The 57,671-nt window shown below is 42.1% G+C and carries 43 protein-coding genes and 1 pseudogene (2 of these 44 only partly in view); 15 read left to right on the plus strand and 29 right to left on the minus strand.

Annotated features, from left to right (window positions below):
* The 3 genes from PN457_RS08820 to PN457_RS08830 form a co-directional block, all read right to left on the minus strand.
* A protein-coding gene (locus PN457_RS08820) for a sensor histidine kinase (protein WP_271732702.1) crosses the window boundary here: on the minus strand, positions 1-1,671 show its 5' portion. It extends 42 nt beyond the left edge of the window; only the first 1,671 of its 1,713 coding nucleotides appear in the window; its start codon is at positions 1,669-1,671; the stop codon falls past the left edge of the window.
* 510 nt (positions 1,672-2,181) lie between these two features.
* Positions 2,182-3,444, minus strand: a complete 1,263-nt coding sequence (gene metK, locus PN457_RS08825) for a methionine adenosyltransferase (RefSeq protein WP_271732703.1) — start codon at positions 3,442-3,444, stop codon at positions 2,182-2,184.
* A gap of 369 nt (positions 3,445-3,813) precedes the next feature.
* Entirely contained in the window at positions 3,814-4,818 is a 1,005-nt protein-coding gene (locus tag PN457_RS08830; RefSeq protein ID WP_271732704.1) for a phosphoribulokinase, read from the minus strand.
* A gap of 981 nt (positions 4,819-5,799) precedes the next feature.
* On the opposite strand from PN457_RS08830, the gene petH reads away from it, so the two are divergent.
* Together petH and PN457_RS08840 are read left to right on the plus strand one after the other, a co-directional pair.
* Positions 5,800-7,143: a ferredoxin--NADP reductase gene (petH, locus tag PN457_RS08835; RefSeq protein ID WP_271732705.1), complete on the plus strand. Its 1,344-nt coding sequence runs from the start codon at positions 5,800-5,802 to the stop codon at positions 7,141-7,143.
* Between the two features lie 166 nt (positions 7,144-7,309).
* The gene (locus PN457_RS08840) at positions 7,310-8,596 is read left to right on the plus strand and encodes a homoserine dehydrogenase (RefSeq protein WP_271732707.1); all 1,287 of its coding nucleotides are present in this window, start codon (positions 7,310-7,312) and stop codon (positions 8,594-8,596) included.
* A 188-nt stretch (positions 8,597-8,784) separates the two neighbouring features.
* Here PN457_RS08840 and PN457_RS08845 read toward each other — a convergent pair whose 3' ends face one another.
* From PN457_RS08845 to PN457_RS08880, 8 genes are all read right to left on the minus strand, one after another.
* Complete coding sequence (locus PN457_RS08845; RefSeq protein WP_271732709.1) at positions 8,785-9,222, minus strand: CAAD domain-containing protein; 438 nt, start codon at positions 9,220-9,222, stop codon at positions 8,785-8,787.
* A gap of 902 nt (positions 9,223-10,124) precedes the next feature.
* On the minus strand, positions 10,125-10,583 hold the full coding sequence (locus PN457_RS08850; RefSeq protein ID WP_271732710.1) for a pentapeptide repeat-containing protein: 459 nt from the start codon (positions 10,581-10,583) through the stop codon (positions 10,125-10,127).
* Positions 10,584-11,142: 559 nt separating this feature from the next.
* Positions 11,143-13,569, minus strand: a complete 2,427-nt coding sequence (locus tag PN457_RS08855) for a LysM peptidoglycan-binding domain-containing M23 family metallopeptidase (protein ID WP_271732712.1) — start codon at positions 13,567-13,569, stop codon at positions 11,143-11,145.
* Between the two features lie 776 nt (positions 13,570-14,345).
* Positions 14,346-14,807, minus strand: coding sequence for a tRNA (cytidine(34)-2'-O)-methyltransferase (locus tag PN457_RS08860; RefSeq protein WP_271732713.1), 462 nt, complete (start codon positions 14,805-14,807; stop codon positions 14,346-14,348).
* 229 nt (positions 14,808-15,036) lie between these two features.
* Complete coding sequence (gene gshA, locus PN457_RS08865) at positions 15,037-16,176, minus strand: glutamate--cysteine ligase (RefSeq protein ID WP_271732714.1); 1,140 nt, start codon at positions 16,174-16,176, stop codon at positions 15,037-15,039.
* A 155-nt stretch (positions 16,177-16,331) separates the two neighbouring features.
* The gene (locus PN457_RS08870; RefSeq protein ID WP_271732715.1) at positions 16,332-18,128 is read right to left on the minus strand and encodes a phospholipase D-like domain-containing protein; all 1,797 of its coding nucleotides are present in this window, start codon (positions 18,126-18,128) and stop codon (positions 16,332-16,334) included.
* A complete protein-coding gene (locus tag PN457_RS08875; RefSeq protein WP_271732716.1) occupies positions 18,106-22,299 on the minus strand; it encodes a DEAD/DEAH box helicase in 4,194 nt (1,397 codons plus the stop codon). Before PN457_RS08875 ends, PN457_RS08870 begins: the two co-directional genes overlap by 23 nt.
* Before the next feature lie 90 nt (positions 22,300-22,389).
* Positions 22,390-23,307: a histone deacetylase family protein gene (locus PN457_RS08880; RefSeq protein WP_271732717.1), complete on the minus strand. Its 918-nt coding sequence runs from the start codon at positions 23,305-23,307 to the stop codon at positions 22,390-22,392.
* Positions 23,308-23,381: 74 nt separating this feature from the next.
* Here PN457_RS08880 and PN457_RS08885 point away from each other — a divergent pair, with 74 nt between their 5' ends.
* The gene (locus PN457_RS08885) at positions 23,382-24,425 is read left to right on the plus strand and encodes a mechanosensitive ion channel family protein (RefSeq protein ID WP_271732719.1); all 1,044 of its coding nucleotides are present in this window, start codon (positions 23,382-23,384) and stop codon (positions 24,423-24,425) included.
* Positions 24,426-24,435: 10 nt separating this feature from the next.
* On the opposite strand, the gene rodA is transcribed toward PN457_RS08885, so the two are convergent.
* The 3 genes from rodA to PN457_RS08900 all read right to left on the minus strand — a co-directional run bounded on the left by rodA (position 24,436) and on the right by PN457_RS08900 (position 27,502).
* Positions 24,436-25,752, minus strand: coding sequence for a rod shape-determining protein RodA (gene rodA / locus PN457_RS08890; RefSeq protein WP_271732721.1), 1,317 nt, complete (start codon positions 25,750-25,752; stop codon positions 24,436-24,438).
* Between the two features lie 75 nt (positions 25,753-25,827).
* Entirely contained in the window at positions 25,828-26,898 is a 1,071-nt protein-coding gene (locus PN457_RS08895; protein ID WP_271732723.1) for an Mrp/NBP35 family ATP-binding protein, read from the minus strand.
* Between the two features lie 79 nt (positions 26,899-26,977).
* Positions 26,978-27,502: an SRPBCC family protein gene (locus tag PN457_RS08900; protein WP_271732725.1), complete on the minus strand. Its 525-nt coding sequence runs from the start codon at positions 27,500-27,502 to the stop codon at positions 26,978-26,980.
* A 338-nt stretch (positions 27,503-27,840) separates the two neighbouring features.
* Between PN457_RS08900 and hemF the strand changes: the two genes are divergently transcribed.
* Complete coding sequence (gene hemF / locus PN457_RS08905; RefSeq protein ID WP_271732726.1) at positions 27,841-28,887, plus strand: oxygen-dependent coproporphyrinogen oxidase; 1,047 nt, start codon at positions 27,841-27,843, stop codon at positions 28,885-28,887.
* 326 nt (positions 28,888-29,213) lie between these two features.
* Positions 29,214-29,921 carry a photosystem II biogenesis protein Psp29 gene (gene psb29 / locus PN457_RS08910; protein ID WP_271732728.1) on the plus strand — a complete coding sequence of 236 codons (708 nt, stop codon included), beginning with the start codon at positions 29,214-29,216 and terminating at the stop codon, positions 29,919-29,921.
* Positions 29,922-30,043: 122 nt separating this feature from the next.
* Here the strand turns inward: psb29 and PN457_RS08915 are convergent, their stop codons facing one another.
* The 3 genes from PN457_RS08915 to PN457_RS08925 all read right to left on the minus strand — a co-directional run bounded on the left by PN457_RS08915 (position 30,044) and on the right by PN457_RS08925 (position 32,179).
* Positions 30,044-30,406, minus strand: coding sequence for a phage holin family protein (locus tag PN457_RS08915; protein ID WP_271732730.1), 363 nt, complete (start codon positions 30,404-30,406; stop codon positions 30,044-30,046).
* Between the two features lie 418 nt (positions 30,407-30,824).
* The gene (locus tag PN457_RS08920) at positions 30,825-31,394 is read right to left on the minus strand and encodes an ExbD/TolR family protein (protein ID WP_271732731.1); all 570 of its coding nucleotides are present in this window, start codon (positions 31,392-31,394) and stop codon (positions 30,825-30,827) included.
* Positions 31,395-31,438: 44 nt separating this feature from the next.
* Positions 31,439-32,179 carry a MotA/TolQ/ExbB proton channel family protein gene (locus PN457_RS08925; RefSeq protein ID WP_271732732.1) on the minus strand — a complete coding sequence of 247 codons (741 nt, stop codon included), beginning with the start codon at positions 32,177-32,179 and terminating at the stop codon, positions 31,439-31,441.
* A 218-nt stretch (positions 32,180-32,397) separates the two neighbouring features.
* Here PN457_RS08925 and PN457_RS08930 point away from each other — a divergent pair, with 218 nt between their 5' ends.
* On the plus strand, positions 32,398-32,679 hold the full coding sequence (locus PN457_RS08930) for a YkvA family protein (protein ID WP_271732734.1): 282 nt from the start codon (positions 32,398-32,400) through the stop codon (positions 32,677-32,679).
* Between the two features lie 66 nt (positions 32,680-32,745).
* Here PN457_RS08930 and PN457_RS08935 read toward each other — a convergent pair whose 3' ends face one another.
* The 3 genes from PN457_RS08935 to trmB all read right to left on the minus strand — a co-directional run bounded on the left by PN457_RS08935 (position 32,746) and on the right by trmB (position 37,751).
* Positions 32,746-35,949, minus strand: a complete 3,204-nt coding sequence (locus PN457_RS08935) for a glycoside hydrolase family 15 protein (RefSeq protein WP_271732735.1) — start codon at positions 35,947-35,949, stop codon at positions 32,746-32,748.
* Positions 35,950-36,072: 123 nt separating this feature from the next.
* Positions 36,073-37,056: a CAF17-like 4Fe-4S cluster assembly/insertion protein YgfZ gene (ygfZ, locus tag PN457_RS08940; protein WP_271732737.1), complete on the minus strand. Its 984-nt coding sequence runs from the start codon at positions 37,054-37,056 to the stop codon at positions 36,073-36,075.
* Between the two features lie 47 nt (positions 37,057-37,103).
* A complete protein-coding gene (trmB, locus tag PN457_RS08945; protein WP_271732739.1) occupies positions 37,104-37,751 on the minus strand; it encodes a tRNA (guanosine(46)-N7)-methyltransferase TrmB in 648 nt (215 codons plus the stop codon).
* 369 nt (positions 37,752-38,120) lie between these two features.
* Here trmB and PN457_RS08950 point away from each other — a divergent pair, with 369 nt between their 5' ends.
* On the plus strand, positions 38,121-39,221 hold the full coding sequence (locus PN457_RS08950) for a metallophosphoesterase family protein (protein ID WP_271732740.1): 1,101 nt from the start codon (positions 38,121-38,123) through the stop codon (positions 39,219-39,221).
* Between the two features lies 1 nt (position 39,222).
* Here the strand turns inward: PN457_RS08950 and PN457_RS08955 are convergent, their stop codons facing one another.
* Positions 39,223-40,452 carry an FIST signal transduction protein gene (locus PN457_RS08955; RefSeq protein WP_271732742.1) on the minus strand — a complete coding sequence of 410 codons (1,230 nt, stop codon included), beginning with the start codon at positions 40,450-40,452 and terminating at the stop codon, positions 39,223-39,225.
* A gap of 378 nt (positions 40,453-40,830) precedes the next feature.
* Here PN457_RS08955 and PN457_RS08960 point away from each other — a divergent pair, with 378 nt between their 5' ends.
* The 5 genes from PN457_RS08960 to guaA all read left to right on the plus strand — a co-directional run bounded on the left by PN457_RS08960 (position 40,831) and on the right by guaA (position 45,298).
* Positions 40,831-41,064: a Calvin cycle protein CP12 gene (locus PN457_RS08960; protein WP_271732744.1), complete on the plus strand. Its 234-nt coding sequence runs from the start codon at positions 40,831-40,833 to the stop codon at positions 41,062-41,064.
* A gap of 362 nt (positions 41,065-41,426) precedes the next feature.
* Positions 41,427-42,020, plus strand: a complete 594-nt coding sequence (locus PN457_RS08965; RefSeq protein ID WP_271732745.1) for a DUF3177 family protein — start codon at positions 41,427-41,429, stop codon at positions 42,018-42,020.
* Between the two features lie 5 nt (positions 42,021-42,025).
* On the plus strand, positions 42,026-42,325 hold the full coding sequence (locus PN457_RS08970; protein WP_271732746.1) for a DUF7734 family protein: 300 nt from the start codon (positions 42,026-42,028) through the stop codon (positions 42,323-42,325).
* A gap of 16 nt (positions 42,326-42,341) precedes the next feature.
* Positions 42,342-43,457 (plus strand): cobalt-precorrin-5B (C(1))-methyltransferase CbiD, encoded by a 1,116-nt coding sequence (cbiD, locus tag PN457_RS08975; protein WP_271732747.1) that lies wholly within the window; start codon positions 42,342-42,344, stop codon positions 43,455-43,457.
* Between the two features lie 221 nt (positions 43,458-43,678).
* Positions 43,679-45,298: a glutamine-hydrolyzing GMP synthase gene (gene guaA / locus PN457_RS08980; protein ID WP_271732749.1), complete on the plus strand. Its 1,620-nt coding sequence runs from the start codon at positions 43,679-43,681 to the stop codon at positions 45,296-45,298.
* A gap of 153 nt (positions 45,299-45,451) precedes the next feature.
* On the opposite strand, the gene PN457_RS08985 is transcribed toward guaA, so the two are convergent.
* From PN457_RS08985 to PN457_RS09005, 5 genes are all read right to left on the minus strand, one after another.
* Positions 45,452-46,300 (minus strand): DUF6920 family protein, encoded by an 849-nt coding sequence (locus PN457_RS08985; RefSeq protein ID WP_271732751.1) that lies wholly within the window; start codon positions 46,298-46,300, stop codon positions 45,452-45,454.
* Between the two features lie 114 nt (positions 46,301-46,414).
* Entirely contained in the window at positions 46,415-47,203 is a 789-nt protein-coding gene (locus PN457_RS08990; protein ID WP_271732753.1) for an ABC transporter permease, read from the minus strand.
* A gap of 5 nt (positions 47,204-47,208) precedes the next feature.
* Positions 47,209-48,189, minus strand: a complete 981-nt coding sequence (locus PN457_RS08995; protein WP_271732755.1) for an ABC transporter ATP-binding protein — start codon at positions 48,187-48,189, stop codon at positions 47,209-47,211.
* Between the two features lie 238 nt (positions 48,190-48,427).
* Positions 48,428-50,077, minus strand: a complete 1,650-nt coding sequence (locus tag PN457_RS09000; RefSeq protein ID WP_271732757.1) for an ABC1 kinase family protein — start codon at positions 50,075-50,077, stop codon at positions 48,428-48,430.
* Between the two features lie 207 nt (positions 50,078-50,284).
* Positions 50,285-51,349 carry a mannose-1-phosphate guanylyltransferase gene (locus tag PN457_RS09005; RefSeq protein WP_271732759.1) on the minus strand — a complete coding sequence of 355 codons (1,065 nt, stop codon included), beginning with the start codon at positions 51,347-51,349 and terminating at the stop codon, positions 50,285-50,287.
* A gap of 115 nt (positions 51,350-51,464) precedes the next feature.
* On the opposite strand from PN457_RS09005, the gene PN457_RS09010 reads away from it, so the two are divergent.
* From PN457_RS09010 to murJ, 3 genes are all read left to right on the plus strand, one after another.
* Complete coding sequence (locus PN457_RS09010; RefSeq protein ID WP_271732761.1) at positions 51,465-52,970, plus strand: LCP family protein; 1,506 nt, start codon at positions 51,465-51,467, stop codon at positions 52,968-52,970.
* A gap of 104 nt (positions 52,971-53,074) precedes the next feature.
* Positions 53,075-53,581 carry a pentapeptide repeat-containing protein gene (locus PN457_RS09015; RefSeq protein ID WP_271732762.1) on the plus strand — a complete coding sequence of 169 codons (507 nt, stop codon included), beginning with the start codon at positions 53,075-53,077 and terminating at the stop codon, positions 53,579-53,581.
* 19 nt (positions 53,582-53,600) lie between these two features.
* On the plus strand, positions 53,601-55,205 hold the full coding sequence (gene murJ, locus PN457_RS09020) for a murein biosynthesis integral membrane protein MurJ (protein ID WP_271732764.1): 1,605 nt from the start codon (positions 53,601-53,603) through the stop codon (positions 55,203-55,205).
* 312 nt (positions 55,206-55,517) lie between these two features.
* Here the strand turns inward: murJ and PN457_RS18460 are convergent, their stop codons facing one another.
* From PN457_RS18460 to PN457_RS09030, 3 genes and pseudogenes are all read right to left on the minus strand, one after another.
* Positions 55,518-55,973, minus strand: a complete 456-nt coding sequence (locus PN457_RS18460) for a 6-carboxytetrahydropterin synthase (RefSeq protein ID WP_425332608.1) — start codon at positions 55,971-55,973, stop codon at positions 55,518-55,520.
* Positions 55,974-56,786 (minus strand): annotated as a pseudogene (locus tag PN457_RS18465) (6-pyruvoyl trahydropterin synthase family protein); the annotation flags it as partial.
* Positions 56,787-57,027: 241 nt separating this feature from the next.
* Positions 57,028-57,671 carry the 3' portion of a class I SAM-dependent methyltransferase gene (locus PN457_RS09030; RefSeq protein ID WP_271732767.1) on the minus strand. Its footprint extends 277 nt past the window's final position, so only the last 644 of its 921 coding nucleotides appear in the window; its start codon lies off the right edge, out of view; its stop codon occupies positions 57,028-57,030.

The raw sequence follows: 57,671 nt of genomic DNA on the forward strand, positions 1-57,671 counted from the left end.
TCCCACTCCGGACTGGCTTTTAACAAAAACCTCACCACCCATCATCTGGCAAAAGTGGTGGGTAATTGCTAAACCCAATCCCGTACCACCATACCTTTTTGTGGTTGATGTGTCCCCCTGTGTAAAAGGTTTAAATAATTGTTGCTGTTGAGTCTCAGACATCCCAATTCCTGTATCAGTGACGCTGAAAGTAATTATACTAAAAGGACTATCTGGGAGTACGTCTGTCTTTTCCCGTTTGACGTTTAAGGTTACCTTACCATTGGTGGTAAACTTAGCAGCATTACTGAGTAAGTTTAATAATACTTGCTTCATCCTCGTGCGATCTGCGTACATTGTACCCAGTTGCTGATCACAATGCACTTCTAGGATATTCTGATTTTTGTCCATAGCGGATTTAACTGTCAGAACCACATTATTGATCAGCGCCGCAATGTCGAATGTCTCTGGGTAGAGAGTCATTTTCCCTGCTTCAATTTTTGACAAGTCGAGGATATCATTAATCAGTTCTAGGAGATGTCTACCAGCCAAATTAATGGTTTCTAAGTCAGTGATAAAATCTGGAGATAAATTTAAATCTGTGGCGTCGTCTTGCAGCAGTTGACTCAAGCCAATCACGGCATTTAATGGGGTGCGTAATTCGTGGCTGACGTTGGCTAAAAATATGCTTTTGGCTCTACTTGCAGCTTCGGCTAATTCTTTAGCTTGTTCCAGTTCCTTTGTGCGTTCAGATACACGTTCAATTAATCGATTTAGGGACTTGGCTAATAAGCCAATTTCATCTTCAGTGGTGACGGGAGCGCGTAAATCAAAATTAGATTTTCTTGCCACTTGTTCAGCCACTTGAGTTACAGTAATTACTGGTTCAGCGATCGCGCGACTAGTACGCCAAGCAATAATGGCCGCAGTGACCACTGATACCAGCATACTCATAATCACAATAAACCTCTCAACTTTTTTAGCCTGCTCTACGTCTTGTTGCCTTGCTTGTTCTTGGTTTTCGGCAATTTTCAGGATATTAGTTAATCTTTGTGAGAGTTGGTCGAGCTGCATGGCTGTTTCACCAGCCATGATTTTTAATAATTGTTCTCGTGTAACTGCAATCTTTTGTGGTTCAGGGTCAATGTCCTGTAAGACAGTCTCTATTTCATTTAGGTATGATGTTAAGCTAAGACCATAGTCATGTAATAAAACTTGTAAGTTATAACTGTTTGCCGCTAATCTATCGGGCTTTCTGTCTATATATTGGGCAATATCCTGCTCTAAACTCTTAGCTGTCTTAACACTTTGCAAAAATTTGGTTTTTTTATTGAGTAATCGTTGTGAATTTTCCAAGACCGCCACTAAATTGGAGCTATAGAATTGTGCATCTAATACCGCATCCTTATAATTTGTAAGTAGTTGTCTTTGTTCTTGGGCTTGATTGAATTGTCTGATTTCTCTTCCTCTGTAGTAATTGGCAATTACTAATCCAGTAAGTGCGCCAAAAAAGCCAATTCCGATGGCTACAAAATAACCATAACCAATCTTTTGATGTATGCGCCAGGAACTGGCTTTGAGTTTCCCCTGTGAGGGAAATTCTATAGTTGGGAGTTCAGTCAAAGGCTCTTCTGCTGGCACTTTTTTGCTTTTGGAACTGCTATTAAGAGGAATTGGTTTTTGAGTTTGCATTGATCAAATCTCCTGAACCTCCCGCCAATATAACCCCATCAGCCTTGCTTTTAAGATCACATTTATTCATGATTAGCATTTGACATGATCTTTTGTCATAGAATAAGGAATTAATGACTAGATAATTATCAAGGATAAATTATTTTACGAAGATACAAAAATCCCTGATTAGTCCAGCTTCCTGACCACTATACCAGTTCTCACCTGAATCAGGTATACCTATAGATTGCCTGGTGTAACCATAGAACAGATATATACACAAAGTAGGGGGGTTTGTGGATGTCATGCTTAATGGTTGATCATATCTGTTAACCCGTCCCTAATGACCGCTGGGTACACAGATAATTACGTTATTTGTGGCAATATTAGGACTATTGGCTGTATGCCTCCTATATTAGCTCTAACTCTTAGAAATGCACAGAGTTAATCTAGGTTTTTTGATGGGGAACCTAGAAAACCCAGTCCCATTGCAAGGGTTATATGGCTATCTTGACACTGTTGCTACAGTCTTTAGTGGACAGCAGCGGAAAGCGACTGTGTTACTAGCTGCTTCAACAATTCAGCTTTATCGGTGCGCTCCCAAGGCAAATCTAAATCATTCCGCCCAAAGTGACCGTAAGCTGCGATGTCCTGATAAAAACGTCCGCCTCGTTCACTTGGTAAGTTACGTAGATTGAAAGTATCGATAATCCCTGCTGGACGTAGTTCAAATTGGTCTTTGACTAATTCCAGTAAAGTTTGATCATCCACTTTCCCAGTACCGAAGGTTTCCAGAAAAATGCTCACTGGTCGCGCTACACCAATGGCATAACTTAGCTGAACTTCACACTTTTGAGCCAAACCAGCCGCGACAATATTCTTGGCCATATAGCGAGCAGCATAAGCAGCAGAACGGTCTACCTTTGTGGGGTCTTTACCGGAAAAAGCGCCGCCGCCATGACGGGAATAGCCACCGTAGGTATCAACAATAATTTTCCGTCCTGTCAGACCAGAGTCTCCTTGGGGTCCACCAATGACAAATTTGCCAGTGGGGTTGACTAAGAAACGTGTTTTGTGATCTGGCTTAATGTCAATGTCACCAAAAACAGGTTTTACTACTGCTGACCAGAGGTCCTGTTTAATTTTGGCTTGTATTGCCACTTCCTCGGTAATTTCATTGATAGCTTCTGTGTGCTGAGTCGAAATCAGAATAGTGTCAATACCTACCGGATATCCGTCTTCGTAGGCCACAGTCACTTGTGTTTTGCCGTCGGGGCGGAGGTATGGCAATTCACCTGTTTTGCGAACTACTGCCAGTCTGCGAGCAATCCGGTGAGCAAGACTTATGGGTAAGGGCATCAGTTCTGGTGTTTCGTTGCAGGCAAAACCGAACATTATACCTTGGTCACCCGCGCCAATTTGATCGAATAGTTGATCACTAGCCTGCTGGCGTGTTTCTTGGGCGGTATTAACACCCTGGGCGATGTCGGGTGATTGTTCATCTAAAGCTATGAGAACACTGGCGCTGCCCGCAGAAAAGCCATTAACAGCATCTATGTAGCCAATTTCGGCTATTTTCTTACGGGCAATGTTAACGTAATTCACATGGGCTTTACTAGTAATTTCACCAGTTATTAGCACCAAACCAGTATTAACTACTACCTCAGCTGCGACACGACTGCTGGGGTCTTCTGTCAGTAAGGTATCTAGGATAGTATCAGAAATCTGATCGCATATCTTATCTGGATGACCTTCGGTAACTGATTCGGAGGTAAATAAATAACGTCTAGACAAAGAGCATTCCTCCTGTTCCAATAGTTGTTACTGGCTAAATTTTGGTTATTTATTTAGTTCAGCAACTAATGTATGAAATCATAACAATATTTATGCACTCAGCAGTTAGTATTTGATTTATTTTTTTCAAATTACACATTGACGTTAAGTACTCTATGAGTACGATAAGATTTGCTTGGGTAGTCAGTAGTGATTAGTTATTGAGGGTACATACCCCCCACCCCATGGCTACCCTAGCCAAGCTATCTTAGGTGTCGTTAAGGAATAATCACTGCTACCACATAGCTGGTGAACTGAAATATTTTGCTGATACAAGAAAGGGGGAAACCCAGAAGTACCCCCGAAACATCCGACACAGCTAAAGACGACTTAAACTTGAACTGCCAGTTTAGCTTCTTTTGCTGTTAACCGCTCGTAGACGCTACGCATTTTCAAACCTGCCAGCACTTGGAACAGCCCAGTTCCATTGTTGGAACCTGGATACTCACGGTGTTGGAGTAGCAAGTGAGTCATCTCACCTTGATATTTGGTGGATGTTTTACTCAGATGGGTTTCGATATAAATAACTTCATCAAGGTTGTCAAATTGACCGTCTATTTCTAATACAGAAACGTAACGTCCGTAGTAAACATCGGATCCATAGTATACTTGCATACCAGGATACGAGCAAGTGAGTTTCCGTCCGCAAGGTGTCCAGTTAATGGTTGAACCTTCATCAAACAAGTAGGTTGGTTCAAATCCTTCCTTGTCTTCACGTTGGAGCATACGTACCCGTAGGACTTTGCGCTCAGTATCATTTTTAATCAGGTTCGTGGGGAGTACTTGCAGCACCACATCAGCGAATTCTCTTTGTGGCTCGATGAATTTTTCAAAATCGGGTTTACGAGAATTGATTTGAGCTAAAACGTCTTCGTAGCGATGTCCCCTTTCTGCCATATCCCGCTGGATTTTCCAGGCAATTTTGACTTCATCACTAATATCGAAATAGACGCTGAAATCAAGTAGCGATCGCACGCGCTCGTCATATAAAGGATGTAGTCCTTCCACAACTATGATGTGATTGGGCTCGACGCGCTCGGGTGGATCGATCATACCGGTTTCGTGGTTATAAATCGGCTTATTAATCACTTGACCTTCTTTGAGCGCTTTGATTTGCTCATACATCAGGTCAAAATTGTTGGCTCTGGGGTCAAGTGCAGTTATCCCAGTTTCTTTACGCTGTTTGCGATCTAGGGAATGATAGTCATCTAGACAGATAACTGTCATGAACTCTTCACCAAATAAATCTATTAAACGACGCAAAAAGGTAGATTTACCGCATCCTGAGTCTCCGGCTACTCCAATCAATACCACGCGTTCGGGTTTAGTTGTCATAAATTTCCTCTAAATACTAAATGTGTCAATCAATATTTTTTCACACAGAAGATTTTGAAACCAGGAGTTGACGCCATTAGTTGATCCTGTGTTCTTGCTACTCCACAGGCATATGAAATATTGAGACGGACATACAACCAAGTTATAGTTGTATTTCATCCGGCTAATATTTAATTACCTGACGGGTAAGTATTTAATCCTAGTGGTGTCCTTGATCTTAACAGAAGTGGGTATTCCACCACAATATTTGCTGTGGGAAAGAATCTCCTGCTTTACAAGCATCCTCATGATTTAGTTATTCATTTTAAATGACCAGGGATCATTCTTAAAACCGTTGCGTGAAAGTTTTACACTTATATTTATTGGGGGGGTTCTGGTATAATTTATTTAAGGTGACAATTTTTCTAAATAATCAAATTAGAATTAGCCGCCGGTGATATAATGGGTTGTGCAAGAAGGATCACCAGAGACGTGTTAAAAAATCCTAGTACCGAGCAATGCCGGGAACGGAAATACAGTGAACGTTAATGCCTTGATATAGGCTTGAACAAATGCTTGTGCAGGTAAATCTGGAGAGGGTTTTAGGGCAGAGATAACTGCAAACTAGACAAACCCTGATGTGGCAAAAATCTGCCGCTAAAACTGCCTTTATAGCGGTGAGAGTGTCAAAAGTCATTGTATCTTAGCCCTTGGGCGGTGAAAAGCTATCTCCCTCACAGGGGTAGTATTTCACGAAAAAAAAGATTAAATTGACTCAATATTAACATTATGCCCAAAATTTCTCCTATACCTTAGAAGGTGAACAGGTGTGTTTTTTGCTATCCCTGTATGTCTTTGGTGAGTGATCCTAGTAAGGCATTAGCTGATGATGCCGCTTTCCCAAGGCGTCAGTTTTAGTAACCGAAAATCCGATAAACTAAAACTGGCAAAAGGAAAGAATTTTTGAGAAACGGTTAAGTAAAAATCGGAGTGTGAGAAAGAATGTACAATCAAGGTGCTGTTGAGGGTGCTGCCAATAGAGAATTAGGTAGCCGCGTCTTCGTTTACGAAGTGGTGGGTCTGCGCCAAAACGAAGAAACTGATCAAACAAACTACCCAATTCGCAAAAGTGGCAGTGTGTTCATCAGAGTACCTTACAACCGCATGAATCAAGAAATGCGACGGATCACTCGCCTAGGCGGCAAAATTGTTAGTATCCAATGTGTAAGTGCTCTAGAACAACTGAATGGTAAAGGCTCTCATAAAAGTGCTGAAAACAACCAAGAGTCTGTAGTTACGTCTGAAACATCTGCTAACAGTGAGGGAAATGGTAAAGCCACACCTGTGAATGCAAATAGTGAAGTCAAGGGCTTTGCTAAACCACCAGCTGAAGAACAGCACAAGAAGAAGGACAAGAAAGGTAACACCATGACTCAAGCAAAAGCCAAAAAAGGTGCTGACGTTCCTGTGAACACTTATCGTCCTAATGCCCCATTTGTTGGTAAGTGTATATCTAATGAGCCGCTGGTTAAAGAGGGCGGTATTGGTATTGTTCAGCACCTGAAGTTTGACCTGACTGGCAGTGATTTAAAATACGTAGAAGGGCAAAGCATTGGCATTATTCCCCCGGGTGTAGATAAGAACGGCAAGCCTGAAAAACTCAGATTGTATTCCATTGCTTCCACCCGTCATGGTGATGATGTGGATGATCAAACAGTGTCGCTATGTGTCCGTCAGTTAGAGTACAAGCACCCGGAAACCGGGGAAACAGTCTATGGTGTTTGCTCTACTCATCTGTGTTTCTTGGAACCCGGCGCAGAAGTGAAAATCACTGGACCGGTGGGTAAGGAAATGTTGTTACCTGATGATCCTGACGCTAAAGTAATTATGATGGCAACGGGAACAGGTATTGCTCCTATGCGGGCTTACCTATGGCGGATGTTTAAGGATGCAGAAAAAGCTGCTAACCCAGAATACCAGTTCCAAGGATTCTCTTGGCTGATATTTGGTGTGCCCACCAGTGCGAACATCTTATATAAAGAAGAACTCGAGGAAATGCAGGAGAAATATCCTGATAACTTCCGCCTGACCTATGCCATTAGCCGGGAACAGAAAAATGCCCAAGGCGGTAGGATGTATATCCAAGACCGTGTGGCAGAACACGCAGATGAACTGTGGCAATTGATTAAAGAAGAAAAAACTCACACTTACATCTGCGGTTTACGTGGTATGGAAGGTGGTATTGATGAAGCCCTGACAGCTGCGGCGGCTAAGGAAGGAGTAGTTTGGAAGGATTACCAAAAGGAACTCAAAAAGGCTCATCGTTGGCACGTGGAAACTTACTAAGTTAAGTCCATAGTCATGACTCATTAGACTGAGGCGACTAACAAAGGATAAAAGGACAGTCAGTAGGGTGGGTGAATAACCCACCCTAAAATTGTTTTATTGGATAGCTGAGAACAGATTTCTCGGTGCTTGATTTACACGAAGCAGAAAATAGGGTGCAAAATTTGTGGCCGTGAAACTAGGAATATTAGGATTGGGCACTGTCGCCACAGGTACAGTGCAATTACTGCAAGATGTGGTGGGACGTAACCCGTTATTGCAGGAAATAGAAATATATCGGGTGGGAGTGCGATCGCTCGACAAAATCCGGGAGGTAGAATTACCATCCCATGTGTTAACTACAGATTTAGAAGCCATTGTTAACGATCCGGCTGTGGATATAGTGGTTGAGTTAATCGGTGGACTAGAACCAGCGCGATCGCTGATGCTCACAGCTTTAAAGAATGGTAAACAGGTTGTCACTGCGAATAAAGCCGCCATTGCGCGTTTTGGGTCAGAAATTTTTACAACTGCCAACCAATCGGGGGTATATGTGATGTTAGAAGCTGCTGTGGGGGGCGGCATCCCAGTGATTCAACCTCTAAAGCAGTCCTTAAGTGTTAACCGTATTAATACTGTTACTGGTATAATTAATGGCACAACTAACTACATCCTTACCCGGATGCAAACGGAAGGTAGCAACTTCAGCGATGTCTTAGCCGATGCCCAGAGATTAGGTTACGCAGAAGCTGACCCCACCGCTGATGTGGACGGTTTAGACGCAGCAGATAAAATTGCCATTCTGGCATCACTAGGCTTTGGTGGACGCATCAACCTGGAAGATGTCTATTGTGAAGGCATTAGGCAAGTCACCAAGACAGATATTACCTACGCCGAAAAATTGGGATTTGTGATTAAATTATTAGCGATCGCTAAACAATACACAGACTCATCTCCTCTGTCTGTCAGAGTTCATCCCACCTTAGTACCCAAAACACATCCATTAGCCAGTATTAACGGTGTTTATAATGCGATTCTTGTAGAAGGAGAACCAATTGGGCAGGTAATGTTTTTTGGTCCTGGTGCTGGTGCGGGTGCCACGGCTAGTGCTGTGACCTCAGATATCTTGAATTTAGTTGCTGTCCTCAAAACCAGTACAACCAAGCCAAATCCACTATTAAGCTGTGGACACCAAGATTATTGTCAAATTGCCCCCATAACAGAACTAGTGACGCGATTTTATGCGCGTTTCCTGACCAAAGACCAACCTGGAGTGATTGGAAAATTGGGTACTTGCTTTGGCAATTATAGCGTTAGCTTAGAGTCAGTAGTGCAAACGGGCTTTCAGGGAGGACTCGCAGAAATTGTTGTTGTCACCCACGATGTCCGAGAAGGAGATTTTCGGCAAGCCTTGGCAGAAATTGAGAATTTAGAGGCCATTGATAGTATTCCCAGCTTACTGCGAGTGCTGTAACAGGAGACAAGTGGACATTTAATCGAGATATTGCCAATATCACTAGGAACACCTAGATAACTAGATAATATTAAGCAAGATTAGACCCTAAGCAAACCCGAGTAGTAATGTCGAGCCGATATCTTGCCAACTAGTTACCATCCCCCAGATCCTTGACAACGGACTGGGGGAATTGCCACCAGGATTAATTAACCTTCCGGGCTATTTTTGCCGACAACTTGCGATTTTAGAGTGGTGATTTCACTAGTTAGCTCTTTCCGGGTCGAGGCTTTGAGCAAATAGCGATAAACGAACCAAGCCGAGTAGCCAATACCAATCAATTCAAAAGTCGGTGCTACTAAAGGAATATCATTCAAAGAGTCTAATATTGCCAAAAGTACCTTAACCGAAACAATTGCTGCGACAATTAAACCAACACTAACCAAGGGCTGCTTATATTGATTAAAGAAGCTTCCCAAGTACTCGGGCAGTGTTGCTAAAAAACCAGAGATTTGTTCACCGTATTTTTGCCATTGCTCTTGAGATTGCATAGGAGGCTGGAGTTTAGTAATGCTTCCTGTTTGGTTATTAATATCTGGCACTGCTGCCTCTTGAGATTTGGTTTCTGGGTATTCCGGTTCTTGCATTTTCACTCCTATAGATTGAACAGTTGAGTTTATCTAATCCGGACAATGACAACCAAAAGGCTGTTGATTAGGCAATGCACGAGGGCATCAGTACAATTGGTTTGGATCCACAAAAGCTTTGAGTGTCCCATAACCATAATTGCCTCATCAGCTCTACTGCATCAACTACAAGGTAGACAGTCAGCATGGGGATAGAAGTCAGAAAGCGGCAATAGCTCTTAAAATCGGCTTTCTGGGTTCTAGATTTTGTAAATCAGTTGGAATCGTCAGGTTGTGATTATCCCATACCATGGCAGGTGAGCTATTTCAACGTGAAGGCACGAAGCTGCCTATCTTGAGATCCGGGTTCTGACAATCAAATCATGCCAAAATCAGACTACCTCACATTTATACAAGTTTAAAGGCTGATTTTAACTGATATTCAAGCTATCTTAAGCCGCCTTCGTGAATTAACTCATTGAAAATTCATCTTAATATGTAATAAAAATTTTTATGTCTTTAAATACACTTGACATAAAATATATTTTATGGTATTTAAGTTGACGTTATTACTACTCAGAATCATATCAAAGAATAGATATAGCCTTTTTCAGGCTCATGAAGTACACACCAATTCCCTATTCCCTATTCCCTATTCCCTATTCCGGTGTTCGGTGTGTTCGGTGTGTTCGGTGTGTTCCCTCAAACTAAAAAAAATTGTACCTCACGAGCATGGGAAATGCTATAATACCACAGATATTAATATCTGACTATATTTTTGTTATTCCAACTGAATACTGTTGATACTGCGGAGTATCAATTAAGCGCAATTAGTAAAGGCGCTTTCAGTGCGCCTAAGAAAGTTCTTTTATGGACTCTTGAGAAAGCCTCCTATCTTCAGACAGGAGAAGCTTAAAGAGGTGCTAATCCCAGTCGGGGAACATATCTGCCGCATCTCCACCAATACCGATTCCAGTATGATAAATTTCTGCACCAGTGATTACCATGTCATCCATGGATGCACCATAGACATTAGAGTCATAAATCTGAGCGCGAGTCAGATTTGCTCCGTTGAGATTAGCTTCCTTGAAATTAACGTTGGTTAGCAAAGCGGAAGTTAAATTTGCACCCTTCAAATTAGCATTAGTTAAATCTGCGCCTTCAAGATTGACTCCTTCGAGGTTAGCGCCGGAGAGATTTGCACCTCGTAAATCAGCACCAATTAAATGAGCACCTCTGAGGTTAACTCCTGATAAATCGCACTCAACACATTCTCTTGTTAAATTTAGCCTTTGTAAATCCTGGTAATTACCAGCGTTAACTCTGCTAATTATAATTAGGGGAGTTGCTAAGGCCAGAACCGCGAATAGCTGGGTTTTCATATGTTTTCCCCCTCATCCTTCAACTAAATCCGTTCTTTTCCTCACGTTCTTATTATCTCACTAAATTCTCGAAAATTTTGATTTTCATACACAAGTTGATAGTGAGCTTATATAAATGGTTTGGTGATGTGAGACCTAGTGTTAACTAGGTTTTTGGGCGATTACTTAGCCATCAAATCTACTGATTTGGATGATTAAGGTAATGTTAAATATTGTGAATAAGCTGTATTATTTTGTATAGTTTCACAGGGAGTATTAATCTGTCGTTGAATACTAGGAAAATGACAGTGTATAAAATGAAAAAGCAGTATTATAAAGCACTATAAAATCCCTCATATACTAATTTACGAGGATAGAAAGCAAAAGAGGGAGTTTAGCTCCCTCAAGAAATCAGATAATTATTTATAGCCTTTTTCAGGCTCATGAAGTACACACCAATTCCCTATTCCCTATTCCCTATTCCCTATTCCCTATTCCGGTGTTCGGTGTGTTCCCTCAAACTAAAAAAAATTGTACCTCACGAGCATGGGAAATGCTATATTTCAACCGGGGTCAGGAATTACAAACGTTCCTTTGGTAATAAGGCAATAGGATCGATTGCTCCCTTACCGGAAGGGTGGATTTCAAAATGAGTGTGTGGACCGGTGCTGAAACCAGTGCTACCCATTTCAGCAATTTGTTGTCCTTTAGTCACTTGTTGACCGACGCGTACCAAAGTCCGGTTATTGTGAGCATAGCGAGTCAAGCTACCATCGGAGTGGCGAATATCGACAAGGATGCCGAAACCACCTCGGTTCCAGCCAGATGTTTCCACCACACCATCAGCAGCCGCGTAAATTGGGGTACCAGTGGCGTTAGCAATATCAATACCCCTGTGCATTCTTCCCCAGCGTCTACCATAGCCGGAGGTAAGCACGCCTTGTGCCGGCCACATGTAGGTGGTTGAAGCGGTCGAAAGGGGAGGGGTAGTGGCGTCAATAGGCTGGGGTAGGTATTGGTCTACTGCGGCCAAAGGTGGTAACTGTGGCTGTAATTGTGGAGTCACTATGGTTCCCCTGCGGTTTCCTAGACTGTCAGAGATATCGGCACTGCTGGGAAATGTTGTTGATTTCTGGTCAGATGAAGTGAACTTACCAGAAAACTCGGGATTAATTGCCTGGTTACCACGAGTACGGTTTTGGGAATTAGCAGATTGACTACCATAGGATGGAACAGAAATGGGAATTGAACTATTCTGTCCTCCTGTAGTGGGGCTAGAAGGGGCGGTATGACTGCGTGTAACAACAGGAATAGGTATGGCTGCTTTTTCTGGTTCTGTAGCCACTAGGGTATCGGCATTCCCAGACTTTTGATTGCGGTATTGCTGGCGTAATCTCTCGATGTCTGCTTCTAGGCTATTGGTTTGAGCCTGAGAAACAGGTGTGGGAGCTTTTTCTGGTTCTGTAGCCACTAGGGTATCGGCATTCCCAGACTTTTGATTGCGGTATTTTTCCCTTAATCTCTCGATCTCGGCTTCTAGGCTATTGGTTTGAGCCTGAGGAATGGGTGTGGGAGCTTTTTCTGGTTCTGTAGCCACTAGGGTATCGGCATTTCCAGACTTTTGATTGCGGTATCTTTGCCTTAATCTCTCGATGTCCGCATGTAAGCCACGGAGACCTTGATGATCTGTTGTGCTGGCCCCTTCCTCAGAGGACTTTTGAGCCTGCTGCGTTTGCTCGGAGATGGTTGGTATAGGTATATCGCCACCTAATCCCTCGGCATTAATACTAGTAAATTCCGTATCTGTATATACTTTTTGCTGCTGATTGGCAATTACTGGTATGGGTATACTCACACTGTCGTTATTGGTATATACTGGTAACTGTGATGAAGCAACAGGTAGACTAGGGTAGATACTGGGGGTGGTGACAGGGGAGTTGGCTGGCTGGGGCGCAGTACTAGAATAGGTCTTATTGGAGTTAAGTACAGTTGGTACCTGAATGGCTCTAAAGCTCTTAATCTCAGAGGCGGGAATAGTCAGCCTTTGGCTAATTTTGAGATCGTGTGGATTGATCAGATTATTTGCCTGGACTAGTTCTGAAATGGAAATATTGTACCTAGTGGCGATCGCTGCTAATGTATCTCCAGGTTTAACTTCGTAATTTCTATCACCCGACAAGGCTGGAATTTGCCGGGGTTTTGTTAACCCTTGCGAGTTCGACTTATTTGTTTCTGGTCTTTGTGTAAACTCGGATAATAAATCTTTGTTATTGTCATTATTGACAGTGGATAACTCTTCTACGTTTGCTATCCCTTTCGGCTGTGTGGAACCTCTGTCAGTTTTTGATAAATTTTTTGTCTCCTCAGACCGCAACTCCGCCAGACTCTTTCTTAAACGGTTCGATTTTTCTTGTAAGCGATTTAGGGCAAATTCTTGCTGCGCCTTGAGTTGATCATTATTTTCATCACTGGTATCTGTGTTTTCCAGTACTTGTAGTTGTGGTTCCCCTGTGAGGTTCGCTGTCTCCGTTGATAATTCCTGTGCTGCTGGGGATTGTGACTTCCAGGATGTAGAAACAGGAACCGGATCAGACATTTCGCTCTCGGTAACTTGCAATCTAGCTTCCAGTTCAGGTAACTGTGAAATCGCTGTTGGTTCGAGGATGATAGAATTTTTGGGGATTCTTGCTGAGACGACTGTTTGGGTCTCCGGCTTTATGGAAGCAAATTTGACCGTGGTGTCAGACGCAGCAGGAATTGTTGAAGTTACTTTTTGGCTACCTACAGAAGCTGCTGCGTGGGCTTCATCGCTTTGTCGAGTCACCAAAAGGCTGGTTGCTCCCATTGAGATGGCCAAACCAATCATGGCCGCTTGTTTACCTACCCGGCGGTTAACCTTGGGATGAACTAAAGTATTTAGGTTTTCTATGTTTTCCACTGGGGTATCATCACTGCTGGGGGTATTTTTCAGCACAGCCTCTTCTCTTTTTTTCAATGCTCGTTTCAAAGACGACCTCCTATGATCACTAGTGCTTAACTGATCTCGATTTTTCAGTCGGATACTAGTCAATGGTTTAGATCACATCGAAATGATAGATCAAGATCAACCTCACCAGAGATACTTACGCAAGATTAACTTGCTTCTCTGATTTAGACAAGTTCACACATGGAACCGAAAACTTTAAAGTTGCTGTGCTCACTTGTCCAGTTTTTTTCTACACACCATAGAACTTTTGCTTTTGACCGTTGTCTTTACTGCTTGTGTGACCCTTGCTAGGAGTTAGTGAAGAATATTTATTATATGTTCACCCTGCCAATTGTGGACTTGAGCAATATAGAGGCTCGGACTTTTGGAAAAGCTATGCCCTATGTTCTAGATATATTCAAGGTTTTTCTACTCGATCCGCCTTATCAATAGGAGACTTTACGTTAATTTGTCCCTAAAAATCAACCGTACACACTTCTAACTACTTTTCTAATCCTCGCAATTACTTATCCCACATAAATGTCTCAAATCAATAAACATAAAGGGTTTGAGCTTCTTTGAGATCCTCCTCATGCTGCCTGTGTCTTCATCAAAATCTATAATATAAGTTCCGTAGACTCGCGAATTCAATATACAAATTTCTTATATAACTATGTTAATTTTGGTGAGTATTTATTACTAAGACTATCCTGAAGAGATTTTTGTATAAAATTTAACTATATTTTTATCTTCCCAGAGTGTGTTTGGCGGGGATAAATTACACTCTGAGATCAAGATTTGCGATCGCATCAGGATTGTCAGAGTAAATAGCCCAACTGACGATGAGCTTCAAACAAACTGACTGCGACACTGACGGAAAGATTCAGGCTGCGAACATGAGGCTCTGACATTGGAATATACAGTTTCGCATCGCAATCTGACAGCACTGTGGATGGTAACCCTGTGGTTTCGCTACCAAAAAGCAACCAATCATCGGCTTGAAATTGAAAGCTGGCATAATTAAAATTACCTCGCACAGTGAAGCCTAAGCATCTGCCTCCACGTTGTCGATGTGTGGATTGAAAGGCTGCTAGGGATTCGTGATAGTGTAGTTTGACATAAGGCCAATAGTCTAAACCAGCTCTTTTGAGGTAGCGATCGCTAATTTCAAACCCTAAAGGAGCCACTAAATGTAATTCCGTACCCGTGGCGGCACAAGTACGGGCAATGTTACCTGTATTTGGTGGTATTTGCGGATAAACTAAAACTATCTGGGGCATTGTCTGTAAACTATTTTTTGTATACCTCTATACTGAAATCCTTATAAGTCTATCATTAGATAGAGTCGATTCATAGGTTTTTCTAATAAATCTTCAGTAACACCTCGATATGAATTTTTTTAAACAAAAAACAAATTCCCTAAAACCCCAGACACCAAGAATCTTGGGGAGAGAAAATAATTCTGGGGTTTCTCTGTCCAAATCTACCTTCAGGATGAAGACGGAACCATTAAGCTACCAGGGGCGAACATAATTTGTTTTCTAATTCAACTTCCCGTTCTTCAGTGGCGACAATAGCTTGAGTCAGGACACGCTGAGAGTCAAAACCCACTGCGTGCAGTTGTAACCATTGTTGGGCTTCGTTCCCGGCGCGGAGAATTTTCTGCACAGGAGATAAGAAACAGCTAAAACCATGTTCTTTAGCCATCCCCCAAACTTCTTGATATAATTGGTTAATCCAGTCTCTGGCAAGGATAGGTCTACCGTCTTGCCAATGGTGTAATTGAGCATCAAGACTAGCACTAGCTGCAGCTGCTTCGTTGCTGGCGGTGATAGTCAGCAATTCTTCGGGGGAAAAACTACTTTGGGTTAACGGGTCGAGTTCGGGGTTTGCCATTAACTGTAACAAACGCGCTTCCAGCAAAGCACTAATGGCTAGCAAAGCAATGGGGTCGGTAACTAAGTCACAAATACGTAATTCCAAACGATTCAAGTCATAAGGACGATCATCGCCATTTGGTCTAACTGATGTCCACAAATGCCGGACATTTTGCATAGTTCCCGCAGCTATTTGTGCTTCCATCCATTCAATATGATGGACATGACTAGTAAATAAGGGCACATGGGCGGGAGTTTGAGGAAACACAGCCCAACGGGTGGAATGATAACCCGTAGCCTTGCCATCCAGGAAGGGGGACGAGGCGCTTAAAGCCAGGAATAAAGGGGCTTCTAAACGAATGAGCCGACAAGCCCGCATTAATACATCAGGGTCACTGATGCCGATATTAATATGAACGCTGGCAGTAACTACTTTTGTCCCGTAGGTATTTTCAATGTATTCATGATATGGGTTATTGGGGTTGGAACGAAAAAAGCGATCGCTGCCGCCCAAGGATAAAGTGCTACCAGGAATTAGAGTATAATTACCCAACTTATGCAGGTAGCGGCGCAAATTGCGGCGGGGGCACAGCAAAGCACACAACAATTTCTCATAATCACTCAATGGCTGGGTGGTGTATTCCACATTACGGCTATCCGGTTCCCGCACAAATCCATCCAAAGAGTCTACAATTTTGTCGGAGAGACCGACTATTTCACCTTGAGGCGTACCAGTATACATCTCAATCTCAAAGCCTTTTAATAAGACCACTTTGTTCTCCTCGCCTCTCCTAATGTAAGAATTGTATCGAATTAGACGAATTTTTGCATCTACATTTAAGTTAACTTATAATTTACAAATATTTAATAATAATCTCAGGAAGCACAAAGACAGCGATTATAAACAATGCAGAGGCTGTTTAATGCCTATTTTCGGGAATTTTTCGACTTAACCCCAGGGCGTGAGACTGATTGTTTCTTCTGATGCGGTAAATTTTGTGGTATAATGAACCTGTCGGGTGAGTCATCCTCCTGAGCAATATTCAGGCGGATAAAATCAGTCCATACTTGATTACTGAGTAAGTTTAAAGCGGTTTCCGGTTGATAATATGCTATGGTCTTGATGGTTTTACACCATCCCTGCTGTAAGGATTCCATAAAGGTTTCCTCCCCAGAAAGCTGATTCAACAGGGAAAGCGCCGAAGCTATAGAATCATTTAGTAAATTCTTTGAATTTAAATCTGTAATTACAATATTTAACCACTCTGGCAGAAGTTCCAACCAGTTGCTTTTTTTTATCTCCCTGAGTGCGATATTTTGCATACCTAGGAAACCCCACACAGACAAAGACTCTACAGCTAATTGCAAATCACGGTTTTCTAAAGCTATACCCCATTGAGTTTGTGCATGATTTTGGCAACGAGCAACCAGAAACTGATATGCTTCCTCAACTTGCTGGGGAGCAGTGACTTTATAAACAGACTCACCCTGTGGTAAATATTCCCCACCACAAGAAACCCAGTCATAAAATCCACAAAAATAAGTTTCTTGATCAACTATAACCTCTTTGACATGGGAATCAGCCAGACAGAAAAGTTTTACAGATGATAAACAGTGAGGTGTTTTGAGAGAGCGTAATTTTTCTAGAACATCTGCTGGTGAAATTCCATATGCGATTAAAACCCGTACTCCATCATTAGTCAACTTTTGCAACAGCGTTACAAATTCGTTATTGATAATATCTTGACTCAAACAAGGAGAATAGATGATAATTTGCCGTTTAGCAGAATTTAAAATTTCCCGAAAAGTGGGAGTAATTTCCCCATCGCCTAAGTTTAAAGCTGTTGGGGTAAGTTTTTCTAATCGAGATTCTATTTGAGTATTTTTATAATTAAGAGTAGCTTCACGCTCCTTAACGGCTTCATCGGATAATTGACATAAAGCAAGATACGGTATTTTACCTTTACCTTGCAATACTTCCATGCGTTGTGATGCTGATGCCGAAATTTGCTTACCGCTTCTAATTTCGATACTGAGTTTTTGTGTGACAGCATCGCAAATTACAAACAGTGATATACTTTTCCAGATAATTTGCGCTGGGGCTAAAACTTTACAGTGAGTAACAATTTTACCTAATTCTGGGACATGAAAATCTAAACCTGATAACTGAATACATTTCTGGATTTTTTCAATGCTTAAAGCAGGTATATCATTAATTTTACGGGCAATTTTGATAAAATCTGCTAAATCAGGTAAATTTAACGAGACATCATCCCAGGGTTCAGTAGAAAATATCAGCTTTCCTTCCAAAGCATCGGAAACAGCATATATTTCTACAGGATATGCAGGTTGTGGTACAGAACCTTGGGAGTAAAAAGTTCGTCCTTGATTTGTAACTGTAATGGGGGATGTTGCGGATAAGGTTTCCAACCTTTGCAAATTGGCTGCGGTACTGCGGACAAATATAGGGTCAAGTCCTAATATGGATGCTAATTCATCTTCTGTGGGTGGAGGTGAAAACTCAATTCCAGCACGGATAATAAATTCTTCGAGTACATTAAATTCCCGGGGTTCCTGGATAGATATTTCTACAGGAGTTTGATGTAAACTATAGCGAAATTCATGGGCTGCTAAAACTGATAAGTGAGGATTTTGGGCGGTAATTTCCTCTACTAAATTTATGAGTTTTTTGTCAATAGGTTTAGCCGCAGCACCTAGAAACATCAACGAAACCTCCTTGACGATTTACAGTACGGGAAATATCTAAATACATATCTCCAACTTTTCCACCTTGACGGGTAAATAAATCATGACAACCTACAATTACTAGTAGTTCTTGGGCGCGAGAAAAAGCTACGTTTACCCGTTCTGGTTTATTCGCAAAACCAACATCACCTTGATGATTATTCCGAACCATACTCACAATGACCACAGGGCGTTCCATTCCCTGAAATCTATCCACTGTCCCTGTGCGAATTTCCAAAGAAGGAAATAGTTCCGGTTGTAAACGTTGCTCAATTTTTTTCAGTTGTGCGCCATAGAATGTAATGACTGCAATTTCCTTCTTGGGTGCACCATTGGCGATTTTAGCAGCCCAAGTATGCTCGAATTGCTGACACAGGCGTTCAATTATATCTACTTCGCGAGGATTAAAATAGGAAGTATTTTCCCGTTCTTCTTGGAATTCCAGATCCCTGGGAATGTTTACCCAGATAAGATGGTGATTTTGGTCGATAATTTCCCCTGTCAAATTATGGGCGCGTTGGCTGTCAGGTGCTAAAAGCCCACATTCTAATTTACCCTGATAAAATTGATTGATGGCTGCCATAATGGAGGGGTGCATTCTATATTGGGTAGTCAACATTTGTTTAATGCTTTTGTCAGCAGCTTCAAACTGAATTTTAAATAATGATTCTTCTAAAAATTGCAGTTCTGATTTTGTGCTCCCCAGTGACTGAGCAACTTCTGCTACTGTGCTAGTATCAAGCATGGGTGGTAATTGGCGATGGTCACCTACCAAGACTAACTTTTTGCCTTTTAAAGCTGGAATGAGTAACTCTGGTGGGGTACATTTACTGACTTCATCGATGATGACCACATCAAAGGCTTTAAATTCTTGGGTAAAGTTGTAATTTGCAGCTTGGACACAAGTGATACCGACGACGTTAGCGTTATCTAAGTAAATGCGTTTTAAGTCGTTGCGATCGCGCTCTGAGGGATTTTTGACTTTAGCAATCCAATCTTGGGTAAAATCTTGGTAGCGGTTGAGATAAGTTTCTTCTTGACTCAGTTGGTTTTGCCAAGCATCAAACTGGGCTGTGATAGTCTGTAAAAATTCCCGATCAAATAAGCCTAAATCAAGATTTTTTGGCTTAAATTTATCAGGTATGGTTTCCCAGAACTGTTTCCACCAATTTCTGGATAAAATTAAATCTTCTGTGGGTTGTATTTCGGGTTGTTGATTTAATTTTTCCAGTTGGCTTTGGGTTTCTTGCAGTTTGTGTTGAGCCTGTGTGTTTTGTTGTTGTATAATTAGCACTTTGTCATCTAAAGATTTTTTAATTACCTCCAAGACTGCAACAGGTTGAATGGAACTGATGACAGTTTCTAAATTGAGGAGATGACCCAACCCAGTATTGACATGAGTAGCAAATTCTTGAGGATGTTGCCAAATTTTTGATGGTGTTGTCAGATATTCTGTCACCAAACCGCGTAATTTATCAGGGACATTTTGCTGTTGGTTGAGTAACTGCAAAATCTTGATCACCTGTTCTACTTTTATTTGAGATGAAGTAGCGGATATTTGCTCTTGGGTGGTTCTCTCCAGTTGAGTTAGTTGCTGTTGGAGATACTCCAGGTGTTTTTCAGTTTCAGTTTTAACTCGTGCGACACATTGACGCGCATTGGTGAGAATATCCGCGAGTAATTCTTCACTAACCCGCTTCAGGGTAGAGTCGAGGTGATTTAATTCCCAAACTGTACCATAGACTGACTGCATTCTCAGCAAAAACAACTGGGTGTTTTCCACCAGTAATTGGCGCTGATGTAGGTTCAGGAGTTGATAGTTACTAAACTCTTCGTATATTTTACGCCATTGAGTGCGATCGCTCCCAGATAGGATGATGGGAATTTGACTAAAACTTTGCTCTACAAAGTAACTAAAACTGTGCCGTTTACCGATTCTATCAACAAAGCCCCCATCCGTTTCATAAATAAAGGCTTTTGCTAAAGCTGACAAATCTGGCAAATTCACCTGATATTTATGAGGTAATATAGGTAACTTTAACTGCTGGGCGAACAGCAACAAACCCAGTGGTAACTGTAGCAATTCCGGCGTTAATATTTGTCCCGACTGCTGGCATTCTTTAATTATTTGATATAATACAATAGGTGCTGTAAACTTCCATTCTTTAACAGCTGCAATTACATAATCAATCTCGCGTTTGCGGTTTTGCCAACCTTGAATTGTCTGCTGTAAATTTTGCTGTTTAGCTAGAAATTCCTGCTCATTAATGGCTGTTGAAGAATATTGGGAAATCGGAGATACTTCTGTGACAACCTCCGACATTGCCACAATTATATCTTGGGCGTAATGGAATGCTGTTTTAAAATCAGCTAATTGAGTAGCTACATTTTCACACAACCAAAATGCTAAACCAAATGCACCATGAGCAGGACGGACTAAACCCAGTTTATCAGTCCACTTGATAGCTTGACCCACATTGGTCAAAAAATCAGCGACCGAACTATTATTTTCTGTATATAAATGAAGCTGTGGTAAATAATTTTTAACTTCTGGTGCTTCCCAATTAATATTTGGCGCATTTTTGAGTACATAATCTAAGCCTAATCCAATGGATTGTAGCTGATTTTTTTCAGATAAACTTTCCTGATAAATGTCTGCTATATTTCTACAGCTTGCTGCTAAAATTTGCTTTTGCTGATTTAATTGATTTTGTTGCTGATTTAGTTCCTCTTCTAACTGTAAATAATCTGTAAATTGTGGTAATGCTAACAACAACTCAGCCAATATTTTCACATTTTCCCGACGTTTAACCAGACTATTTTCACAGTCATTCGCCGTATTTTCCAGCCATGTACCAATAACTTGATCTTCTAAAAATGGCTGTCCTTCTTCCCCCACTTTGTGGGCGCGTCCTTTGCGCACCGCGCGGATAACTGGGTTGTGAACTAATCGACTCAGAGCATTATCCACCGCTAAATTAGCTTGAGAAGCGATAAGAGTACGTCCACCCCGCCGGGCTATTTGATAACAAATTTCTGCAATTACAGTAGTTTTACCAGTACCGGGGGGACCTTGGATGAGAACTAAATCTTCAGCTGCTAAGACCTTCTCTACAGCTGCTTTTTGTCCAGCATTAGCAGAAGATAATAATAAATCATCCCCTTGCAGTCCTACGGTTTTCTTAATACACCTGGACTGGGAAGCATCGAATAAAAAGTTACCCAAGTAAGGATTTTGAGTGTGTCCCTGCTTTAATTGTTCTAAAGCTTCCTTCTTGCGCCTAACTTGTTGAATATCACCAGCAGCATCAAAAAATAAAAATCCCTTCACTGGTATTTGATAACGTTGTGTAGCGATATATTCCGCTACTTCCCGTTCTAATTTGACTTTGATTAAACAATTTTTCACATCAACTTGATCAATTGTACCTAGTTGAGGAATTTTGTAAGTTAGTTTCCCTATAGGAACAGTTTCCGCAAGTTTAACTTCTTGGTTTTTGGAACGTTTTACCCGTTCCCAGAAACTGGAGACATTTAAATAATTTTCTTCAGCACCATCGAGAGTAGCCGAGGTAACATCTACTTCAAAGGTAATATCTCTGCTGTTACGCCCATAATTATTACTGACAAATGCCACACAAAACTGACGGGATTTAGCAATATTTTCCTCAACTTGTAAAAATGCTTTCCAGGCTTGTAACTGTTCTTCTGTGGGTATATGCTCACCGCAAATAGGCATTTTTTCCATGCGTGCTAATGCAAGTTTAGGAATACCTAAACGATGTTGAGCATGAGACAGCAAACGTAAGGTAAAAGCAACAGAGTAACCATCAGCCCGTCCCCGGGAAAGTGGCAAAAACCGAATTGATAAAATTTTTAAACCGCCTATTCCATCCTGGGAAATAGCTGCAATTAAACTTAATGTTTTACCTTGCTTTTCCATCTGTTTAGGTAAGGGAAAATCATCTCTATCAGTGGCAATTGTTAACTGCCAAATTTCCTCATCTTGATGTTTTCCTGCACCTTGACGACGCACATAAAACAGACAAACTTCCTCACCCAGTAAATCAATTATCTCATTTTGAGCCACTGAATTAACACATTTATAGCTCCAGGTTTGGTAATTTTGCTTGTGGGAAAAAGTGGGCATAGATACAGTGGAATTTACTGATGTGTGAGATAATATAGTTTAGCACCTGGGAAAAAACAAAGAACCACTGCGCCAAGGTGGGGAACTAATTTATAGCCTATACTGATGATAAACCTGAGTAGCAGCACGATGTAACAAAGAGTGTCGCCAAACCAGAGACCTCATATCATCGGCGTAACCCCCTCCAATAACACAAGCTACAGGATAACCAGCACCCACGCAGGTACTTAAAACCTGCATTTCCCGGCGGAAAATTCCCGTATCACTCAGGGCTAATTTTCCTAAGCGATCGCCGATATGAATATCTACCCCTGCATCGTATAATACTAAATCAGGGCGAATGTTGGACAGCAAATCTGGTAAATAATTCGCCAAAGTTTGTAAATATTCATCATCTTCCATTCCCACCCTCAGGGGAACATCCAAATCACTGGTTTGTTTAGTACCAGGAAAATTAACTTCACAGTGCATGGAGAAAGTAAACACACTCTCATCTGTTTGGAAAATGACAGCTGTACCATCCCCTTGATGCACATCTAAATCCACAATCAGAACTTTTTGCACAAGTCCGAGTTTTTGTAACACTCGACAAGCGATCGCTAAATCGTTGAAAATACAAAAACCAGAACCATAACTAGGAAAAGCATGATGAGTACCACCAGCTGTATTACAAGCTAAACCCTGACTCAGTGCCATCTGGGCAGTAAGTATTGTACCACCAACCGCGACGCAAGTACGATTTACCAGTGCTGGACTCCAAGGTAACCCAATACGACGCTGTGCTTTCGGTTCTAGTGTTCCCTCGCAGTAAGCTTGAACATATTCTGGAGTATGAACCAACTTAATTAACTCGCGGGGTGGGGGTAATGGTGTGTGAAATTGTGCTGTTTGCGCTACACCGTCAGCTAACAGCAATTCATACAGTTGTCGGAACTTGGACATCGGGAAGCGATGCCCTGGTGGTAATGATGTAATATAATCTGGATGGTAAATAATTGGCAGTTCCATAATCTAAAATTACCAGTAAATCAGGCAAATAGACAAGCTAGAATTTAGCAAAAATATAAAACTCTAAATTAATTATGCAGCAATGGATTGTACCAATAGTATTTATTCTCCTTGGCTGGATGGCTGGGTTGATTGGTGAAAAAGTTTTTTTTAAAAAACTCAGAGAATTTGTTCTTGAAAAGCAGATACCAGGCGGTGAAATCATATTTACAGCTTTACACCGCATGACATTTTTTTGGTTTTTGCTAGCAGGTTTCTCAGGGGCTTTTTTGTATTCTTCCCTGAATATCAACAATGATATTAAAATTATCCTGCAAAAAATAATTACCATTTTATTACTTTACTCAGTCACCTTAGTCTTAGCTAGATTGACTGCTGGTTTTGTAAATTTATTCATACAGAGAACAGCAGGAGTACCTGCATCTTTAATTTCTAATTTAGCTAAGATTGGTGTTTTCATCTTGGGAATACTCATCCTCCTGCAAACTATAGGTGTGCAAATTACACCCATAGTTACAACTTTAGGAGTTGGTGGTTTAGCCGTTGGTTTGGCGCTCCAAGATACATTGGCTAATTTATTTTCTGGTTTTTATCTGATTATCTCTAAGCAAGTGAGAACTGGAGATTATCTGAAATTAGATGATGGATATGAAGGTTATGTTACAGATATCAATTGGCGGAATACAACTATTAAAGAGATTAAAAATAATATTATTGTTGTTCCTAATTCTCGCCTAGCATCAGCGATTTTTACTAACTATCACCTACCAGCTAAGGCAATTACTTTAATCATGGATATCGGTGTCGGTTACGAAAGTGATTTAGAAAAAGTAGAAATAGTGACTGTAGAAGTAGCCAAAGAAGTGATGGCAGAAATTGCCCCAGAGTTAATAGAAAATGAACCTATTATTAGATTTCATACCTTTAATGATTTTAGTATAGATTTTAAATTATCTATGCGGGTAAATGAATATTTTGACCAGCGCATTGCGAGACACTTACTAATTAAGAAATTACATAAACGTTATCAACAAGAAGGAATCCAAATCCCCTTTCCTGTCAGAGAGGTTTATTTCCATAATCAGGGATCTGAAAATTCAAATCTTGATGTAAACTAATTCACCGCCATCAAAAATAATACTTTTTTCGTTGTCGAAAATTAGCTACCGACTGCACTAAACCCAAAGCAATGAAATTCGTCAACATAGCCGAACGTCCGTAACTCATCCAAGGTAGGGGAATTCCTGCTACAGGGGCTAAACCAACAGTCATCCCTATGTTAACAATTAGCTGAAATAATATCATTGACAAAACCCCAATAGCTAACAATGAACCAAAGTTATCTTTAGCAGTTTCAGCTATACGTAATAGGCGAAAGCAGATCAAACAGAAGACGAAAAGCACCACTAAACAACCCACAAAACCCAGTTCTTCCCCCACGGCGGAGAAAATAAAGTCTGTATGTTGTTCGGGAACAAAATTTAGTTGTGTCATCGGACCTTTAAACAAACCCCATCCCCAAACTTCACCAGCACCTATAGCGATGCGAGACTGGTGTTGATGATAGCCAACTCCAAAAATATCGTGTCCAGGTCTGAGAAATACAGTTAGGCGGTTTTTCTGATAATCCCTCAATATATGCTCCCAGACAAAAACTCCCAATTCACCACCTAACAAGTTGAGGGCTGAGGCCCCAATAGCATTGAGGGCAGATTTCCGCCAGGGGAGAGTATACCACCCTACAATACCCATAGCCACTACCCAAACTAACCCTAAAACTCCGAAAGATAATATGTTAAATACATTTACTGGCTCTGACAAAGGCCAATTTATACTAAACAGAATAGCAGAAATTATCGGCGAAATCATCAGCACCAGCCAGCCAGGATGAGCATTTGCCCAGTACAGCATTCCTAAGACGATGGCACCAAACACCAAAGATGTGGCCAAATCTGGCTGTAAAAATACTAATCCCCAAGGAATAGCAGTAATTGCCAAAGTCCGAAATACACTTTCCAGGGTGGAAGCTGTGCGCTTGTGTAATACAGCCGCTAAGGTGATAATCAGCCCGATTTTGGCAAATTCCGAAGGCTGGACGTTAAACCCACCAATGCTAATCCATCGCTGCGCTCCTTTCGCGCTGGTACCAATGATCATGACCGCGATCAGACTGAGATTTGTGAGTGCGTATGTTACCCAATGCCACTGAATCAGATTTTCATAACGGCTACGAGCTAAAAACAAGGCTATCACAACGCCAATGCCTGCTACCAACCAGTGCCAGAACCAGTCGGTCACTGGTTGCGTTAGTTCCGTACTCAATATCATTAAGCCACCAAATGTACTCATGCCAATAGTTAGCCAAAATAGCATCCAATCGATTTGCTGCCAGGAATTCAGCCAATGTTGCCGGCGAATTTGGGGGATAAAACGTTTGAAGATCATGTGTAAATTTATAATATTTAATATTGAATCTGCATTCCTGGGCTATTACCCAGGAATCAAAAAAGAACTACTTGATTATGTCAGAGCGGCAACTGATATTTTACCGGCGATATTTAGAGCGATCGCTTTTAATGCTTGTGCTGAGGCTGAATCTGGATCTGCTATAACTATTGGTACACCACTATCACCACCGACTCTGGTGGAAATCTCCAGAGGAATGCACCCCAGTAAAGGTACTCCCAACTCAGATGCTGTCTTGGAACCCCCACCGGAACCAAAGATGTCATAGTGCTTATCTGGCATATCTGGGGGAATAAAGTAGCTCATATTTTCTACGATTCCTAACACAGGGACATTCATTTGCTGGAACATTCGCAAACCTTTACGTGAGTCTAACAGGGCGACATTTTGCGGTGTAGTAACAATTACAGCCCCTGACATCGGCACTGCCTGGGTTAAAGTTAATTGAGCGTCACCGGTTCCCGGTGGCATATCGACGATTAAATAATCCAGTTGTCCCCATTCCACTTGATAGAGAAACTGGCGAATCACACCATTAAGCATGGGACCGCGCCAAATCACTGGCTGGTCTGGGTCAATCAAAAAGCCCATTGAGACTAATTTGACACCGTGATTAAAAGCAGGTTCGAGAATGTCACCTTTATCTGTGGAACGCACAACAATTTCAGCATCAGCTAGCCCCAGCATAGTTGGGTCATTGGGTCCGTAAATATCGGCATCTAGCAATCCCACTTTTGCCCCTGTTTGTGCTAAAGCTACAGCTACATTCACCGCTACTGTGCTTTTACCAACACCGCCTTTACCGCTGGAAACAGCCAGAATATTTTTCACCCCAGTAATCCCAGTCCTATCTGGTAAGCTTTTTTGTTGGGGTGTTTCTGCAGTAACATCTACACTTACCTCTGTAACACTAGGTAGCTGTTTAATCGCTTTTTTGCAATCTTCAACGATAAATTCACGTAGGGGACAAGCTGGTGTGGTTAACACCAAAGTAAAGCTAACCTTGCCATCCTCAATTTTGACGTTGCGAATCATATTCAGTTCCACCAAACTCTTGCGGAGTTCTGGGTCTTCTACCGGTCGCAAAACTGCTAAAACTGACTCGGAATCAAGAACATCGTACATACTCTTGTAACAAAATTTAAGAAAATTTTATGATCATCTAATATGATCTTAACTTTGTTTGGGAAGTGGTCTGGATTCCCTAAAAATCAAAACAACTATCATGGAGTGATTTTTTCTTCCCTGAGACTGTTGCTAATCCAGCCTTTTCTACGTATTCCACTAAGGAACGTGCTACACGATCTGCATAAGGGCGTGATAATGACCAAATTAGGGGGGACAACCAACCCCGGAGAGTGACTGAATAAGATAAACAAGTACCACAAACTGTAGACTCTACTCGGTAAGTAACTCGTTCTTCGATACCTGGAATCGCCATGACTCGGATACTTAACATTTCATGAGGTTTAACACCCTCGACAAAAATCCGGATGGGAATAGGCGAAAAGCGGGTGATGGCTTGGTAAATTAATCCCGGTTTGGGTACTAATCCATAGGGTACGTTAGTACTTTTGAGCAGGGGATGCCAGGAAACATCTGTTAAATCTACTACTTTTAGCCAGAGATCATCTACGGATGCAGAACTAATCTCTCGATACGTTCGCACCAGAGAAGCGCAAAACTGACGACGTTTGCGGTGGATGCATTTGGATAACCAACTTCGCATTTGCCTCATCCTCCTTCCTATGCAGCTGCTGATGACTCTGGTATGGTGAATCAGATTACCTCAAAGTAGAGATCGCTCATAGGGTCATTCACCAGAGTCTGGTGTTGATACCAGAATGTTTACATCAAGAAGTACAAAAAAAACTCAGTTAATATACAAGCCTATACGCATTTGAGGGAAAATAACTCTAGTCATGCCCATCAATCTTGTAAATGCTGACAAGTAAGACAAAAGCAGATTAGGCAAATTAAGCCGATAAATTGGCTGGATTTGTCCACAAATTTGAGAATTAACAAGTTTGTGGCTTTTTAGAAAATGTAATTTAAGTCTCGGAATCTATGTTGACTAATTCGCAAACGCCAACTGTAGACGCAACACCATCCCAGTCTTTACCTCCAACTGATTCTCAGTCGAGGGTAAGTCAGTTTATGAAACAGTTACAAGATGAAATTACCCAAAAACTGGCAGCAGTAGATGGTGTAGGTAAGTTTCATGAGGATAGTTGGGAACGTCCGGAAGGAGGTGGCGGGCGATCGCGTGTGCTGCGTGATGGTGCAGTATTTGAACAAGCTGGTGTAAATTTCTCTGAAGTTTGGGGTTCTCATCTACCCCCATCAATTTTAGCCCAACGCCCAGAAGCCTCAGGACAGGGTTTTTATGCTACAGGTACTTCACTGGTACTACACCCCCGCAATCCTTATGTGCCCACAGTTCACCTGAATTACCGCTATTTTGAAGCCGGACCAGTGTGGTGGTTCGGTGGCGGTGCTGATTTAACTCCTTATTACCCCTTTGCTGAAGATGCTGCGCATTTTCATAACACACTTAAGCAAGCTTGTGACCAACATCACCCAGACTATTACCCAGTGTTTAAGCGCTGGTGTGATGAATATTTTTACTTGAAACATCGGAACGAAAACCGTGGTGTCGGTGGGATATTTTTGGATTACCAAGATGGCCAGGGTATGTTATATCGCGGTCCTGACCCCAATGGCCAAGCGGCTATTTATAGCCAACAAGTGGGGGCACCATCAACCCGCAATTGGGAAGATTTATTTGCTTTGGTGCAAGATTGTGGCCGGGCATTTTTGCCGGCATACACGCCCATTGTAGAACGGCGACGGGAAATGGAATATGGCGATCGCGAACGGAATTTCCAACTCTATCGTCGCGGTAGGTATGTAGAATTTAACTTGGTTTATGACCGAGGCACTATTTTTGGACTCCAAACCAACGGACGTACAGAATCTATTCTCATGTCTTTACCTCCTTTGGTCCGTTGGGAATACGGTTACCAGCCAGAACCCAATACTCCAGAAGCCGAGTTGTATGAAATTTTCCTCAAACCGCAAGATTGGGTCAACTGGACAACTAAAACTCAATAAAACCACCGCTAATTCCCCATCTAGACTCATGTCAGATGGGGATCAACGTCCAGGGATGGCGAGCAGAGTGTCAAATCAATCCCCCTGTGGTTTTCCTGTATCCGTTTCAAAATCTCAAATCTTTGTAGGATTGTCAAAATATTAGCTGGCTCGCCAAACAAGGGCTAAAGATGTCCATAGACAAACCAAACTCAATACTTACCCAAGGCAATTAAATTTGGACAAAAACTTATAAATGATACGGATCGGAAACCTGAACTTGGCAAAGTCACCTTTAAGCGACAAAATGTAATAACGTCGCTCTTAACATTCTTAACATTTTATTCGTGAATAACGTCCGTACTGTCTCAGATACAAAACGAACTTTTTACTCGCTGCACACCCGACCGATTAACACCATTTATCGTCGGGTAGTTGAAGAGTTGATGGTGGAAATGCATCTGCTATCAGTCAATAGTGGTTTTACCTACAATCCAATTTATGCCTTGGGTGTAGTCACCAGCTTTGACCGCTTTATGCAAGGCTACCAACCAGAACGAGATCAGGAATCGATTTTTAATGCCTTATGTCAGGCTGTGGAACAAGAACCGCAACGTTACCGAGAGGATGCCCAACGGCTGCAAGCTTTAGCCCAAGACCTACTAGTACAGAATTTAATTGCTTGGTTAAGCCAAGCCACTCATTTAGATCGAGATCCTGATTTACAAGGACAACTCCAAGCGATCGCTAACAATTCCCAGTTTAAATACAGCCGCTTATTTGCGGTTGGTTTATTCACATTATTAGAACAGTCGGCTCCTGAGTTAGTCAAGGACGAAAAACAACGAACCGAAGCATTAAAAACCATTGCGGCTGGTTTACATCTATCTGATGAAAAACTTACTAAGGATTTGGAACTATACAGTTCTAATCTAGAAAAGATGGCTCAAGCCCTGGTAGTTATGGCAGATATGGTATCTGCTGATCGCAAGAAACGCGAACAGCGTCAACAACAAACTACGACCCCAGTTGCTCCCCCATCTGTAACCGAATAGCCACTATAATTCGTAATTCGTAGTTCTTGCTCAGGAACAAATTTGATTGTTTCCATTCATAAGTTGAGGATTTGCTACCTCAATTAATTAGGAATTACGAACTACGAATTAATCCTTTTTTCCTAAACACCTAATAATTTGTAAATCAGGCTGTTGATGATACTCAAGGCAAAAGCTCCTAGTACAGCACTCCAGATGCCAAAACGTAAGCGGAACCCCTCTACTAACCAAGCCGCAATACTAAAACACACAACGGCAATCATAAAGGTGAAAATGCCGGATAATAAGTTGAAGGTGAGTAAATCGGGGACTGTAAATATGAGGCTTAAAATAGGTCTCACTACTGCTGTGACAATACCCAGAACTGCGGCGGAAAAAAATGCCTTTTGTGGAGAGTCAATTTCCACTCCCAAAGGGAGCTTACTAATAATCAATAAGCTGATAGATGTTACCAACCAAACAATTAAAAGCGTCACAATATTCATGCCACAACCCTTGAAACGTGAACGGTGATCGGCGCTAAATTACTAAGTCTGACCAGGGATAAATTTTTGAAGCTTAACCAATTATTTATAAATTAACAGATATTTTTATCTAAACATACTTTATTCCAGATATCTTTAGGTTTAACCCCTTCGAGTTGGGCGGAAAATACACCCATCTCCTAAGAGGATGTTTGTCAAGTCATGATTAGTGTATCAAATATTGTTTGACCCCTCCCTAACCCTCCCCTTGTAAGGGGAGGGGACTGGATTTTATTGTTTTTTGTGTGGTCGGTGTGTTCCCCAATCCTTCCCAATCCTTCGGTGTTCGGTGTGTTCGGTGTGTTCGGTGTTAAGCAAGAAGAGGAGTTAGGGGTGAGGTTCCATACTTAATTAAAACCTCACGTTCAGGGGAATTGTATTACCTTTGAGGTGTGGGAGGAGTTTCAGGTGCTATAGGGACTTGGGGCGCTAGTTCATTGGGTAACACTGGGGACTGGACATCAGGATTTACCCCCGGAACTGGTGCCATGGGAAAATTAGGTAGATTAAATGAGTCACTGGTTAATGGGGCAGGTCCTGGTATAATTCCCAAGGAAACGCGATCGCCACCTACTTGCCGCATCAAGTCTAAGATTGAAATTACATCATTATAGGTTGCTGTACGAGATGCATTTAACACCAAAGTTCCACTAGGGTTAGCGGCGAGATATTGCCTTAAGTTTTGTACTAACTGATCTCGTTGTACAGGCTGCTTTTCTATGTAAAGATTACCTATAGCATCAAGAGTGATAATGCGAGTGGCATTCTCTGAGATGAGACCAGTGGCTGTACTTGTACTAGCTTTAGGTAAATCAATATTAATCGCCTGTTGTCGAGTAAATTGCAAAGCCGCCAACAGAAAAAACGTCAGGATGCAAAAAACGACATCAATTAAGGGGAGGATTTGAATTTGTGTTTCTTCAACTGGGCTCTGTAAATTAATTTTCATACCTGGGTTGGGTGTAGAATTTTTAACTATTGCTCAGAATCTAACTACTCAGTTGCATTGGGGGGTTGAGGAGCTTCACCAAAAGGGTTTTTATCTTTCCTGCGGGGAGGAGTATTACTGTCTTGTAAAGACTCGGCAACCATGAGAGAATTAATTTTTTCATAGTCAGGGGGAGACTGGCGATATAACAATTCCATGTCATTACCCGCTTTACGAAAAATTTTCACCTGGTCAACTACAAAACTTTGAAATAGGCGATAAAAGACCAAACTGATAATGGCCACTATTAAGCCAGTAGCGGTACTAATTAAAGATTCACCAATACCAGTAGTGACACCAGCCGTAGATTCGGTTCCTAAATCACCAATGCGAATTGAACGCAAAGATTGGATCAAACCCAAAACCGTACCCAGCAATCCCAACAGAGGAGACAGGGCGATGATAACTTCTAAGAGTTTTTCACCCCGGCGCATCCCGGCTAATTCATCTTCGGCGGTGGACTCCAATGCTAATCGAAAGGTTTCCGGATCACTTTTGTGTAAGCTTAAGGGGGCATAAAGAAAGCGTCCAATGGGTTGATGGCGGGACTTTCTAGCAATATCCGCCGCTACTTCCCAACTATCTTTGGCAGTATTTAATACACGATCCACAATTTGGTTTTCTTGGGTCATAATTCTTAGCCAGAACCACAGACGCTCAAAAATCACAGTTATAGATATAATCGACAGCGCCAGCAAAGGCCACATAGCCGGGCCGCCCTTTTCAAACAAATCTAAAATATCCACTGTTAGGGTTCCCCTTTCGATTTCAACAGCAACTATCCTAAAGCACTTTAATTCTCAAGATTAATGCATAATTACATATTCCTCTACAAAATCTTCCGGCAAATATTTAGCCCAGGAAAATTACTAGCGTCTTCCATACTACCTGGGACGGTTATTCCTACCGGTAATTTATCTGAGAGTTTGTCAAAATTAATTAATAATAACTGGAGGGTAAATACATGAAATTTCCAATCCAATTACTATACGATTGGTATCGTAATTTGCTACGTAATCCTATTTATCGGTGGTGGGTGATTTTAGGGACACTGGTTTATATTCTTAGCCCTATAGATATCTCTCCCGACTTCATACCCATTCTCGGACAAATTGATGACTTTTTACTTCTGTCTATAGTTTTTTCCGAGGTGTCTGGGTTAGTGCTCTCAGGTTGGAAGGCGCGTCAGGGTTCTGAACAACCTAGTACTGAAACTGTTGATGTTGATGCGGTGTCTGTGGATTGAAAAATTTCCACGCCAAGGTACGCAAAGACGGATATTTCTCTGCGACTCCTTGGTGTCAATCTGGATTTAAATATCTTTGACAAATTCTGTTAAGAATCTTAAGGCTTTCAATATATAACTTACACAATCTTGAGGAGAGGTATTATAAAAGCATTGCCAGGCTGAAGCTTTATCTTCATCATAGCGATCGCCTCGTTCGGGATGCTGTTCTAACCATGCTAATCGCACCGCATGGCCAATTAATACATCTAAAACTATATACTCCTCAATTTGTAAGCTGGGATTATTGGCGACAATTGTGGCTAATTCCATCAAGGCTTCAACATTGACTTGGCGGTATTCTGGAGCCTCAATTTTATTGAGTAAATGCTCAACTCTCAGGGCAAAGTTCTTTTCCCCGGCTGTCATTTCTGATAAAATTAACTCACTATCTAAACGATTGCGACGCTCTAGTTTATCGCCAATCACAATTCCTTTACAATGTTTCATTAATCGCCAAACCTGCTGGAAGAAGTCTTTAGGGACTCGGTTTAATGCTCCTTCGCCTTGGCGAAATCTCCGCCAACCACCCGGGGGGACTGTGCTTTGTTCTTTTTCGGTTGTCGGTAGCACTACCCAAGCAATATCGCTTTCTTTTTGCTTGATGTGCAGTGATTCCTGTTGGCGTAATAATTTACTAATACCTGTATAACCTCTTAATACTTGATGCAAGCGCATTTTCACTTCAAAGGGTGACAGTTCCATCAATTGTTCATAGGCTTCATCTTGAGTGACACCCAACTCTTGTGCTAATTCACTGGTAATTAATAAGATCAGATAGCCGACTCTCAGAGTTAGCAAACCTTTAAACAGTTGAGGTTCCGATCGCATTAACACCCCAAGATAGATAATAATTTCTTGTGTGAGGACGCGATCGCGGATATCTTCCCGACAGAAATGATTTATTTTCTCGGTAATTTCTCGGTGGGACATAGGCACTATCATCAGTGATGACTGACTGTAAGCTCTACCCACGGCAATTTGTTTACCTCTGACCAAAATACTCGTGACTGTATCTGATAAGCCAATATCAACCATTTGTCTTAATCCAGCAGCGCGACGTACCACCGCCCAAATACCTAAATTACCGGCTTTGGTGTAGACTTCATCTAGTAAATCACCCACGGTGACATTATGCTGTGGACCCCCAAGACCTGTATCAAAAGTTAATCCCTCCAAGCGAGTTAAAGTTTGTAATAATTCGATTTGTTCATAGATATTTGACGAAGAGCGCAAGGAAGCCAGCAAAAATCCCAAGTTAGTCTCGCACTCCATCTGAAATTCTTGGGTATTTCCTAACCGTCCCCCAGGATGATAAGCCAGATAATAGCAAGGGGGGGCAGCATTTTGCATTGGCAATTGGGAGAAATCTGCATCTGGGAGAAAATCAATCCTTTGCATCCCCGCTGTTAGCATCAGTTGATTGAGTCGTCCCAATTTTACCTTTACACCATTACACACACCATCTTTAAGTTCCTGCATCAGTTCTAATAAAGCCTCAGAACCGATTTCTAACATGCTATGGGTTAACATTAAAGTTAGAGTAGGACGACCTAAATCAATCCAATAATCTCGAATATAAGCGAGTTCACTTCTGATTTGATCCAGTAAAAAATGATAATCAAGGGTTAAATAAAACTGTTGGGAATCTAAAAACGAAGGTAAAAATACAATTGTCTCTCCGTGAATCCGAAAAAATCGAGATGTGTTCAAACTCCGTAACCGCCGCACAGGACGACCTGTTAAACCCAGTTTATCATTACGTCCAATTTGAGTATAAATAGCCGAAAGTTCCTCGGCTTTTCTGACTTGAATTGGTTCTACTTGCTTAGGTGTTTGAGTTTCAATTCCATGGACTTCTAGTTTAGCTTGTAATTCTTCATCCTCAGCTAGTAAGGCGATTTGTACTAAAGCCTCGCGTTTTTTACCTATACATAAATGTCTTCCTAATGGGTCAATATCCCCCACCGCGATTAATCCTTCATCTAATAGTTGACCGAGAAAATATAAACTTTGCGCCCAGACTAAGGGGATGTTTTCATTAGGTAAGCGAGTTTGACTGTGGGGGGTTAATTTTTCCTCTTCTACATTTTCCGCTGGCACATAATACAATTCTGGTAATAAACCCACGCCATCACGTTGAATGAGTAATGACTGCAAACGTTCCTGGTACTCTTTAACTTGCTGACTGTCTCCACGGAACAAACCATCGAGAAATAAGTAAGTAAAAAATAACGGCCACTCGCATTCAATATGCTCAAATTGCTTCAGTTCCCAAGGTTCATAGTGTAAGCGTTGATTATCTTCTAAAACGGTTTGGTGTCCATCCCGTAAGAAGCGTTTGCAGCCATATTTTCCTTGCAGTTTACGAATAATATCATTCAATGTGCGATCGCGTAATTGCACATTTTCTACTGCAAAAGCAGGATAACTAATAATACTTAACAGTGCGCCATCAATTTCTTTAGAAGCTGATTCTCTAGGTAATAAAGATTCTAAGGTAATTCGGGCGCGAGCAATTTCATCTGGTAGGACATGAATAACTGATGCTTCACCACCACGCACACCAAACAAATTTAGACCATTGATAGCTTCTAAAGCAGCCTTAGCCATACCGACAGAACTAGCATTGAGTTCAGCACTACCATGATTAATTTTATTACCTCTTTCCCAAATGCCATAATCTGGTGTGCGGTAAGCGCGCCCAATGTAGTAAACCAGGTTTTGGATAAAATTTACTTCATCAATGGTGTAAATAATTTGCAATCCTGAAGCGGTCATTTGTGCCAGCATCAGTAAAAATATAGATGTAGCATCAAGTTGTAAATGTCCCCATTCATCATCTCCAACCACAATGTCAGCTGTAGCTGTGTTGTATTTGGCGTGTAAGCCATCTAGGAGTGACTGAGTATGTTTAAATTTCTCGACTTTATGGGATTGACGCAACATCGCAAATAGTAGGCCTCGCATCAATTTGGTGACGCTATGCTCTAGTTCATAAGTCCGTCCCTTGTCTTCGTCAGTCTTGCGATATGCCAGTGCTAAACCCCAAACTGCTAAAATGCTGTAAACATTATCTCTTACCCAAGCATCTGTATAATCACCGTGGGCGGTGATGGCTGTACTCGCAGGAAGTAACCCGGTAATTGGATTCTGACGTGCGAGGATGATTGTCTTGATTTGCTGGTAGTAATGTTCGAGTCTTGTTTGCAGTTCGGTGACTGTTTGCATAATCTTAATTTTAGGAAACTCAGGCGTAAGAATATGTGGGGTAAATTGTATGGATCACAGGAGAGCAATTAACCATAGATTGGTCTGTCATGATTGACAGATTTTGGATATAAACCCTCTGGGTTATTGAGGGTATTGGTGAGAAACAAAGGGTACTTTTACTACTTCACCTTCTGTTTCTCCTATCTGGACTTTTAAGCCAATACCACCAGCTTTGCTGCGAATATAACCTAGTCCAAAGTGACCATTGACGGTTGCAGTGTAACTAGTAAGTTTACCGACTTTTTCATCGCCAATGGCGATCGCACTCCCCACTGATGCAGGTGCATTCAGACGTATGCCCCATAGGTGCTGTTTTACACCTTTATATGTATTGAGCCTAGCGATGGTTTCTTGACCGATGTAGCAACCTTTGTTAAAAGAAATTGTTTGCCATAAGCCAACTTCTAGGGGGTTATAATCATCTGTTAGTTCTGCATCGGGGGCTGGTCTTCCTTGTAAAATCCGTAATGTTTCCCAGGCACTATTCGTCAATTCTACCGCCCCTAGTGCTACAATCTGTTGCCATATTTTCTCTTTCTGTGCAGCTGGCATAATAATTGTATATCCCGGTGTAGCCAAGCCACTACCCACGGCAATCATGAGTCCGTTAACTAGTTGATGATTACCATAGGCTTGACCAATAATTGCACCAGCACCCAGCTTTTCTACAATAGTATGACTCTGGGCACCCATGAGGCTCAATGTCGATGTTTCATCTGTGACATCTGTCAATTGCACTTGATCAGCAAAAAAGATATACCGGTCTAACCATTGCATCAGCAACTCCCGACGGCTAGGGGAGGTAAGTAACAGCACTGCATCCTCTAAAATGTATGCAGTTACCAGGTCAATGGTGCGAGCTGTGGATGATACCATCACAGTATCACAGCCCTGGCCTGGCTTGAGGCTGTGAAAATCGTTAGTACTTTGATTGTGTAAAAACCGGATACGGTCATCATCAGAAACTCGTATACGCCCCCAGTAGGAGCGATCGCATACAGCAACCCCTTCTGTTGCGGCTTGAATGGCTGCTGTGTTTTGAGCGTCAGTTACAGATGTTGACATGGTGATGAAGAGTTGCTCTGTTTTACAGTTATGAGGCTTACATTTAATTAGGTTACTACAATTTTTCTCACAAATGCAGCCCTATATACGGGTTCACCTTTGTTTTGAGTCCCTATTTCCCTTTCTGTGGGTACTGGTAAAGGGTTTTGTGTTAACCATTCTTCTGTACCTAGTCGTTCAAAGGCGGGATTTTCAGCAAACAGGTCGCGCATTTGACTGGCGACGAATTCAACATCTGACTGCAAAAACACAACCCCCCCAACGGTCAGATAATCAGCTAATTCAGCCACTAATTCCGGTTGTACTACCCGGCGTTTAGCATGGCGGCTTTTAAACCAAGGGTCGGGAAATTGAATAGTTACACGCTGTAAAGTTCCCGGAGTCAACGAGGATAACAGCGATCGCAATGAGTTATTTACATTGCAAAATAAATAATGGAGATTAGTTAAACCCAACTCACATAGTAACTGGTTCGCCTCCACTACCAAAGGTTCTCGAATTTCCAAACCCAGAAAATTCCAGTTGGTTTCTATCTGCGCCATTTTCAACAAAAATCTGCCCCTAGCGCAGCCAATATCTAGATGTAGTGGTTGGTTTGGCTGTGTATAAACCTTTTCCCATTCTATAGCATTTGCCGGCGTTTGATACTTTCTTGCCAGTGGGTTAACGTGTTGTCGCACTCTGACTACTGCCAAAATTAATACTCCTTTTATTACTTACCAACTTGATTTTAATATTATAAATCTTCTAAATTTGGCATTCTATAGCCTGTCCTTCCCCCCTTACTTTTCACATTATGGGCTTTCCAACTATTAGATAAATCGATAATTATCAGTTTATATTTTAATAATTTGAGCTATTTTAAGGGGTTTCACGAATTACTAAAAATCTTTAATTCTTATTGTTTTATTCAGCTATAGTAAATAATTAATTAACCACAGCTATGATTGTGAACAGATAGGAAAACGTTACAAAAGATCACTTATAACAGGTTTTACCAGCAAGGGTTATACTTTTTATAAAAGAGTTTTTCTATCTAGTTTTTAACATTATCCTCCAAATCAATGGCTTTAAATTTTCGCTTTGCCGTAGTTAGCGACCTACATATTACCCTTCCTCATACTATCTGGGATCATCCTAGCCGATTTCATCTGGTGGAGGTGAGTATCCCTGCTTTTGAAAGCGCAATAGAACACTTAACACAACTTAATATAGATTTCCTCTTGCTTCCCGGAGATTTAACTCAGCACAGTGAACCAGAAAATCATATCTGGTTGCAAGAAAGATTAGAGAAGCTACCTTTTCCCACCTATGTTGTTCCTGGTAATCATGATGTTCCTGTGGTGATGGCCAATGGCCAATCAATTGGGTTTGCTGATTTTCCCCAATATTACCGCAAGTTTGGCTACGAAAATTCCGACCAACTTTACTATACACAGCAACTGTTGCCAGGAGTACGACTAGTTGGACTCAATTCTAACTTTTTTAATGACCAGGGTGAGCAAGTAGGGCGTTTGGATACTCAACAACTGACATGGTTAGAAGAGATACTCACAGCAGCAGGTAATGAATTGGTGCTGGTAATGGTACATCATAATGTGATTGAGCATCTACCGGAACAATCGCGCCATCCTATAGGTAAGCGCTATATGTTGGAAAATTCTGCGCAATTATTGCAAATTCTGCGTAATTATGGCGTTAAATTAGTATTTACAGGACATTTACACATTCAGGATGTTGCTTACTCCCAAGGGGTTTATGATATTACTACTGGTTCCTTAGTGAGTTATCCTCATCCGTACCGGGTTTTCCAGTTTCAACAGGATAACTACGGTAGAGAGTGGTTACAAATTCAATCACACCGGGTAGAAACAGTACCTGATTTCCCCCATCTGCAAAATTTATCACGTCAGTGGATGGGCGATCGCTCTTTCCCCTTCCTGGTGAAGTTATTAACTCAACACCCCTTAAACCTCCCATTGACAGTAGCAGAAAAAATAGCTCCTGATCTGCGGGACTTTTGGGCCAATGTTGCCGATGGAGACGCTTTATTAGACTATCCACAATTTCCCATAGAATTACGTCGCCATCTTCAGACCTATGGTGCAATGACTAGTGGTATTCCGACTCTAATTGATAACCACAGCACTCTCTTGTTAGGGTAGGTTAACTAATCATGGGGCGACAAATTGCAAAAACTGAGGTATAACCATGTACAAATGTATTCCCCCCAACAGGCCCTATTTCCCCATTACAGAAAAAGCCACCTATCGGTATATGATGAATGTAGCGCCTAAATAACTCCGAATCAAAGTTGGATTGGCCATAAAGACCTTGACCACGACCCAGACAGGAGAACATGAAAGCCGCCGCCGGTGGAAAAATTTGTTGCTTTTGATACCCTTCTAAGAGTAATTCTAAGTCTTCAGCGGAGGCTTGGGCATCACGCAGTTGGAATTGTAGGCGTTGACCAGGACGGATGACATCGCCAATGGCGATCGCTCCAGCAGAGGGATCTACCCCCAAGATGCTACGAATTAAAAAATCTCCCTGTTGTAAAGATAGCTTAAACTGGTCCATCACTAGACCCACAAATAGAGAACGCTGTGCCAATATCCGCTCTTCTTCACTCAGGCTAGCAATCAAATCTCGTAAAACCATCAGCGGCACTTTTTGATCTAGTTCCAGAATGATATTACGTTCAGCCTTTGTGACTTGCATCGGCTGGCCGATGGGTCGGCATCCTTGAGCTACAATAGTTTCTAAAACAATATTGCCACTCAAAGCCAAGCCTACCGTTCCCTCACGATACAGGCGTTGATGTATCCCCTCGGCATCATGGCTACAAAATAGAGATATTTGACTACTTCCACCCCCAGAGCTAGCCTGTCCCCCGACTATTACCGAGCCAGGGTAGGCAAAATCTAACCCCTGCAATAAATCATTGATTCTTGAAGAAAAGGCACTAGACAGTAAAATAAAATGGGGGGTAGGTGATGGTTGCACACCAATTAAATCTATCCAAGCATCTGGTGAACTATCCATGTCAGGTAATTCTTCTCCGAGCACATGAAAAACTTCCACATTCACACCTGGTAGATATCCCAAGGTAAGACTAATAGCAGGTTCTCCCTCTAATTCTTGAGGTTCGCCTGTAGCTGTAGTCCCAATTACCCCCAGACCACTACACCCAATCATTACAGGTACGGAAAGTTTTTCAGCCAACAGGGGTAAAACTCGGGAATACTCACTCGCAAAAGCAGACGAAATGAATATCACCCCCAAATCCGCAGGTACTGTTAATGACGACACAGCCTGTTCTACTACATCTGTAATAGCTGCTTCTAAAGAAGGACGGGTTGATAGGGCATTTGCCCACTGCATTTGCTCTGCCATGAATTTTAGGCTGTTTTTTGTTACTATAGTTAGTAGTATTAGTAGTATGTGATTTTTCCCCTACTACATATGTTCAAGTACCATACATTGACACCGGATGATCAGATATTGGTACTTAGGAAACTTATTATACAATATAACAGCGGGATTAATTCTACTCTTGGCTGATATTTACCCGCTGCCATCAGGACTCTTAAAAATGCCTGTCTTTAGTTTACCTTGTTGTTGTTCTTTTAATTTTGTATTGATCATGGATGATTAAGCTAAAATACTTAACGTAACAGGTTAAGTAGTTAGAATGGTGGACGAGCTAACCACAAGACTCCATTCTGCAAGTTTTTATATACTAGGACAAAAACCACACAAAGAGATTTAACTATGAGCGACACCCAAGAAAAAATCCAAGAAAAAATCGAAGTTGAAATACAACAAGCTCGTGCTGTCTGTGATATTTCCGGTGGTAACTCTGCTGAGTGTGCCGCTGCTTGGGATGCAGTGGAAGAACTGCAAGCTGAAGCCTCCCACCAGCGGAACAAGAAGCCAAAAAATTCACTAGAACAGTACTGTGATGATAACCCAGACGCTCTTGAGTGCCGGGTTTACGACGACTAAAAAGTAAAGTTTTATCCGAATAAGCAAGCAACTATATCTACTTACTGTTATCTTGCACCTTGAAGCTAACCCTAGATTAAATAGAAATTAAATAGAAATCCATCTCTTTTAATCATCTGAGGTTTGGGTCAGTATACTATTTATACTAGATTCATATGATACCGAAGGTTAAGATTGGGTTTTCCTGGGGTTGCTAGTTCATAAATCCGGCGCAAGTTCCTTAACTGTGCCGATGATGCTTTGGGCTGATGCAAGATATTAAACTTTAACTTCTCCCAGTTGCTTGTTTTTTTTAACTAGAAATTAAACGTATCCGGTGAATAATTGATTGAAATTTATTATTGCTAACCTCAGAAAAAATTATGAATGAAGTTTGGTTTCGCCAGTATGTCTGGGTTGACTATCGACTGGCATTATTATTTTTAGTATTTATTCCTGTAATTCTACTAATTTGGGCATTTGTACAAAAAGCCGAAGCAATACAGCACCTCTTGACCATTTACTGGCGGGTATCCAGTCTATTAGCCATCACCGTCTATTTAATGATTGGTCAGTACCCAATCAGCTTTATATCTGGGTTCATCGGGCGGATTCTCATTCCTATTTCTCTGTGGTTTTGGCTAGACCTCAATGATGAAATTGATTACCAGCAAAGTAGCCCTTTAAAACTGATTTTTACCTCTTGGCGCTGGGGTGTGACTATTTATTCTATTTTGGGTGCAATTGCTCTTGTGCCTTTTTTAGGGTGTGCTGTCTCGGAAACTGCTATCAAAACTCCCTATTGTCAAGTTTGGTTGGAAGCGCCCTTACTGTTTAAACAATATTTCCATGAGAATAGCACACCTGTGTTTCTAGGTTTTTTGGCTATACTGAGTTTAGTAATCTATGTAGTGTACTTAACCTACTTTGTACTTGTGAAGCTAGGAAAACAAGGACGTTCAGCAGTACAACACTAGTTGAGATGAATAATTGCATTGGTAAACGCTTGGAACAATACACCACCAAACGCCCCCAAGAAGTTCTGCTGGTAACATTGGAAATCGCCAATTATCAAGATCAAGTTGCTATTTTTAAAGGTTTCTCTAGTTCCTTGATGCGCCCAACTGCATTTGACCCGGATGTACAAGTTATCCCGGAGGATGCGGTAATTTTGAATATTGACCGCATCCAAAGCCCTTACAATCCTGAAGCTCCCAATTATATCCAAAAAGGACTTTCTGGGGAAGCTATGGAAGATCTACTGTCAGCAGTTGGTGTGTAATAATCATTTAATCATCATGTCTGTTTCTGGATACACTCTCCCGGTTTTTGCCTGTGCTTCTGCTATGGCGGCTTTACACTGGTTACGCCATGACCAAGCTGTAACATCTGTGTCGGTGGACTTGATTTCACCCGCAGAAATGGCAGAAATACCCATTGAACAGGTAGCAGGTCTATCTGATCATATGGCTTTGGCAATTACCCGCAGCGAACCAGGTGATAATCTGGATTTAACCAGAAATACACCAATTTGGGCCCTGGTGCAATGGCGTGTGGGCGATGGGGAGCCTGTAATTATTCAAGGTGGGGAAGGAATTGGTAAACAGCTAAATGCGGACTATCAGCCGGCGATTTATGCTTATGCTCACAGGTTGCTACAAGAAAATCTCCGGCGGATGCTAGCAGCTGATGAGAAAATCACTGTCAATATTATTCTACCATTCGGGCGATCGCTGGCTGTGCGCACTTCTAATCCTGCTTTTGGTGTGGTGGAAGGTCTTTCGCTGTTGGGGACAACTGGTATTTCTCAACCTTTAAGCACACCAGAGCAATTAACAGCTTTCCGCACTGAGTTAGAACATAAAGCCAGTCGGTTTGAAAATTTGGTATTTTGCATCGGCGAAAATGGTCTAGATTTGGCGCGTCAACTGGGAATCAATCCTGAACAAATGGTAAAAACTGCTAACTGGTTGGGGCCAATGTTAGTAGCAGCAGATGTACTGGGTGTGAAGGAAATCTTGTTATTTGGTTATCACGGAAAACTGATGAAATTGGCTGGGGGGATTTTTCATACTCATCACCAGTTGGCTGATGGCCGTCGGGAAATTTTAGCCGCCCATTGTGCCTTGGTGGGTTTAAATTCCCACGATATACAGTCTGTTTTTGAAAGTCCTACGGCTGAGGCTGCATTAAAATACTTAAGAACCTTGGATACTGTGACGGGTAGTGATTGGGTTAATCAAGTTTATACTGCGATCGCTCAAGCTATTGATACTCGTTCCCAAGCATACATTCAAAGTCATAGTACCAGAGGCGCAGCACCAACACTGTGCGGCTCGGTTCTGTTTGATCGCGATCGGCAAATTCTCATCAAGAGCAAAATCGGTTGCATGTTAATGGAAAAATTGTGTTAGTTTAATATGAATAATCATAAATAATCCCCATAAATATTTTTTTCAGTATCCATCCTTGGATCAGTTATTCTTTTAAAACTATGCCATCAACATTGTCTAGCAAGCGCATTTAACCTTGCGTTTGTTGGGGATCAACTCAACCATTTACCAGCATCAGCAGGGAATGAATGGTTTTCACTTAGGCTATAGAGCGACTGTTTACCTTACATTTACAACTCCCCATGAATACATCGGTGACTCTACCAACCGAACCAGCACCTCAAATAGACAATTTGGGGGGGCTAGATCGTCAAATGATTGTAATTCTCGACTTCGGCTCCCAATATTCTGAACTGATTGCGCGCAGAATCCGCGAGACTCAAGTATACTCGGAAGTTCTATCTTATCGCACAACATCCGAACAATTACGCAAATTAAATCCCAAGGGGATCATTCTCTCTGGTGGACCGGGATCAGTTTATGTGGAACACGCCCCCCATTGCGACCAAGAAATCTGGAATTTAGGTATTCCTGTCCTGGGTGTCTGCTATGGTATGCAGTTGATGGTTAACCAACTCCATGGGGAAGTGGCTAAAGCAGAGCGAGGAGAGTATGGTAAAGCATCATTATATATAGATGACCCCACAGACTTACTGACTAATGTGGAAGATGGTACCACCATGTGGATGAGTCACGGAGATTCAGTGACAAAAATGCCACCAGGGTTTGAAGTGTTGGCACACACAGATAATACACCCTGCGCCGCCATTGCTGACCACGAAAGAAAACTTTATGGTGTCCAGTTCCATCCTGAAGTAGTACATTCTCTGGGGGGACTGGCCTTAATTCGTAACTTTGTCTATCATATCTGCGATTGCGAACCCACATGGACTACAGAGGCTTTTGTAGAAGAAGCAATTCGGGAAATTCGCGCCAGAGTAGGTGATAAGCGGGTACTGTTAGCCTTGTCTGGGGGTGTGGATTCTTCTACCCTGGCCTTTTTGTTGTATAAAGCTATTGGGGAACAATTGACCTGTGTGTTTATTGACCAAGGCTTTATGCGTAAGTTGGAGCCGGAACGGTTACTCAAACTATTTAAAGAACAGTTTCATATTCCTGTAGAATATGTTAGTGCTCGCGAGCGCTTTTTGTCGATGATTGCCGGGGTAACAGACCCAGAAGAAAAGCGCCGGCGTATTGGACATGAATTTATCCAGGTATTTGAAGAAACATCTAAACGCCTGGGACATTTTGACTATTTAGCCCAGGGTACTCTGTATCCAGATGTGATCGAGTCCGCTGATACTAACGTAGACCCCCAAACAGGGGAACGAGTAGCAGTAAAAATTAAGAGTCATCACAACGTTGGTGGTTTACCCAAAGACCTGCGGTTTAAACTGGTGGAACCATTGCGGAAACTGTTTAAAGATGAAGTCCGTAAAGTTGGGCGTTCGATTGGCTTACCAGAAGAAATTGTACAACGCCAACCTTTCCCCGGTCCTGGTTTAGCAATTCGCATTTTAGGGGAAGTCACCCCCGAACGGTTGAATATTCTCCGTGATGCTGATTTGGTTGTGCGTCAAGAAATTAACAAGCGTGGTTTATACCATGATGTTTGGCAAGCATTTGCTGTGTTACTACCAATTCGCAGTGTAGGCGTAATGGGGGATAAACGCACTTATGCTTATCCTATTGTTCTGCGTATTGTCACGAGTGAAGATGGTATGACGGCTGACTGGGCGCGGATACCTTACGATGTCTTGGAAGAAATTTCTAATCGCATTGTTAATGAGGTGAAGGGGGTTAACCGTGTGGTTTATGATATTACTTCTAAGCCCCCTGGAACTATAGAGTGGGAATGATGTCGGGTTAATTTCCACCAGAGATGGACACAGATCAACACACATAGGTCTGTGTCCTCATCTGGTTTTCAATTTCCTGTAGCATCAGCCACCATGCTCCAGGGGGTCTATAGTCATAACATCCTGGTCGGAATTCCGTCAACCACCAACTGACTAAGATTGAAATTTAGCCTGTTTAATTGTGCATTTAAAAAAGTCAAAGTAACGTTCTGTACCAAACCACCAACCGACATTGACCTGAGAAGGAATGGTAAAACCACCAAAAGTTTGATCTGCGTGACATTTACCGCCAAAGGGAATATAGCGCCATTTGCGATTGTTTGTATGATTTCCCCAACGGGGTGAAGAAATTTCTAAAACTTTGCCATCAGTATCAATGACTAGGGTGAGGGTGACGGGTTCATCATTTATCTTCAGTCTGGCTTCAATGGTGTCATCAGAAATTTCTCGCCACTCTACGCCCTGCTGGGGTAACAAGGCGGATGGTAACCAGACAAATTCCTGTACTAAGCGCCCAATGCTAGAACGAAGAGTATTGTGATCATGTACGTTGATAATTGGGATTAATCCCCAGAGTCCAAATTGCACTCGCCCTAAACCATTAATCATGTAATAATCAGCACCATCAAGCTTTAATAATTTACCACCGATGATGGCTTTCCACACAAATCCTTGTGAGGTGATAAGTTCTTGACAACGCATGGAAAGCCAAGATTTATCCCGTCCCAATCTCAAGCGCCCCTGCATCTTTAATTGATTAGCATGAGCTAAGGGTGTCCCTGGAGCAATAGCGTGTAGAAAGTAACGCTGTACAGTGGGTGGCAATCCAGTAATCATGTCTTCACTGAAGTATTCCTGTGTCGGGGAGGCTTGTGAAGAACACAGGGAACACAATCGCCACATTTGATTGACCTGGCGATTAGTTCTGATTTTGAGGATGATCAGACTCAAAAATGCGATCGCCAACAGTATAACAATGCCAATGAGAATCTTGATAGACATAAAAACACACCTGATAAATATAAATTAAATAACATATAAATGTGTGTTTTGACACCACTCACCTTTGACATTTGCCAAAAACCTGACCTTTGGTTAGTAAGGTGTGACGTTATTTTAGGCACCCATACCAGAATAACGTTTTAGTCCCCCAAGCCACAGCAGGCGATTTACCGCGAAAAATATGAATATCCAGGCTAAAATGGCTAAAAATCCCCCGGCAACATCAACAGGTAACCCCACCAAAAGACTGACTGGGAAATGAATCAAATAAGGGAAAGGCGTAAACATAACCACCGTGCGCACCGTTTCGGGAAAAACATCCAAAGGTGCAATTAAGCCCGACAAAAATAAATAAAATAGAAACCAGAAGTTTTCCAAAGCACTAGCGCGTTCTGTCCAAAATGCGAACATAGCAAAAGTATACTGAATCACAAACCGTAAAATAAAACTGAGTATACATGCAATAAAAAAGAGTAATAATTGCCACCAACTAGGTAACCAAACAGCTTGAGGATAGAGGGTAAAAAACAAAAAAACTAGTAGTAGTGCAAAAGGTAGACGAGCCACCCTTTCGGAAAGATGAGCAGCGACATGGCGCCAGACTGGATCTAGGGGTTGCAATAAGCGGGATGATAGCTTACCCTCCACTATCTCCTTTTCAAACTCCCAAATTACCCAGACAACAGTAACTTGTCGCACAAAAAAAACCGTGATAAAGTAGCGGGCAAAATCTGCAGGTGTCAGAGCAAACTCCCCACCTTGGGCCGCCTGTATCCAGACACCCATCAAGATAATAGGTAAAGCGCCAGCCAAAACCCATAAAATCAATTCCGCCCGATACTCCACCATATAGGCGTAGTAAACAGACAGCAAAGTCAAGATTTTCCTAAGAATTTTTTTCACTGAAATTACACCACTCCCGCCTGAAAAACTCTACCAATCACCTCTTCTATTGGCGGCTCAGTCACTGTTAAATCAATGACTTCTAAATCTGCCAGAATTTGAGATACTGTACTGGTCAGGGTTTCTCGTGGTACGATAAAGCTCACAGCACGCCCCTCTAGGGACTGGACATCACCGTAGAACATGAGTTTTTCTCTAGGTAGCGGCTCGGTTAACTCAATATGGATTTCGCGGTAAGGTGCGAAATTTGCCACCAATCCATCTAAACTACCGTCATACATCAGCTTTCCTTGGTGAATCAATAGTACCCGCTGACATAAAGCAGTAATATCAGCCATGTAATGACTAGTTAATAACACAGTAGCTTGATAACGGCGATTATACTCCCGTAAAAAATCCCGTACCGCCACCTGAGCATTTACATCTAGTCCCAGTGTCGGTTCATCGAGAAACAATACATGAGGATGATGCAACAGTGCTGCTAACAGTTCGGCTTTCATCCGTTCACCTAAAGATAATTTCCGCACTGGTTGGGTCAGCTTTCCTTCTAGATTCAACATCTGTGTGAATTCCCCGACCCGTCTGTGAAATTCTTGATTTGAGATGTTGTAAACAGCAGCGTTGATTTTTAAAGAATCTAGGGCTGGTAAGTCCCAGAGTAACTGCTGTTTTTGACCCATGACCAAGGTAATTTTTTGCAGAAATCGTTCTTGGCGCAAAAATGGCACGTATCCCGCCACTCTAACTGTACCCCCAGAAGGATGAATCAGCCCTGTGAGCATTTTCAGGGTCGTAGTTTTACCAGCACCATTGGGTCCCAAAAAACCCACCACCTCACCGGGGGAAATTTCAAAGGAAACATCCTCTACTGCTTTAATAGAGCGGTAAGTGCGCCGGAAAAAGTGGGTGAGCGTGCCTTTTATGCCCGGCTGCTTAACCGCCACTGGGTAAAATTTACAGAGATTTTCAACAGTAATAATTGACATATAGCATTTTCCTGTAGCGGTGAGATCCCAAATTATCCCTTATATAGCCTTTTTCAGGCTCATGAAGTACACACCAATTCCCTATTCCCTATTCCCTATTCCCTGTTCCAGTGTTCCAGTGTTCCGGTGTTCCCTCAAACTAAAAAAAATTGTACCTCACGAGCATGGGAAATGCTATAAATACAAGAAATATGACCCATTTTGACATCAGTAGATTTTAGGAGGTTTTTTTCAACAGTTACTTTAAACGCCCAGAGCGTAAAATACTAATAACTAGCCACAAACCTAATAAACTAGCAGCAGCAAACAGAACACTACTTAAAAATGACAGTTGAGTAGTTTGGGCTTTGGTGGAAATAATAGCGGCTCCCATAATCAGAGAACCTACTAAAATACTAAAAGATAATCTGTTAGCTGCGTCATCCAGAGTGCGCCGCATACCATCTAAACCACGCAGTGAGAGATTCCACTGTAAGGTTTCCGAAGTAACTCGCTCTAATAATAGTTCAATTTGCCGGGGAGATTGTAATGATAGACTCTTAATATCTAGGACAGTTCTTAAGAGTGATGGTAGTGGATTACTCCCTAGTAGTTGTCGTCGAAACAAGTCTGTAATTAATGGCTGGATCTCGTCAAATAAATTCACCTGTGGGTTGAATCCACGAGCTACCCCTTCTAAGTTAGCCAGGGTTTTGGCATATAAGCCCATATTGCTGGGTAAGCGAATTTTATTTTGACGGGCCAGTTGCAGAATTTCATAAATTATGTGACTGAAATTCATATCACTCAAGCTGACATGATGATACTTCCGCAACATGCGATCATAATCATTTTCTAACCGGGACAAAATCACCGGACCAGAAGAATCTGCTAAGTGTAAAGTTAACTGGGCGCATCGACCCGCATCTAAATCAATGATGGCTAAAAGCATTTCTGTGAGGATCTGCTGGGTGCGGGGATCAAGTCTGCCCACCATTCCACAGTCTAAAAGCGCAATGCGACCATCTGCGAGATAAAATAAGTTTCCAGGATGGGGGTCAGCATGGAAGAAGCCATCAATGTATATTTGCTGGAAAAAAGCCCGAAATAGCAGGGTAGTAATGTCCCGGCGTTGTGTGTGAGCATCGTTACCATTTTCCGGGAACCGATTTAAATTCGCGGAAAGTAAAGGTACACCATCGAGCCATTCCATGACCAATAACTTCTGGGTAGTCAATTCCCAGAAGATTTCCGCAACTACCAGTTGTGTGGGATCAAACCAGCGACTACGGGCTAAATTACCTCGCAGCTGGTCTGTAAAACCTGCTTCCAGTGTAAAATCTAACTCGTCTTCTAAAGCTTTGGTAAATTCAGCAGCGATCGCTTTGATTTCGTAAGTTTGCCCAAACTCTGTGCGCGCTACTAAATCAGCAATACCTTGAATTAAAACGATATCTTGAGCTACAGTGAGATCGATTCCCGGACGTTGTACCTTGAGAGCAACTTCTCGACCATCTACTAATGTAGCTCGATGAGTCTGAGCGATTGATCCGGCCGCTACAGGGACATGATTAACTATGCTGAATGTTTCTTCCAGTGGGTGTTTTAGCTGCTGACGAATTAATACTTCTATGTCTGACCAAGGAACTGGGGGTACTTCGTCTTGGAGAGTGGAAAGCTCTTCAATGTAGGCGGCGCTGAGTAAGTCTGGACGGGTCGAAAGTAGCTGACCCAGTTTAACATAAACTGGACCCAAATCCACCAGGATATTCTTTAAAACTGCCGGTGTGGGTAGTTGAGGTTCATCAGCTTTACCACCGGTGAGTACTCTTCGCATATAGTCCCAACCATTGCGGAGGACTACCTCGATAATTTCTCTTTGACGGGGAACAGTTTGAGTGAGGAACATTGTGGGGAAATAGGGGGATGAGGGGAAACAGGGGGAGCAGGGAGTAATCTGGTAGAGCAGCGGTGTAACTAGGCAGAAAATCAAACTCTCGTGACCGGGGCGGTACTATTCCCTGCTCCCTAAGTCCTGCCAACACACATATCAGTTATAATGAATGCAACCAATCCTCAGCCTCTGATCGGGGTTTTAACTCTCAGACTCTAGGATTTATAGCAGTTCAGTAAATCGGGGATCATCTGCAAGGGTTTTGAGAATCTGTTTAATTTCTTGAGTGCGGTCTTTATTGACTACAAGAGTTACATTGCGATCGCGCACAATCACAACATCCTCTAGACCAATAGTAACAATTACATCCTCTGAATTGGTAGCATAAACAATAGCACCATGGGTATCCAATCCCACATGGGTAGCTAGTTCTACATTCGGATTCTCAGGTTTTTTCAGTAGGCGATCGAGTGCATTCCAATCTCCCAAGTCATCCCAACCAAATTCAACTGGTAAGACATATGCTAAATTTGTTTTTTCCATCAGAGCATAGTCTATACTCTGTTTAAGCAACTGAGGATATACATCAGGGCCTTGTTGTTCTAATGGTTCGATAATTTCTGGCGCATGGGTATAAAGTTCCTTGAGAACCACCCCAGCCCGAAATACGAACATTCCGCTATTCCAGCTAAAACGCCCCGTAGATAGAAAAGTTTCTGCTGTTTCACGGTTAGGCTTTTCAGTAAAGCGGCTGACGTGATAGGCTGGCAAATCATTAAATCTACCAATATTTTCGCCTTGTTCAATATAGCCGTAACCAGTTGATGGGAAAGTAGGCTTGATCCCCAGAGTGACAATGGCCTCTGTGCTGGCCGCTAGCTCGGTACCAGCCATTAAGGTATGTACAAATGCTTCTTGGTCAGCTATCCAGTGGTCAGAGGGAAAAAAGCCTATGATAGCATCTTCTCCGTAACGCTGCTTAATTTCTAAACTTGCCCAGGCAACTGCAGCGGCTGTATCTCGTCCCTCGGACTCAATGAGTAAATTTTCAGATGGCAGTAGGGGTAGTTGTTGTCTGACACCTGCGGCTATCTGACTAGAAGTAATGACCCAGAGGTCATTCCAACCATTGGTGAAGGCTAATAACCTATCGGCGGTTGCTTGTAACAGACTTCTAGAGCTACCATCAAGGCTTAAAAATTGCTTAGGTCGGTTTTGGCGACTGAGGGGCCAAAAACGCTCACCTTTGCCACCGGCCAGAATTACAGGGAAGAGTGAATTACTCATGTTGTCTACACACTCAGGTCAGATCATTATCAGTGTACAGTGAGCTTTTGGCCTGACAGGATTTGTGGATGCGATTAACAGACCTTAAGGTAGTGGTTGATTGGGGAGATAATGTGTGATTAAACAATTTCAATGGTTAGAAAATCAGGTGACCTTTCAAGAATTACCAGAGTTTGAAGTACAGGAAAGAACTCAACAGGTATCATGGGGAGAAAATGATCTGGGAATTCAACAGATATCACCATCCGAACTGGAAATAGTGCCCCATGAACCAGGAACTATTTCCCCGAGTGTTGTTGAGTCTGTGGGTCTAATTCCCAAGGATATTTACCAGAGGTTAGGCTTGAGTGTACCTCGATGGCTACTGTGGACATTGACCACAGTGGTGGGGATCGTTTTTTCAGGTCTGTTAGTATCGACTTTGGCGCTGTGGACTCCATTATGGAGTAATCTTGACCGAACAGATGAAGAATTGGGATTTTCTGGTGAAGATGATCAGAGAATACCCTTACCTGGGGAATTATGGGGCAAAATTTCCCAGTATAAGCTGTCACGACCGATGAATATTTTGATTATGGGAGTTGATCCGGTGCCAGGTAGTATTGATGGCTCTCCGGAAAGTTTTACAGGAACCAGTGATACCATGTTGCTGGTTAGACTCAACCCTAGTAATAAAACTATGCGGGTGTTGTCAATTCCCAGGGATACCATGATTGCTATCCCAGAAAGAGGTTTAACTAAGGTGTCTGAAGCTAATGCTCAAGGGGGTCCTGTTTTAGCAGCACGGGTAGTTAGCCGGACTTTAAATAATGCTCCTATACATAGGTATATCCGTATTTCAACTAGTGGACTGAGGCAGTTAGTTGATCAATTGGGTGGGGTTGATGTTTTTGTACCTCAAGGTATGCAATATCAAGATTCTAGTCATCAATCCATTAATTTACCCAGTGGTTGGCAAACCCTCAACGGTGAACAAGCAGAAAAATTTGCTCGATACCGCGAACCAGGATTAGGGGACTTACCTAGAGTACAACGACAGCAAGTGCTAATTAAAGCCTTACTGCAACAGGTCAATAGTCCGACTGTGTTACCGAGATTACCTCATTTAACCCGTCTGATGCGGAAATATTTTGACACCAATCTCAAAATAGAAGAAATGATGGCCTTGGTAAATTATTCGGTGAACCTGGAAGATGATAATTTACAAATGACCATTCTACCCGGTAATTTCAGCCGCTTTAGTCAAGACCCCAATAGTTATTGGCTGAATCTTAATAAACAGCAGACTCTATTGAGTAATTATGTGGGGGTAGATGTACCTGATGTTGACGCTGATGTACGTCCAGTCCAAGACCTGAGAATTGCTATTCAAAATTCTTCCAATCAACCTCAGATGACTGAAAAGGTTATTGACTATCTCAAACAAAAAGGTTTTACAAATGTTCATGCTGTGTCGGATTGGCCTGACCCCCACAGACAGACTCAGATTATTGTTCACAGAGGAAACCGAACCACGGGAGTTGAGCTTTATGACATTATTGGCTTGGGTAAGATTAATGTTTCGGCAATTGGGGATTTAGAATCGGATATTACAATTCGTATTGGTCAAGATTGGAAATAGTCACTGGTCATTAGTCATTAGTCATGATTTGATTTTGGGTTCCCTCTGGGGATCATAGTCTACTAAACTATTGGCTAATGATCATCAACAAAGTTTTTAGAGTTATGCAAAAGTTTTTACTTAAATTATTTAGTTGGCTGGTAATTGTGGTTTTGACTTGGTTATGGGTGCTAATTAATCCTCAACCAGTTTTGGCTCAAATTAGCACAATCAACTATAGTAATGCTAGTCTCCAAGATAGTGATTTTTCTAACATTGATTTATCTGGGGTGACTTTTGTGGCGGCGGAAATGCGGGGCGCAAATTTCCAAGGGGCTAATTTAAGCAATGCGATTCTGACTAAGGGGGTGTTGTTAAATGCTAATTTGGAGGGTGCAAATCTCACAGGGGCTTTAGTTGACCGGGTGACTATGGATGGGGCAAATTTAAAGAATGCTATTTTTACAGAAGCAACTATGACCCGGAGTCGGTTTTTTGATGCGGACATCACTGGTGCTGATTTTACAGATGCTTTGATAGACCGGTATCAAGTTTCTTTAATGTGCGATCGCGCTCAGGGTATCAATCCCGTTACAGGGGTGGCGACACGGGATAGTTTAGGATGTCGGTAATAGTTGTCAGGTATAGTAAGTGACTCAAGAAGACCAGAAACCCCCTCGTTCCTTGGCGGGAATTGCGGGGATAGTAGCGGCGGCTACATTAATTAGTAAAGTCTTTGGTTTAGTGCGACAGCAGGCGATCGCCGCGGCTTTTGGTGTTGGGGCTGCGGCTACTGCTTATAGTTACGCTTATATTATTCCGGGTTTTCTCTTAATCTTACTGGGTGGGGTGAATGGACCATTACACAGTGCGGTTGTCAGTGTTCTAGCCAAGCGCTCACGCTCGGAAAGCGCCCCCCTGGTAGAAACGGTAACAACTCTGGTAGGTGGATTACTCCTACTGGTGACCTTGGCTCAGATTTTCTTTGCTGATACCATCATTGATATTGTTGGTTATGGCTTAGAATCGACTACCAGGGCGATCGCCATTCAACAGATCCGCATTATGGCACCCATGGCCTTATTTGCGGGTTTAATAGGTATTGGTTTTGGTACCCTCAACGCCGCTAATCAATATTGGTTACTTTCCATCAGTCCCCTTTTATCTAGTGTAACTGTGATTGCCGGCATTGCCATCTTAACCGGGCAACTAGGTGAAGATATTATTAAACCAGAATACGCCTTCATCGGTGGTATGGTCTTAGCTTGGGGAACCCTAGGGGGCGCAATTCTCCAATGGTTAGCCCAGTTAATTGTCCAGTGGCGCTTAGGACTAGGTACATTGCGCCTGCGGTTTGATTTTAAATCCCCTGGAGTGCAAGAGGTGATCAAAATTATGACACCAGCTACAATTTCCTCCGGGATGATGCCGATTAACGTCGCCACAGACCTTTACTTTGCTAGTCCCATACCCGGTGCGGCGGCTGGGTTTAACTATGCCAATCTCCTAGTGCAAACTCCCCTGGGTATTATCTCTAATATTATTTTGTTACCTTTATTACCAATGTTTGCTAAGTTAGCGGCTCCCGAACATTGGCCAGACCTAAAGTTACGCATTCGCCAAGGAATTTTACTCACCGCCGTCACGATGTTACCATTAGGAGCGTTAATGGTGGTGTTATCTGTCCCCATCGTAGAGATAATTTATCAACGGGGTGCTTTCCAACAACAAGCCACACAGCTGGTTTCATCCCTGCTGATTGCCTATGGTGTGGGGATGTTTGTATATTTAGGGCGGGATGTATTGGTACGGGTATTTTATGCTCTCGGAGATGGACAGACACCTTTTAGGATTAGTACTTTTAACATCTTCCTTAACGCTGTACTTGATGGGATTTTGGTTAAACCTTTTGGGGCGACTGGGATTGTTTTAGCAACCGTAGGTGTAAACTTTAGTTCTGTAGTAATGCTATTATGGTTACTTGACCGTAAACTCAATGGTTTACCTTGGCGTGAGTGGAGTATCCCAATTTTGGGTTTAACTGCGGGTAGTGTTGCGGCTGGTGTTGCTAGTTTTGGTACTTTAGTGAGTTTACAGCAGTTGTTGGGTACACAGGGGTTAATTATTCAACTGTTACAGTTATGTGTATCGGGTTTAGTGGGTATCTTGGTTTTTGCTATCATTGCCTCATGTTTGAAAATACCAGAGGTGAATAGTTTTGCTGTGGGGATGCGTCAAAGATTGCTGAAGAGATAGTAATAATTAAAGCTTATGTTCTCAGTAAAAAAGTTGATAAAGAAATGCTGAGACTAGACTTTTTAATTCCTTCCATAAGCAGTAAACTTAGGTTGTCATTGTCTTCCGCTAATTGGGTGACTTGATCATCATCTAAGCGGGCTTTACTACCCTCTGTATAATTTATCAGCAGTTTTTGTACACTCTGGAAGGGAGAGGAAAATAAATACCCCACCCCCTGACCCCCTCCCATCTGGAAGGGAGGGGGAATTTTAGCATCTCTCCTTAACCCTTTCCCCTCTGGAAGGGAGGGGTTGTGGTCCCGGTTGAGGTTTAAACTAAAACTGGTTCAGATTTTACCGCGTTGACAGTATTTGTATCTGACTGTGTGCAGTAAATTTCACAGGAGTTATTGGGACTTTCAGTTAGTTTGATTTTGTGCAGTCGAGCACCTAGTTCTTCAACGGGCGATCGCAGTAAGTTAGTGATATGTAGGGCGATATTTTCAGCGGTGGGGACAACTTCGGCAAAATAAGGAACGTCCTTATTTAAGAAACCATGATCAAATGGTTCTAAGACATAATCAGCAATGACCCGGTTTAAAGCACCTAAATCAACTACCATACCTGTGCGGGGGTCAATTTCTCCTTTCAGGGTAACTTCTAAATGATAATTATGTCCGTGTCCATTTACCCTACCGCATTTACCGTAAATTTCTAGGTTTTTCTCTAAACTTAAATTAGGATGGGCCAATCTGTGGGCTGCACTAAAATGAGTGGCAACAGTCAAGGAGGTTTCTGTTTCACCTATATTATAATCTACCCACAACTCATGACTTTCAAATAATTTAACTCGAGACAGATTAACTCCCAAGTCATGAATAGGAGACCTGAGCAGATTACTAATGTAAAGTGCAATATTCTCTGTAGTGGGAACTATTTCCGATTCCGCAAAATAGGGAATATCTTCATTTAAGCAAGAGTGATCTAACAACTCAAGTACATAATCTTCTACTACTCTATTAACAGCAGCTAAATCTACAATCATCCCAGTGCGTGGGTCTATTTCGCCTTCTACTGTAACTTCTAGATGATAGTTGTGTCCGTGGGTACGGGTACACTTACCATATTTCTCGGCACTGAGGTTAGGTGCTAAACGATGGGCCGCGCTAAAATGACTCCTGACAGTCAAGGCCACTTTTTTTCCCTCTCCTGTATAATCTGCCCAAAGTTGCGAATGTTCAAGCAACTGGACACGGACTAAGGGTAAATGGGGTGCTAAACGTTGCCAAATCACGTGAGCAATATTTTCGGTAGTGGGGAGAGTTTGCTGAAATTCTGGCCACACCTCATTAAGGTAAGAAAAATCTAGCTGTCCAGTAGCTTCTCTTTTGATGATGTGTTTGACATCAGATAAGTTCAATACCATACCATACTCATCCAGTTCACCGGACATGGAGATAAAAACCACATAGTTATGTCCTTGACCGGGGAATTTGGCGGAGAGACCGAACTTTGCCATATTCTCGGCTTCGCTCAGTTCCGGTAACCAATACCGATGACTAGCTAAAAACTGAGCGCGACGATTAACAATACATTGCATGATTATTCTGTAAACCTATCTCAATATTTCTTAAAGTTTCACTATTTACAGCATAAACTAATTGGGCTCCTGGATGACCTAAGTTGTGGTTCTTCTGGTAGTAACCACCGCGCAAATTCTTGCGGATGTTTTTGATGCTAGTAATTTACAAAGGTTGTCAAAACTCACAGGGGGTTTATTTGGGGTGTATATTTATGTTTACATCCTCTCCATTTGGGAGAGGGAAGTCAACATCTACAAATCAGCACCTGACTTGAGCTATAATTGTGCGGTGACGCGGGGTGTTGCTGGTGATAGTGGGAACATGAAAACCAGCATCAACTAAAGCTTGCTCAATATCCAAAGCAAAATATTGATCTAAATAAGGTTCAGTACTTTTGAGCAGGGTCAAAATGTAGGGGGGCATTTTCTTGTATATTTCTGATTGGGGATTCATATCCATAATCCCTAAATGACCACCAGGACGCAGCACCCGGCGCATTTCTGCCAAAATATTTCGGGTTGCTGACTGGGGCAATTCGTGGCACATTAAGAAAATAGAAACTAAGTCAAAAGATGCATCTGGTAACCCAGTAGATTCTGCGGGAGCATGGAGCCAATTGATGTGAGCTTGAGATTGTTGGGCGTGGTAGTCAGCAACGGCTAAAAAGTAAGGCGATAGGTCTAAACCTGTAATCTGAGACTGGGGATAAACTGCTTGTAGAGCCAAGGTACTTAGTCCTACACTACATCCCACATCTAAAATATCTTGGGGAGCATGGGGAAGGGAAGCTGTGAGAATATCGTGGTAACTTTGACGTAGTTTAGCATCACCTTGGGTATCTGCATCCTGCCAGATTTTAGCATGAACAGCATGGGCAGCGGGTTTGACTTCAAAGGCAGCTT

Origin of the sequence: Anabaenopsis arnoldii, from assembly GCF_028331025.1 — a bacterium.
Taxonomy (GTDB): domain Bacteria; phylum Cyanobacteriota; class Cyanobacteriia; order Cyanobacteriales; family Nostocaceae; genus Anabaenopsis; species Anabaenopsis arnoldii.

Bases quoted from the DNA above. Each gene is read 5' to 3' on its own strand.
- PN457_RS09015 (WP_271732762.1), top strand. From the start codon at position 53,075: ATGCAAAAGTTTTTACTTAAATTATTTAGTTGGCTGGTAATTGTGGTT.
- PN457_RS08930 (WP_271732734.1), top strand. From the start codon at position 32,398: ATGAAATTTCCAATCCAATTACTATACGATTGGTATCGTAATTTGCTA.
- PN457_RS08935 (WP_271732735.1), bottom strand. From the start codon at position 35,949: ATGCAAACAGTCACCGAACTGCAAACAAGACTCGAACATTACTACCAG.
- PN457_RS08965 (WP_271732745.1), top strand. From the start codon at position 41,427: ATGAATGAAGTTTGGTTTCGCCAGTATGTCTGGGTTGACTATCGACTG.
- PN457_RS08850 (WP_271732710.1), bottom strand. From the start codon at position 10,583: ATGAAAACCCAGCTATTCGCGGTTCTGGCCTTAGCAACTCCCCTAATT.
- PN457_RS08915 (WP_271732730.1), bottom strand. From the start codon at position 30,406: ATGAATATTGTGACGCTTTTAATTGTTTGGTTGGTAACATCTATCAGC.
- petH (WP_271732705.1), top strand. From the start codon at position 5,800: ATGTACAATCAAGGTGCTGTTGAGGGTGCTGCCAATAGAGAATTAGGT.
- PN457_RS08950 (WP_271732740.1), top strand. From the start codon at position 38,121: ATGGCTTTAAATTTTCGCTTTGCCGTAGTTAGCGACCTACATATTACC.
- PN457_RS08985 (WP_271732751.1), bottom strand. From the start codon at position 46,300: ATGTCTATCAAGATTCTCATTGGCATTGTTATACTGTTGGCGATCGCA.
- rodA (WP_271732721.1), bottom strand. From the start codon at position 25,752: ATGATCTTCAAACGTTTTATCCCCCAAATTCGCCGGCAACATTGGCTG.
- PN457_RS09005 (WP_271732759.1), bottom strand. From the start codon at position 51,349: ATGAGTAATTCACTCTTCCCTGTAATTCTGGCCGGTGGCAAAGGTGAG.
- PN457_RS08955 (WP_271732742.1), bottom strand. From the start codon at position 40,452: ATGGCAGAGCAAATGCAGTGGGCAAATGCCCTATCAACCCGTCCTTCT.
- PN457_RS08845 (WP_271732709.1), bottom strand. From the start codon at position 9,222: ATGCAAGAACCGGAATACCCAGAAACCAAATCTCAAGAGGCAGCAGTG.
- PN457_RS08900 (WP_271732725.1), bottom strand. From the start codon at position 27,502: ATGCGAAGTTGGTTATCCAAATGCATCCACCGCAAACGTCGTCAGTTT.
- PN457_RS08995 (WP_271732755.1), bottom strand. From the start codon at position 48,189: ATGTCAATTATTACTGTTGAAAATCTCTGTAAATTTTACCCAGTGGCG.
- hemF (WP_271732726.1), top strand. From the start codon at position 27,841: ATGTTGACTAATTCGCAAACGCCAACTGTAGACGCAACACCATCCCAG.
- PN457_RS08960 (WP_271732744.1), top strand. From the start codon at position 40,831: ATGAGCGACACCCAAGAAAAAATCCAAGAAAAAATCGAAGTTGAAATA.
- cbiD (WP_271732747.1), top strand. From the start codon at position 42,342: ATGTCTGTTTCTGGATACACTCTCCCGGTTTTTGCCTGTGCTTCTGCT.
- PN457_RS08870 (WP_271732715.1), bottom strand. From the start codon at position 18,128: ATGTTTCTAGGTGCTGCGGCTAAACCTATTGACAAAAAACTCATAAAT.
- PN457_RS08895 (WP_271732723.1), bottom strand. From the start codon at position 26,898: ATGTACGATGTTCTTGATTCCGAGTCAGTTTTAGCAGTTTTGCGACCG.
- PN457_RS08830 (WP_271732704.1), bottom strand. From the start codon at position 4,818: ATGACAACTAAACCCGAACGCGTGGTATTGATTGGAGTAGCCGGAGAC.
- guaA (WP_271732749.1), top strand. From the start codon at position 43,679: ATGAATACATCGGTGACTCTACCAACCGAACCAGCACCTCAAATAGAC.
- PN457_RS08885 (WP_271732719.1), top strand. From the start codon at position 23,382: ATGCAGCAATGGATTGTACCAATAGTATTTATTCTCCTTGGCTGGATG.
- PN457_RS08880 (WP_271732717.1), bottom strand. From the start codon at position 23,307: ATGGAACTGCCAATTATTTACCATCCAGATTATATTACATCATTACCA.
- PN457_RS08920 (WP_271732731.1), bottom strand. From the start codon at position 31,394: ATGAAAATTAATTTACAGAGCCCAGTTGAAGAAACACAAATTCAAATC.
- PN457_RS08970 (WP_271732746.1), top strand. From the start codon at position 42,026: ATGAATAATTGCATTGGTAAACGCTTGGAACAATACACCACCAAACGC.
- PN457_RS08875 (WP_271732716.1), bottom strand. From the start codon at position 22,299: ATGCCCACTTTTTCCCACAAGCAAAATTACCAAACCTGGAGCTATAAA.
- PN457_RS08860 (WP_271732713.1), bottom strand. From the start codon at position 14,807: ATGCCCCAGATAGTTTTAGTTTATCCGCAAATACCACCAAATACAGGT.
- PN457_RS09000 (WP_271732757.1), bottom strand. From the start codon at position 50,077: ATGTTCCTCACTCAAACTGTTCCCCGTCAAAGAGAAATTATCGAGGTA.
- ygfZ (WP_271732737.1), bottom strand. From the start codon at position 37,056: ATGTCAACATCTGTAACTGACGCTCAAAACACAGCAGCCATTCAAGCC.